Consider the following 57,671-nt stretch of genomic DNA (forward strand, 5'->3'; position numbering starts at 1 on the left):
TCGGTCCCGCTGGGTCTGCTCTGCGCCGTCGTCGGTACCTACGCGTCCAAGGAACGCGACTTCGAGAAGTTCGCGATGCTCCAGGTCCGCGCCCTCACCGGCGCGGGCGCGGAAACGGCGGCCAAGCACTAAGACCCGCACCGGTGTGTGCCCGGCGCCGGTGGTCTCCGTCCGGCCACCGCCCATGGGCCGCACCACGACCGGGCCCGCCCTCCCTGCCGCTGGGGAAGGCGGGCCCGGCCCGTGTCCGCCGTCGGGAAGAGAGCGGCACGGTGCCCGGAAGACCGTTTCCGGTCCGAACCGAAAGGTGATTCACGCGTGATCAGCGACACACGCAGCTGGGATAGTGTCGTTTCGTGTCGAATCGGTGGCTGTCGTGGATCCTCCCCACCCGGCGCCCGGGCTCTTCCGACCAGCGGGCGAGCGCCGAGTTGATGCGCCAGGTGCACGCGCTCGGGCTCGACCTCCGTGACGGTCTGCACGGTCGAGGTGTACGGACCGCGGCCAAACGCCTGCGCCGGATGCTCGGTGTGGACGGGATCGTGCTCGCCGACCTCGACGGTTACGTTGCTTCCTACGGGCGCAAACTCGGCACCGAGGAGATCGGGACCGTGCTCTCCCAGGTCTTCGAGTACGGCTCCTGCTCCCGCACCCGGCTCCAGGACGGCGCCGAGGCCTACGCCTGCCCCCTGACCGTGGACGACGAACTGTCCGGCGCGCTGATCGCCATCGGCGACCCCGCCGAGGCCGACGTGGAGGCCGCGGCGTCACTGGTCTCGGACTGCCTCGACCACGCCACCCTGCGCCGGGCGCGCGCCCGGATCGCCTCCGCCGATCTGCGGACCCTGCGCGCGCAGATCTCCCCCCACTTCGTGCACAACGCGCTCGCGGTCATCTCCGCGATGGTGCGTACCGACCCCGACCGGGCACGGCACCTGCTGTCGGACTTCGCCGACTACCTGCGTTACGGGTTCTCCGAGAAGGGCGACTACGCCACGGTCGCCGACGAACTGGAGGCCGTGCAGACCTACCTGGAGCTGCAGCGCGCCCGTTTCCACGACCGCCTCGACATCACCGTGCAGATGGCCCCGGAGGTGCTGCCGGTCGCGGTCCCGTTCCTGGTCGTGCAGCCCTTGGTGGAGAACGCGGTCCGGCACGGGCTCGAACGCAAGGAGGGGCGGGGCCACATCGGGGTCTCCGGGTACGGCGAGGGCCCCCTGTGCGTCATCGAGGTCGAGGACGACGGGATCGGTATGCACCCCGACCTGGCGCGGTCGCTACTGGCCGGGACCGGTCCCGAGGCCCGGGGCGTGGGGCTCGCCAACGTGGACCAGCGTCTCCGTGCCGTGTACGGGCCCGAGTACGGTCTGGTGATCGAGACGGGCCTCGGTGAGGGCACCAAGGTGACCGTACGGATTCCCAGATTCATGAGGGGGGTGGTGGCCCAGTGAGCGGTGAGCTCCGAGTACTGGTCGTGGAGGACGAGTCGTCGACCCGCGAGGAGATGGCGGCGCTGCTGTCGGACATGCCCGAGGTCGCCGAGGTGCACTCGGCCGGCAACGGGGCCGAGGCGGTGCGGCTGCTCGGCACGACCACCATCGATGCGGCCTTCCTCGACATCCTCATGCCCGGGCTGGACGGCATGGACGTGGCCCGGGTGCTGAGTGTGCTGTCGGAGCCGCCCTCGATCGTGTTCGTGACCGCCTCCGAGGCACACGCGGTGGAGGCCTTCGGGATCGGTGCCGTCGACTACCTGCTCAAGCCCATACGGCCCGAACGCCTGGCGGACTCGGTGGGGCGCATCGCGCAGCTGCGGCGCCCGGAGAACGGCGGCTCACCGGCCGAGGACCTGCACGTGGTGCAGATCGACACCGGGCGGCGCACCGTGTTCGTCAAACGCGACGAGGTGCAGTTCGTGGAGGCCCAGGGCGACTACGTGCGTCTGCACACCGCCGCGGGCGGACACCTGATCCGGCTGCCGCTGTCCTATCTGGAGGAGGTGTGGGCCTCGGCCGGTTTCGTGCGTGCGCACCGTGGTTTCCTCGTCGCCATCCCCTGGGTGCGGGACCTGCGCGTGACCTCATCGTCCGGGCTGGTCGCGGGCACCCCGGCCGGTGACGTCCCGGTGAGCCGCCGCCACGGCCGCCATCTGCGCCAACAACTCCTCGAGGCGGCCAAACGCGACCAGCTGGGGCGTGCGGCCCGGCCCAGGGACGGAGAGCACGATCCGCAGCAGGCCTCATGAGCCCGCGCCGCGAGAAACTCACCAGTCCCCAGACCCGGGTCGCCCTGGCGCGCGGCAACCGGCCGGCCCAGCACCTGTTGCCGATCCCCGGCCCCGTCGACACCGAGGCGGCACGGCGCCTGTTCCGAGCGCAGCGCCGACGGGCGGTGCGCACGATCGTGCTGCTGTTGCTGCTGCTGTTCGGGGTGAGTGGTGCCTTCGTCGCCTTCCCGCAGCTGGGTGACGTGCGGGTGGCGCAGGTCCCGCTGTCGTGGCTGCTGCTGACTGCTGCGCTCTACCCGCTGCTGTTCGGGCTCGCGCTCTGGCACATGCGCTCGTCCGAACGGGTGGAGGACCGTGCCGATCAGGGCCGGGGCACCGGCCCCGCGAAGGCGCGTACCGGGACGTCCGGGGGCCCGGCCCCGGATCAGGGCGTGGGGCCATGACCTCGGTCGTGGCCATCGGGCTGCTCCTGGTCATCAGCCTCGTCATCGGGATCTACGGTGTGCGCGCGGCGCGTTCCGCCTCGGACTTCCTGGTGGCCTCCCGCCGGGTCTCCCCCAACTGGAACGCCCTGGCCATCGCGGGTGAGTACCTGTCTGCCGCATCGGTGCTGGGGCTGGCCGGGCTGCTGCTCAAGAACGGCCTGGGCACCATCTGGTACGCGGTCGGGTTCACCGCTGGGTACGTGGCCGTCGTCGCGCTCGTGGCCGGTCCGATGCGGCGTTCGGGCGCCTACACCGTCCCGGACTTCGCCGAGTACCGGCTGGGCGCACCCCGCCTGCGCAAGCTGTGCGGCTGTGTGGTGCTGCTGATCATGCTGCTGTACCTGGTGCCCCAGTTCAAGGGTGCCGGTGTGGTGCTGAGCCTGGTCAGCGGGACCCCGTACTGGGTGGGTGTGGTGCTGGCCGGGCTCGTGGTCAGCGGATCCATCGCGGCCGGCGGGATGCGTTCGGCCACCTACGTTCAGGCCTTCCACTACGTGGTGAAGCTGGTGTTCCTGGCGGTACCGGCGATCTACCTCGTCGCACACGCGGGCGCCGACACCCGGGCCGAGGTCCTGCACCCGGAATGGGGCACACACTTCCCGGACACGATCCCGGTGGAGTTCGCCGTCGACACCCGCTTCGCCCTGGAGGAACCCGTCACGGTCACGGACCCCGCCGGGGAGGAGATCGTCCTGCGCGAGGGTTCGCACTCCGTTACCGAGGGCACCGAGTACGTGTTCCCCGAGGGAGCGCCCGTGCCCCGACCCGAGGCACTGCCCGAACTGGGCGGGGAGCGGTGGAGCACCCCCCTGCTGAACCAGGGCGGGTACCCGTTGTTCGAGACGTGGTCCACACTGCTGGCCCTGACACTCGGGTGTATGGGGCTGCCGCACGTCATCATGCGGTTCCACACCAGCCCGACGGCGCGGGTGGCACGCCGGGTCGCGGTGGGGGTGATCGCGCTCCTGGGCATGTTCTACCTGTTCCCGACCGTCTACGGGCTGCTCGGCCGGGTACTGACGCCCCAACTGGTGCTGCTGCAGGGCACCGACACCGTCGCGGTGGTACTGCCCGACCACGCGGTGTCGGGGTCGGTCGGGACCTTCCTGACTGCGCTGGTGGCGGCCGGTGCCTTCGGTGCGTTCCTGTCGACCTCGTCGGGGCTGCTGCTGGCCCTGGCCGGAGGGCTCTCGCACGACCTGTTCCAGAGCAATGTGCCCCGGCTGCGCCTGGGTGTTGCGGTGGGAGCGTGTGTGGCGGTGCTGCTCGCGTTGCCCGCGCAGATGACCGACATCAACGTGCTCGTGGTGTGGGCCTTCACCGTGGCGGCCTCGACGTTCTGCCCGCTTCTGGTGCTCGGTATCTGGTGGCGGCGTCTGACCCTGCCCGGGGCGGCCACCGGTCTGATCGTGGGTGCCGTGACCGCGACCGGCGCCGTCGGTTGGTCGGTGCTGCTACCTACTCCCGGTGGATGGGTCGACGTGCTGCTCGCCCAGCCGGCGGCGTGGACGGTCCCACTGGCGTTCACGACGATGATGGCCATCTCCCGGTTCACCCGGCCGCCCGAGTGGGCCGAGCACGCCGTGCTGCGTCTGCATTCGCCGTGAGCCGGCCCCGGTTCAGTCGTAGACGTCCGAACGGTGCCCCACGTGGACGGCCCAGATGATCATCCGCCCCTGTTCCACCGTGTAGATCACCCGGTAGGCGAGTACACGCAAACGTCGCACCTCGGGGTTGCCCACCAGAGCCGTGGTACCGAACGCCCAGGGATCGTTCTCCAACTCGGGCAGCTTCCGGAACACCTTCACGGCCACGTTCCGGGGAAGTTTGCGGATCTCGGCCCTGGCTTCAGGACGGAAAACGGTGTCGTATCTCATCCGTCCTCCGTCAGGACCTCGGCCATGACGTCCTCCATCGGGACGCCGGGCGCCTTGCTCGACATCCGCTCCTCGACCAGAGCGAGGATTTCCTGTTCTTCGAGGCGCTTGCAATGGCGGAGCATCTCGATCGGCACGACCGCCGCGACCTCTTTACCCCTCCGGGTGATGACGGTGGGCTCGTCCTCTCTGTCCGCACGATCCACCACATCGGCGAGGTGGTCCCTGACCTGGCGAATGGACTCCGACTGCATGTCACTCATGTACTGATGGGCACACGGCACCGGACGAACACACTTCCGATGTCGGGTAGCGGGCCGGGACGCCCGCTGGCCTGCGGGGAATGGCACTGCGGGGAAGAGGTGTGGTCCGACCGGTCCTCCATCGGTACGCCTCCCTCATCAGCGAGGCCCTCCGGACTGCCCTACCTTACCGGCCACGGCGGTGCGTTCGCCATGTTCAGGAGGCAAGCACCACGCCCGACGCCCGAAGGGCCGCGGAAGAACCGCCCCGGCCCGAAGCCCTGCGCGCGATCGCCCGGGCCGAGCCCTCCTCCGGCACCATCGTGGGGTGGGCGCAACTGGCCGACGTCCTGGTCGCCGAGGCTTCGGAGTCCTCTCTGCATCCCTCAGAGCGTTGGCAACGCTCCCCGGAGGCTCCCGGGGCGGACGCCTCACTGCAGCCCCGCGCTGCGCGGCGCCCTGACCTCCGATGATCCCCGTACCGTGCGAACGTTGGACGGTGTCCTCTCGGAGCTGACCGAGGAGCACTACGCCCACCGGTTCCGCCACGACGACAGACCACTGAGCGAGGCTGAAGGGGCGTTCCTGTTGTGCGGGTTCCTGGTCGCGCTCGCGCAACACCAGCGCGGGAACTCAGGAGGAGGCGCTGCGATGGTTCGAACGCAACCGCGCCGCCTGCGGGCCACCGGGCCTGTTCACGGAGGAGTACGACGTCGAGCAGTGCCGACAGCGCGGCAATCTCCCCCAGGCGTGCGTGCATGCCCTGCTGCTGGAGTGTGCCGTGCGGTTGGCCGCGCGGCCGGAAGGGGACTGAGGCGTACTCGGGGAGAACCCGTGTCTTCCCGGTGACCGGTCGGGGCTCGGTGGGGCCGGCCACCGTAGTGGCGCCCGCCTCATCCACCGGTCCTGGTCGGCCAGGGGCTGGTCGATCAGCGCGGTCACCGCACGTGGCCGGGCTGTTGTTGGAGCAGACGTACCCGTTCATCGCCCGGGAATCGGTCAGATCCATCAACGGGTCCACCGAGACGAACCGGCCCAGGTCCGCGTCGTAAGCACGCTCGCCCAACTGGGTCAAACCGGTGGTCTCATCGACAGTGCCGTCCACGAACCCGCGTTCACCCGGCCACACACCCTCGGTGCCCCGGTCCTGGCCGAACACCGTCATCCACCGCTGATCCACCTCACCACCGTGGGCATCCACCGCGATCTGCCCGGTGTTGTGCTGGTCGGAAAAGGTCCAGGAGAGAGAACCGTCGTTCTCACGCACCGCCACCGCTTGCCCTGCGTAATTAAACTAACCAAACTAAGAATACAAAAGGAAAATAGCCCAAAAAGAATATGTCAAAATAAAAAACGAAGCATAGAATATAGGGCCGATCATCCTAAACTTCCTTCTATTTTTTGCACCCTCAAGAAAAGCCCTTGCGCACTCAAAAGACTCGATAAAAGCGATTGACATAAAGGGAATCATGACAAAGAAAATAGAGAATTCCACTAGTACATCACTGTCATAAATATAAAAAACATCCACTAGCAAAATATGAGAAATTAGCAAAGTTAAACTAATGGCGACACCATAGGAGGCTGAAAAAACCCCATCAGCCTGGCAAACCATGCGCGCCTCCTCATGGCTGATACCGCCTTCCCTCCCCGCCAATCTAACACCTTCAATGTATGAAAAGAAGTCGCGCATTGAAGGAAAAAACAAAACGAGCAGCGCAGGAATGACTCTTTTCACTCCGATCCACTGACGCAAGGGCACGCCAGGGTTATTTTCTCTACTCATCACTTTCCAGAAAATTGAAACGCTTCTGTTTCATTATAAACTACGCCACCGATACTGATATTGGTGCCCACATGACCCAAAGCCGATGAAGCGCTGCTTGCTGAAGTAGCGATCGCAGCCTCCTCTTCAGCCAAACGGGACTCGGCTCTTCGGTGCTCTCTCTTCCGGTTCCGGATAACCCCATTATTGGTAGTGATATGCGACCACCATCGTCCTTGCGCCTGGGACCCTCGAATAACAGAAGCGAAACGCACACCTACACCTCCGAGGAGGGGTACTCCTGCAAGCAGGCCCCACGCAGCCGATCCAGTATTCCCCTGGCTCGCGTGCCAAAAACCGCTTCCCACAGAAAGGCCGGCCCCGATTGCTCCAGCCGCCCCGCACACAGGACAAGCGAACATACCAGCAATCCCAAGAGCAAGTCCCGCATCACCAATGACATTCCCCCAGTTCCATCCGCCATCGGTTGTGTAGCGTTCCTTGACCCAATTTCCAGCACTTTCCCAGAAAGAAGGATCTGTTGCTTCCTGGTGTGTAGATTCATTGAGGGCACTCTCCTGCGGAGAAAACGCGTGGGAGGCATAACTCCGAGCGGGAGAACTATTCTGCGTGTCAATCTATGAATTGTACGCTCGGAGTGGGAGGTGCGAAACCCCGGGTCAGACAGGGCGAGGACAGACGCTCTTAGCCCGGCATGGTGGCATATCTCGGATCCAATTACAGGAAATCCTGGCCGGATCCCAAATGTGTTCGATTTGCTATAAAAACAAGACTTCTAAACATTTCACAGAAGGAAAAGTGAGCCACATCTTATATGGGGGAAGCAACCATTCCAAGGACCCCCAAAGGATATAAATTACCTTCGCCGCTACCCCCTCAGGGGAAGAACATTGGCCATGCAGAAACAAGGAAAATACCTTACAAGCTTAGCAAGAAAATAACTAAAAACGATGTAAGACAAAGAAGAAAAAGGAAGAATGCATTTAAATGCACTTCTGATGCAACCTCAGTGCTTTTATCTACCGATTTTCCCTTTTCGCCTGCGGCAGCACGACTAATTGCTCGTGCGCATTTTTTATTAGTTGGGCAGCCAGCAAGGGCGCCCAGGAGAGAACCGCCAAAGTTAAAACACCAATATTTCCTGCCATCCCCAAGGATGATATCTAGACCACCACCCATGAAACCCGGCGTATTTCACCAGCAGGAATAATATGCCTCGTGAATACATTATTAACTACGATACTTTCGTTTTTAATCTTTATGTACGTAAAAAATGTCGCCTTCAGTATAAACCAACATACAATTATCACCGCGCTCTTGCCCTCCTTGCCCACAACCAAGTCCCCCTCCCAATGTCCGGGGACCCGGCGGCCCTCGGCCTGTTCGGGGCGCTCGCGGATGGAGCGCATGCCCACGATCCGCCCGCCGGACAGGCCGTTCTTGCGGCGGGGGCGGCGGGCGCCGCGTTTGGAGGGCAGCATCACCCCGAGCCGGGCCAGCTCGCCCTTGGGCAGGGCGTAGATCCAGGTGTAGAGCGCTTCGTGGCTGATGCGTTCACCGCCGGCGGGGATCGAGCCTTCCATGGGCTCCACACTCTCCTCGCGGGCCTCGAGCTTCAACCGGCCCGCGATCCGGCGGGGCGTGCGGCCCCGGCCCAAATCGTGCAGGACCCGTGGGCGCAGGAGGGGATCGGTCTCCATGCGGCGTTGTTGGGGACGCTTGCGGCGTGTGCGGGCGCGTGTGTGGGCTGTGGTGGCCCGGTAGCCGCGCTTGAAGGTATTACGGCGTAGTTCGCGGCTGATCACCGAGGGATCCCGACCGGTCAGACGGGCGATGGCGCGCACACCCTCTCCGCGTGTATGGGCGAGCGCGATCTCCTCGTGTTCAGCCAGAGTGAGCATCCGTCGTTCTTCCATGAGCAACCCCTGTGACCTGCGGTGTTACTACGAAGCTATGACACCACCATCACTCATCCGAGAGACCTGAACAGTCACGGATCTGTTTCTTCGCGTTCACCCATATACTCGTTCTTGAGCATAACCTGTATGAATCAACCACAGCACCACAGCCAAAGCCAGCACAAAAATAGGCAGCTTGAATTTGCCATATAAGTCCCAAAAATATTTCCCTTTATACTTTTTAAGTATGCCGAGTTTTATATAAGCTACAGTCATATCCACTAGGGCGGCGATGGACTGGAGAAATTTTGCCAACACACCAAAGGTCATTAGCAAGATTAGAACCAAGGAGAGCCATGGTGCGAGCTCTCGAAAAATACCTGCCAGCAGAAGAAAAAAGTGCAGCCACAAGAACCAGCTACTGAAGGATGCTGCAAGCCTGAGGACAGTTAACATAACCTCGTCATCTGAGGACGCACCCCCCGAGGCAAAGCGGTTCTCCATGAGGATTCGTGAATGAAAAACCTTCGTCACTCTTTTGAATACTATTCCGTTTATATAGTCCGGGTACTTCAATATACCCACATCGGAGAATTTAAGCTCTTCGGTGCTCTCATTTTTCAATAGGTAAACCTTTTTCGTGTCTTATGGAAATAAGTTTTCAGGCGCGCGTTTACAGGATGAATTCCCTCAAAAACCATGCCAGCTACTATTGTTGCTTCCTGGGTCCGCATATGCGACAGCAGCTGAACGAGCATTGAACGCGTAACCTGATATCGATCCAACATGAGATCCCATGGAGGAAGCCATAGCGCTGTCCCTCCTGTTCTTCGCAGAACTTTGCTGCCTTGCCCTACGGTTCTGAGTACCTGCACCAGGCACCCCCTTCGGGTTTTTGGCGACCCTTGCCTGGTGAACCAGTTCAGAAATACTCCTGCCTCCTCGGCCCACCAGTTTCCCTAACCCTCCCGGGACAATTGCCCCGGCAATATCCCAGGCCCCAGCCGAAGCATTTCCCGACCCCATTTTCATCACACCACGACCGATACTGTAGATTCCTACGCCCACGGCACACGCCGTGCAGGTCAACCCCAAAACTAGCGCTGCGTCATCCCCAATATTCCCCCAGTTCCATCCGTCATCGGTTGTGTAGCGTTCCTTGACCCAATTTCCAGCACTTTCCCAGAAAGAAGGATCTGTTGCTTCCTGGTGTGTAGATTCATTGAGGGCACTCTCCTGCGAAGAGACCGTGTGGGAGGTATAACTCCGCGTGGGAGAGCTGCTCGGCGTGTCAATCGATGCGTTGAACGCCCGCTGCACGTTCGGGGTGGGAGGCGCAAAACCCCGGGCAGGGTGAGGCGAAGGCAGACTCCCGTAATTCGGCATGGGAGCATACCCCCGGGCCGGATGGGGCGAGGGCAGACTCCCATAGTCCGGCATGGGGGCATACCCCCGAGCCGGATGCCAGGACAACCCGGTGGGGTCACCGAACGTGGCCGGGCTGTTGTTCGAATAGGCATAGCCGTTCATCGTCTGCGCATCCGCCAGATCCATCAACGGATCCACCGAGACGAACCGGCCCAGGTCCGCGTCGTAAGCACGCTCGCCCAACTGGGTCAAACCGGTGGACTCATCGACAGTGCCGTCCACGAACCCGCGCTCACCCGGCCACACACCCTCGGTGCCCCGGTCCTGGCCGAACACCGTCATCCACCGCTGAGCCACCTCACCACCGTGGGCATCCACCGCGATCTGCCCGGTGTTGTGCTGGTCGGAAAAGGACCAGGAGAGAGAACCGTCGTTCTCACGCACCGCTACCGTCTCGTCCGCGTGCCCGAAGTAACGGGTCGCCTCCTCGGTGTCCTCTGCCGAATCCCAGGTGACTTCCATCCCCGGCAGGTAGAGCGTGGTGGCCCCGTCGGCCCGGCGCAGCAGCCGCTCACCCTCGGCGTCGTAGACGTACTCGGTCGACTCCGACCCTTCCGTGACCCGAACCAGCTTGCCCTCGGGCCCCCATTCCAGTACCTGATCACGGTCCCCACCGGTGCGCGAGACCATGTTTCCGGCCGCGTCGTAGTCATAGGAGTGCGTGGACTCTCCGGCTACACCGTCCTCGGAGACCTCGGAGACCGCGTGGGCCGGCCCCTCTCCCTCCTCAGGCGAGGAGTAGGACCGTGTGATGTCACCGGAGGGCCCGTGCTGGACCTCCTCGACCCGGTTGCCGGCCTCGTCGTAGGTGAACGAGTGCCAGTACGGCGACGCGCCACCCAGCTCCTGGGCATCAGGCTCGGCCGCGCAGGCCTCCTCACCGGTGGCATCAGGGGTCCACACCTGGTCCAAGCGGCGCAGGTGGTCGTAATCGAAGCACTGGACGTCGTCGGCCCGTTCCTCAGCGGTGGGCTCGTCGTTGATCCGCAGGAGGTTGCCGCGGTCGTCATAGTCGTAGTGCTGAGTGGACAACGACCCGTCCCCCACTTCGTGGACGACACTGGCCATGTCCAGCCGGTTGGTCTTCTCGTCGAAGTCGAAGGTCTGCCACGTGTCGGAGGCCCCCAGCACGCCCCGGGAGAACTCGCGCTGGACCAGGTTGCCGATCTTGGAGTAGGACGCATCGGTGATGATGCGCTCGTTGCCCGCCAGCTCCGTCAGGTTGCCCAGGTCGTCGTAGCTGTTCACCACGATCTCGGTGGGCAGTGCCCCCGCCCCGGGCATCCTCGTGGAGCGCACGCTCCCGTCCGGGTTGAAGCTCGTACGGAACAGGTAGGAACCCGCCAGTTCCCCCTCGGAGTCCGGGATGTGGAACGCACGGTTGACCGGGCGCGACAGGTCGTCGTAGGTGAGGACCTCCGTGGTGTACTCCGCACCGTCCTCGTACCGGGTGGAGGAGGTCATCTCGCCCACGGCGACGGTGTCGTACTCCCACGAGGCACGCAGGTCGCCATCGGCGCCGCCCTGACGCAGCTCGGTCCTCCTGCCCAGTTCGTCGTAGACCGTGTACAAGGACTCGCCGCGGGCGTCGGTCACCTGGACCGGACGGTCCAGGGCATCGTAGACCGTGGTCGTGGTCCCGGTGTCGGGATCCTCCTCCGCGATCTTTCGACCCAGCAGGTCGTAGGTGTAGGACCAGGTGTTGCCGCCGGGGTCGGTGACCGTCTCCATCTCGTCGCGGGGCGTGTAGGTGTAGTGCGTGGAGTCGTACTCGCCCTCGGGTTCCTCACCGTGGTGCGTGCGCTTTTCGACGGTGTTTCCGCGTACGTCGATGATGGTGGTGGTGCCGGTACCGCCCTCGGGCTCGGTCACCAGGGTCCGGTCACCGTGGTGCTCGGTGCTGGTACGCCACTGCTCCACACCACGGGACATGGCGATCTCGTCCGTGGCGCGGTCGGCGCCGTCATGGACGGTACGGGTCCATCGGGGGACCTCGTCGTGGTTGTCGACCACGAACAACTGCCCGTCCGGGTCCTCCTCGTTGAAGTAGGGCTCGCGTTCGATGACGGTGTTGCCACGGGTGTCGTAGAAGACGTCGGTCAGTACCCGGCCGCCGCCCGGGGCGGGCTCCTGGGTCTGGCGTTCGCGCAGGAAACCGTCCAGGAGCTGGTAGCTCGTGGTGTAGTCGCCCGAGGCGTTGAGGGTGTGGGTGGTGACGGTCGTGGGCTCGTCCTTGCTGAAGTCGTACTCGAACCGCATCGAGGGAGAGGCGCCCCGGTCCCGGTTGCGGTCGGCCAGCCACACCTCGGTCGACCGGCCCAGGGGGTCGTAGGCCAGTTCCGTCCGGTTACCGTCGGCGTCGACCTCGGCGACCGGCTGGGACCGGGCGTCGAACTCCTCGATGGTGGTGTGGCCCAAGGGGTTGGTGGTTTCGACCTTCACGTCGTGTCCGCCGGGGTGCGCGGCTGTGTGCTCGGTGGTGGTCGTGTTTCCCTCGGCGTCGGTGACGGAGACGGCACGGCCGTAGTCGTCGAACTCCGATTCGGTCACCGTCCGGTACACGGGATCGTCCCCGTCGAAGTCCACGGCCCGCTGGGTCCGGGTGGGCCGCCCGTGGGTGGGCTCGTCACCGAAGTCCCCTCCGTCGTAGAGGGTGCGCTCATCACTGATGAGGTCGTCGGGGTAGGAGGGCTCGTCCCCACAGGGCGAGGCCAGCTCCCGGGTCCGGGAGACCCGGTCCAGCAGGTGGTCGTCGGTGTTGCGTGCGTAGGTGGTCAGCGTGCACCGGTCATCGCCCTCCACGTCCACGTCACCGTGGTCGTGCACTGACTCGATCATCCCGTAGTCGTCGAAGGAGTTGACGGTCCGGCTCTGGCGGAACCCGCCGTCTTCGAGTGCGGTGTAGGTGTCGGTCTCTTCCGTCCCGGTCATGTGGGCGGCCAGGTCCCAGTCATGGGAGGTCTGGGCCGTCTCGTCCTTCCACGGTGTGGTGATGGTCTTGGAGACCACGTCCCCGTCCACACCGTCACGGACGATCACCTCGCGGGGCTGTCCGTTGAAGACCTCCTCGTCGTCCACACTGGCGCCCTCCGAGTCGGTGACCTGCACCGACCGGGTCCCACCATCGGGCAGACGGTCGCCGTCCATCCCCTGGTAGAACAGGTGCTCGGTCTCGGTCCGGACCTCGTCCTCGTGCCCGGTACGCACGATCACCCGGTCGAAGCCCCGCCACTGCGACCAGGTCAACCGGTCCTCGTCGGTGAACCCGTCCTCGTCCATGTACCGCCACGCAGGATCGCCCACGTAGTCGTAGCTGGTGACCTGGTCGGGCTGGCCGCCCACCAGGTCGACCTCGACCAGCTCGCTGACGGGATACTTGGCGAACCAGTCGGTGATCTCCTCCGCCCCCGGGTTGTGGGTGCGAACCACCGGATAACAGAGCTGGGTGTTCTCGTGCGCCTCCGGCAGGTCACCGGCCTCGCAGTCGGGTTCTTCGTAGTTGACGTCGACCTGGCCGCCGGACTCGGTGTAGACGGCGGTGACACGCCACTTGTTCATCGGCGCCAGGCCGTCGGTGGTGGAGTCGACACGGTTGGGCATCGGCGTGCCGCCGAAGGTGATCGCCGGTTTGGTCTCGGTGTCACCCCCGGTGTGACCGGTGTGGGTGATCGATTCCAGCCACAGGGCCGGGTCGGTTCCGTCCCCGGGTTCGGGGAAGGCGTGTTCCAGCTCCCAGGAGTCCACGGTGGTGTACTCCTCACCGTCGTGGACCCGAGTGGTGACCTCCGTCAGCCGTTCGGTGGTCCAGAACGTCGGCGAGTGCTGTCCGGCACAGTCGTCCTCACAGGCCTGGTCCAACGGGGTGTCGGGCCAGTGTTCGGCGTTGCCTTCGTCCCGGTCGTCCTCGCTGCAGTCGAAGTCGTCGTCGGCCAGGCAGCGTTCGGTGACGGTGTAGTCCACGCGGGCCGGGGCGGTGGCGTGGGGATCGTCCTCGCGCAGCCCGTACTCGGTCCGGCTCAAGTGGCCGCCCCGGTCGTAGGCGACCGGGTCGGAGTCGAAGTTGAGTCCGTAGTGGTTGGTCTCGGCCTCGTAGTAGTGGGCCAGGGCGTTGCCCTGCGCGTCGATCGCGTAGTCCAGGTTCCAGCGCCAAGCCTGGTCGCACCAGGCCTCGTCCAGGTCGGGGTCGTGGCAGGGGTCGCCCTCGTCGTCGCCGAAGACCGGCACGGTCCAGGCCGAGTCGGTCTCGGTGTCCTCGGAGGTGTGGCCGGGCAGTTGGTTGAGGCCGAAGTAGTACTGGGTGCCGTCGGTGGTGGTGACCTTCCAGTGCTCACCGTCGTCGTCGCCGTTGGTGGCCCCGGTCAGGCGTTCGACCTCGGCCCCGTCGTCGTTCTCGGGGGTCCACTCACCGTCGTCGTGGACCAGCTCGGTGGAACGCCCGCCCAGGTTGAGTACGGCGTTCTGGTGCGACCAGCACTGGTCCGGGATCTCGGTGTCCTCGTCCTGGCACGTGGCGTAGCGGCGTTCGATGTAGCCGGGGTGGTGGTCGAAGCCCTCACCGATCCAGGAGGTCTGGTTGTTGGTTGAGGAGGTGCGCCCGTCCACCGACTGGGAGGAGTAGGACAGGTTGATCTCCGGCTGCAGGCCGCCGGCCACGTTCGGCGTCGCCATTGGGTAGGACCAGGAGAAGTCTCCCGTCTGCGGGCCCACGTTCCATTCCGAGGAGGGGCTCAGCGAGGTCGCGGTGTAGTCGCCGTTGTCCTCCTCGCCGTCGCTGTCGGCGGCCGCGGCCAGCAGCGTCCCGTCGCTGGTGGCCGGGGCCACCGCGGTCAAGGCCTGGGCGTCGGTGTCGTTGCCGGAGTCCAACTCGAGGGTGGTCAAGCACCCCTCGCTGTGGCCGTCCCCGCAGTCGGCCAGGGCGATCAGGGACAGACGGGAACCGTAGTCGGCGCCGTAGGCGGTGGCGAAGCCGGAGTAATCCACCTCGACCCGTACCGGGCCGGCCGTATCGACACCGTCGGTGCGCCTCAGACGCAGTACCAGGCCGGACAAGCCCAGCTCAGTGCTCTCGGCACGGTCGAGCACCTCCAGTTCGGCGGTACCGACCGGCTTTTCCTGGCTGGGTTCGTCCCGTTCGGCCGGGGTCTCTTCCTCCCTCTCTTCGGCCTCGTCCTCGGGGCCGGCTTCTTCGTCCCCTCCATCGGTACGGCCCTCAGAAGCGTCCCCGTCGCCGTCCTCTTCCGTGCGCTCGGTCTCCTCCTCGGGAATCTGCTCCTCGTCCCCGCTGCTGCCTTCTCCCGTTTCGCTGCCCTCGGAGTCCTCGGGTTCGGGTGTCCCGGGTTCCCGGGGCGAGCGACGCTCGTCCGCGGCCTCTTCCGGGAGGTTCTCCTCAGGGGCCGGTAGCGGGGACTCCCACCCCTCGAACTCGTCGCCCTCGACAGCCCCGATGCGCACCGGCGACTCCGTCACGGGGGCGCTGAGGGTACGCGGCTCCGCTGCTTCCAGATCGAAGGAGTGCGTTTGCTGTTCCGGCCATTCGGGCGGGTCGAGGGAGGTGACCGAAGCGTCGGCCACCGTGGTGTCGGCCTCGATCGCCTCCTGGGCGGCCGACCGACCGTCGACGGACTCGGTCTCGGCCACGTCCGGGCGGGTGTTGTAGGCGAGCGCGGAGGCAGGCACGGTCGAGACCAGCCCTCCCGCCATGAGCAATGCCAGGAAGGAGACCACGGGCTTCGTACCGCGGCTGTTCCGGGTGTTCTGGGGGATGTCAGACACAGGTGAACCTCCTGCTCGGCGGGGTACGGCCCTGCCGGGCAGACCATGTGGGGGATACGGGGGATTCTGGGGGAAAGGAAAACCTCAGGGCAGGGGAAGGCTCCCCTCGTACACTCGGGCGATATCGGCCTCGGTGAGGACCCCTTGATACAGGTGTACGTCGCTGACGTCGCCGGCCCAGGAGTCGGCGAATGCCTCCTCGAAACGGGAACCGCCGATCACGGTCGAACCGTCAGCGTTCCAGGCCTCGGGCACCTGCGCACTGCCGTGTTCTGCCCCGTCCACGAAAAGCCGCACCCGGCCCTGTGAATGGTCATAGGTCGCCGCCAGGTGGGTCCAACGGCCGAACTCGGGGGCATGGTCCGAAAGCGCACGGTGCCACCCCGGAGCACCCGTCTCGTCCTCGGGCGGGAGCTTCATCACCCAGTTGTCCCAGTCGTAGGAATACTGGTAACTGAGGTAGAAGGCGCTGTGGTCGTTCCCGTTCTGTGCCACCGCCGTGGCGTTGTGTCCGACCTCGTCCAGACGCACCCACGCGGCCACACTGTAACTGCGGTCGGTGCGCACCACGGGCTGCCCGGTGGTGAGGTGCTCCTCCTCTGCCGCATCCAACCGCACGCCGGGCGCCAGGGTGACGTCGTTGACGGCCTGGCCCCACGCACCTTCGGGATCGGCGTGCAACGTGGCGTCCAGGCCGTGGTCGGAGGAGTCGGCGGCCACCGTTCCCTCGGTCTCGTCCAGTCTCCAGCGGCCCTCCAGAGCCGCCGGACGGTTCGCAAGCTCCCAGACCTGCGAACGCGCGCCGTCCTCCTCGTGCAGGACCTCATCGGTGACCACCCGGTCCCAGACCCGCACGTCGTCGATGGCGCCGGGCCAGGTGCCGATGTGCTCGCCGTGGTACCTGGCACCGCTGATGACGAAGTCGCCCTCGGCGTTCCACGGGCTCTTCTGGACCGCGCTGTCCTGCTCGACACCGTCCACGTACAGGGTCAGCTCCCCGGTCTCGGGATCGTGTGTGCCCAAGAGGTGGGTCCACACCCCCGGTTCGGCCACCGCGGTGGACAGGGCACGGTGGTCGACCTGTGTGTCATCGGTGTCCTCGGGCGCCTGTTTGAACACCCACCGACCCTCGTCGACGTGCTGATAACCCAGGTAGAAGCCGCTGTTACGGTCGCCGTCCTGGGCCACCGCGGCCAGGTTCTCGGTCGCACCTTCTTTCAACTTCACCCAGGCCGACACCGAGAGCGCTCCACCGGTATCGACCACGGGCCCGTCAGTGCGCAGATGGCCATCCTGCTCAGGACGCACCGCAGTACCCTCCAGACGGTACGAATCTCCGGTGTGCTCGCCCACACGGCCCCGGGTCCATTCGATGTCCCCGTCCGCCTCGGCGACACGCTCGGGGTCCATGGAGTCCACAGCGGTACTGCCCTCGCCTTCGTCCAGACCGAAGTGCGCGACCGGGTCGCTGGGCGGTGCGGCCGTGAACAGGTACACCAGCTCGCATTCGGAGGAGTTTCCGTAGGCGTCCACACTGCGCGCGTGGATCAGGTTGGAGCCGTCCCGGGACGGGGTGATCGGTACAGCCGCCTCGGCGCCGGGTTCGTCCAATTCGACCTCGGTGGAGCAGGAGGCATCGTTGAGGCTGTAGTGGTAAGCGGTGGCGTCCTCGAAACCGTTGTTGGCGAAGGTGAACTCGCCCGTGCGCCCCACCGAACCATGGGCCTGGTCACCCTCGGGATAGTCCGTGGAAGTGACGCCGGGGCCGGTGTCGGGTTTGGTGGTGTCGATCTCGACGTAGCACCAGTCCGACCACGGGCCCCAGTCCGATTGGTCGTGGCCGCGGGCCCGGTAGGCCAGAAGTTCGTTCTCCGGCAGGTCGGTGGCGGTCACCGAACGCTCGCTGCCCTCGGGCCAGGTGTCCACGGTCGTATGGGCCGAGTCCGCAGAACCCAGGGTCTCGTCCGCACCGTCGATCTTCCACTCGAACCGGCCGGCGACCTGCTGACCCACCCAGTAGGAATCCCGGTCGCGGATCTGCGCCGACAGGGTCAGGGCGGTGTCGTTGACCAACCGCGGGTCCCCGGAGTCGGTGGAACACACCCCGCCCAGGGAGTCGAAGACCGTGTCGGTGTCCACGTCGTGGGGCGGGTGGTTGTAGTCCACCACCAGCACCGGCGGGGTGTCGCTGGTGTCGATGCGCCGCCAAGCGGTGGTGCCCGACTCGTCCCTCTCCTTCAGGCGGAGGTTGATGTGGGAGGCATCGTTGTCCAGTCCCCACTGGTAGGCGTCGGTGGCGTCGAACTCCACACCGCTGCTGGAAGGGCATTGCGCCCACCCACCGGTGACGTTCTGGGTGTCCTGGTGTTCACGGACCGTGGGTTGGTTGTTCCACGTGGTGCTGCCGTCGAAGGCGTCGGTCCGGTGCAGCTGGATGTGGGAGTCGCTGTTGCAGTCGTAGGCCCACTCCACTTCGGTGCGCAGCGTGGCCGACTCGATGATGGTGTTCGGGTGCTCGGTGCGGCCCATGACGGTGAACTGGAACAAGGCCCGACGGGTATACACCCGGTCCCACTCCACTCGTCCCACGCCGACCGACTCGACCGAAGGGTTGTAGTAGGCCTGGTTCGCAAACGCGCGGTCGACGTAGGCCCAGTTGGGGCGGCTCGCGCTGACCGAGGGGTCGATGTGGACCGGGAACTCGGTTGCCTCGTCGAAGAGCATGTCCCGGTCCGGCACCAGACTGATGGTGTCGACCTCCAGCTCGGTCTCCACCAGCTCTGTGCGCGCGCCGGTGGTCGGAGCCCGCAGAGGGTCCTCGCCCCGGGCCTGGTCCTGTCCGGTCGAGTCCCACATCGCCGGGGCCTGGATCGAGAAGACACTCTGCTCGCCCTCGTCGCCGAGCGCCTCCAGATTGCCGTGCTCGTCCATGTTCACACTCACCCCGTGGGCAGCCAGCCCCAGTTCGAGTTCGGCCAGCTCCGGTTGTTCGGCGGCCTGCCGGGTGTGTACGACCAGGACCTGGGTGAAGCCCTCGGCGCCGGCGGTCAGGACCAGGTCCACGTCCGGCAGCACGTCGGGATAGGTCGCCTGGTCCCCGTCCAGCTCGGGTTCGGGCAGGTCGGCGATCCATTCCAGCTCCACGCTGTTGGTTCCCACCCCGATACTCGCCATGGCCGCGTCGCCTCCGCCGGAGAAGGCGATGTCCATGCCGGCGGCCCGTGGACGAACGGTTCCGTCCTCGGCGGGGACGAGGGTGGTATCGATGTCCGACCACCCCTCGTCGGAGCGCACCCGTACCGGCTGGGCGTGGGTCTGCATGGTCAGGGTGCCGTCGGGGTTGGCGAAGTGCCGGGTCTTCTCGTCGGTGAGCCCGGAGATCTCGACCGGCTCGCCGGTCTGCTCCGCGAGGGCGCGGGCCTCACTCTCGCCGATCTCTCCGTCGGGGGGACCGGTCGGAGGGTCTTCGTCCTCGTCGGCCGCGACGGGCGGGGCGAACAGCAGGGACAGGGTCAGCGCAGCAGCGGTCGGGACCGCCGTCGCACGGGTCAGGGAACGACGCATGGGGGATGCCTGTTCGGTTGTACGTCGGCCCCGCACCGGTTGGACACGGGGTACCGGAACTGTCGGGCCATCCAACGTGATGCCGAAATGCTCCGCAACCGGCCGGAGAGCACCCCAGAAGCCGACATCCCCACCAAACAGGGCATGCGCCAGATAAACATCAGGGGCCACATCCGGCCACTTCCATCCCGCAGGTGCATGCCCCTCCCGGGCGCCCGCTCCCGCCCCTGCGGCCCGGATGCGGTCCGCAGCGGGTGGAGGAACCGGGGCAGGGGACGGGCGCGGCGGGGCCGGCCACCGTGGTGGGGGCCCGCCGCGCCCGTCAGTCCTGTTCGGCCAGGAGCTCGTCGATCAGCGCGCTCACCTGGTCGGTCTGGACGAGGAAACCGTCGTGGCCGTGCGGTGACACGATGACCCGTGCCCGCCCGGGAACGGGCAGATGAGCGGCGATCTCCTCCTGCTGCGCCAACGGGTAGAGATGGTCGCTGCTCACCCCCGCGACCATGGTCCGTTCGGGCAGCCGTTTCAGGGCTTCGGCCGTACCGCCCCGGCCCCGCCCCACGTCGTGGTCGTTCATCGCCTCGGTCAGCAGGACGTAGCTGGCCGGGTCGAAGCGGCGGGAGAGCTTGCGCGCGTGGTGGTCGAGGTAGGACTCCACCGCGTACCGGCCGCCGGACCTGGGGTCCTCACCCTCCTGGGGGAGGCGGCCGAAGCGTTCGTCGAACTCGTCGGCGCCCCGGTAGGTGATGTGCGCGATCCGGCGTGCCACACCCAGCCCGGCGTCCGGGGAACGGCCGGTGTCGTGGTAGTCGCCGCCGCACCAGTCCGGGTCGTTGCGGATGGCGTGCAACTGGGGCGAGGCCCAGGCGATCTGCCAGGCGGACGTGGCCGTCGGACAGGCCAGGGCCATGAGCCGGCGGACACGCTCGGGGAAGGTCGCCGCCCACTCCAGGGCACGCATGCCGCCCATGGAACCACCGATCACCGCCGCCCAGGAACCGATCCCCAGGGCGTCGGCCAGCGCCTCCTCGGCATGCACCGTGTCACGGATGGTGATGCGCGGGAACCGGCTCCCCCAGGCCTTTCCGTCCTGAGCGGGGCTGGAGGGTCCTGTGGTCCCCTGGCAACCGCCCAGCACGTTGGGCGCCACCACGAAGTACTTGTCGGTGTCCAGGGCCAGCCCCGGGCCGACCAGCCCCTCCCACCAGCCGGGGCTGGGGTGTCCGGGCCCCTCCGGGCCGGTGACGTGGGAGTCGCCGGTGAGGGCGTGCAGCACGAGAATCCCGTTGGTGCCGTGCGCGTCGGGCTCGCCCCAGGTCTGGTAGGCGATCCGCACATCGGGCAGGACCTCGCCCGACTCCAGTTCCAGGGGCGTGTCCAGTTCGAGCAGGCGCCGCTCGCCCACGGGGTCGCCGTCCCGCCACCCACCGGTGGCGGGACGGCTGGGAGTCTCGCTCACTGGTGCGCCTTCGCAGCCTGGAAGCCCAGCTCCAGGTCGGCCTTGAGGTCGTCCAGGTTCTCCAACCCGACGGCCAGCCGGACCAGGCCCGGGGTCACACCGGCTGCTGCCAGTTCCTCGGGGGCCATCTGGCTGTGCGTGGTGCTGGCCGGGTGGACGATGAGGCTGCGCACGTCACCGATGTTGACCAGCTGGCTGAACAGGTCGGTTCCGTCCACGAAGGCCCGTCCGGCCTCGGTCCCGCCGCGCAGGTCGAAGGAGACGACGGCACCCGCGCCCTTCGGCAGGTAGGTGCGTGCCTGCTCGTTGAAGGGGCTGGACTCCAGGCCCGCGTAGTAGACCTTCTCGACCTCGTCCCGCGACTCCAGCCACTCGGCGAGCGCCTGGGTGTTGGTGACGTGGCGCTCCATCCGCAGGGACAGTGTCTCGATGCCCTGGAGGATGAGGAAGCTGTTGAACGGGGCGATGGCCGCGCCGGTGTCGCGCAGCAGCTGCACACGGAGCTTCGTGGCGTAGGCGCCCGGGCCCAGGGCCTCCCAGTACTTGAGGCCGTTGTAGCTGGGGTCCGGCTCGACGAGGCCGGGGAAACGCTCACCGTGGGCGCCGAAGTCGAAGGTGCCCCCGTCCACGACCACACCGGCGACGGTGGTGCCGTGGCCGCCCAGGTACTTGGTCGCCGAGTGCACGACGATGTCGGCGCCGTGCTCGATGGGCCGCAGCAGGTAGGGGGTGGGCACGGTGTTGTCGACGATGAGCGGTACACCCTCGGCGTGCGCGGTGTCGGCGATGGCACGCACGTCCAGGACGTTGCCGCCGGGGTTGGCCAGCGATTCGGCGAAGTACATCTTCGTCTCGGGGCGGGTGGCCGAACGCCAGGACTCGGGGTCGGCCTGGTCCTCGACGAAGCTCACCTCGATACCGAGTTTGGGCAGCGTGTAGCGGAACAGGTTGTAGGTACCGCCGTAGAGGAGGGGGCTGGCGACCACGTGGTCGCCCGCACCTGCGAGGTTGAGGACGGCGGCGGTGGTGGAGGCCGAACCGGAGGCGAAGGCCACCGCTGCTACACCGCCCTCCAGGGCGGCCACACGCTGCTCCAGGACGTCCTGGGTGGGGTTCATGATCCGCGTGTAGATGTTGCCCGGTTCGGAGAGGTTGAACAGGTCGGCGCCGTGCTGGGTGTCACGGAAGACGTAGGAGGTCGTCTGGTAGATGGGGGTGGCACGGGCGTTGGTGGCCGGGTCCGGCTGTGCCCCCGCGTGGATCTGCCGGGTCTCGAAGGACCAGTGCTGCTCGGGTGTGGAGTCGGCGGTCATGACTCAACCTCTGTCTGGGTTTCAGATCGGAAAAACAGGGATTTGGACGGGCGGGCCCTGCCGCCCGGCGATGCATCAGGACCCGCAGAACACGACGGCCGCACGAGGGTGGTCCACGGGAGGCCGTCGGTAGAGCGCGATCATGGGCCGAGATTAACACCCTGTATCAACACGTGACCAGCGCTTCTCACATGTTGGGCATTCCGGGCGCGTCCGGGACCTGCACCGCACCTCCGTTCCCACCGGGCGAACCAACAGAAGAAGGGGCACGGACACCGGTGTGTCCGCGCCCCTCCATGGCCGGCCCGTCGCGCGGAAAAAGGGGCGGGCCCGCCTGTGTCCTACTGCCCGAGACGGTTCAGCAGGGCGTGGTACTCGTCCCAGAGCTCGTTCGGGAGCTGGTCGCCGAAGGTCTTGAAGAACTCGGGGACCAGGGCGGCCTCCTGCTTCCAGACCTCGGGGTCCACGTCGAGGACGAACTCCATGTCCTCCTGGGAGAGGTCCAGGCCCTCGGTGTCGATGCCGTCGGCGACCGGGACACGGCCGATCGGGGTGTCGACGGCCTCCGCACGGCCCTCGAGGCGCTCGACGATCCACTTGATGACACGGCTGTTCTCACCGAAGCCGGGCCAGACGATGCGGCCGTCGTCGTCCTTCTTGAACCAGTTGACGTAGAAGATCGTCGGCAACTTCGCGGCGTCGGCCTTGCGCCCGATCCTGAGCCAGTGGGCGAAGTAGTCGCCCATGTTGTAGCCGCAGAAGGGCAGCATCGCGAAGGGGTCGCGGCGCAGCTCGCCGACGGAACCCTCCTGCGCAGCGGTCTTCTCCGAGGAGACGTTGGCGCCCAGGTAGACACCCTGCTGCCAGCTGAAGGACTCGGTCACCAGCGGCACGGCCGTGGCGCGGCGGCCGCCGAAGAGGATCGCCGAGATCGGCACGCCCGCGGGGTCCTCCCACTCGGGTGCGATCGTCGGCGCCTGCCCGGCCGGGGTGGTGAAACGGGAGTTGGGATGGGCGGCGGGCTCGCCGGAACCCGGTGCCCAGGGGCGGCCCTTCCAGTCGGTGAGTCCGGCCGGCGGCTCCTCGGTCAGGCCCTCCCACCACACGTCCCCGTCGTCGGTGAGGGCGACGTTGGTGAAGATGCTGTTGCCCCAGAGGGTCTCGACCGCGTTGGCGTTGGTCTTGGCCCCGGTGCCGGGCGCGACACCGAAGAAACCGGCCTCGGGGTTGATGGCGCGGAGCTGCCCTTGCTCGTCGAAACGCATCCAGGCGATGTCGTCACCGACGGTCTCGACCTTCCAACCCGGGATGGTGGGCTGGAGCATGGCGAGGTTGGTCTTGCCGCAGGCGCTCGGGAACGCGGCCGCGACGTAGTGCGACCGGCCCTCGGGCGAGGTGACCTTGAGGATCAGCATGTGCTCGGCGAGCCAGCCCTCGTCCCGGGCCATCACCGAGGCGATACGCAGCGCGTAGCACTTCTTGCCGAGCAGGGCGTTGCCGCCGTAGCCGGATCCGTAGGACCAGATCTCGCGGGTCTCGGGGAAGTGCGAGATGTACTTCGTGGGGTTGCAGGGCCACGGCACGTCCTGCTGACCGGGCTCGAGCGGGGCGCCCACGGAGTGCACGGCCTTGACGAAGTCGCCGCGCTCCTCGATCAGGCGCAGGGCCTCCGAGCCCATGCGGGCCATGACGCGCATCGAGACCACGACGTAGGGGGAGTCGGTGATCTCCACACCGAGCTGGGAGATGGCGCCGCCCAGGGGGCCCATGCAGAACGGGACGACGTACATCGTGCGTCCTCGCATGGCGCCCTTGAAGACCTCGCCGAAGGTGGCGCGCATCTCGTCCGGAGCGACCCAGTTGTTCGTGGGGCCGGCGTCCTCCTTGCGCTCGGAGCAGATGAAGGTGCGGTCCTCCACGCGGGCGACGTCGCTCGGGTCGGAGGTGGCGTAGAAGCTGTTGGGTCGTTTCTCCGGATTCAGGCGTTTGAAGGTGCCCTGCTCGACCAGCAGGTCGGTGAGCCGGGTCCACTCCTCCTCGGAACCGTCACACCACACGACCTCGTCGGGCTGGGTGAGTTCGGCGATCTCCCGAACCCACGTAACGAGTTCCTCGTGTTCGGTCGGGACGGCCCCTACATCGGTCCCCACGTCAGCAGTCACAGCGGCTCCTCTTTGAATGACGAGATCCCTCGCATGATGAACGACGATCCAGCGCAGTGACCAATTGGTATAGGCCAATGGTCTACAGCAGTCCGGGTGGCGCTCCGGAACCCGCAGCACAGCAGGGGGTTCGAGGGTTCATGTGGGAACCGGGAACACATCTTCACAGGCACCACCGCGGAGCTGCTCGGAACATCTTTCCCCTGCACTGCGGGGGATCGCCCCATCAGCACCGATAGACCGTGCTGTTGGTCACACAACGATCACGGTCGGCCGTGCGTGCGGACTAGACCTCTGCCCGTCATCAGGCTGAACTTCCTGGAACGACGAGCACGAGGCCCTTCCGGTCAGCGCAGGATCGCCACCGGGCCGCGTGCCCCGTGCAGGACCGAGTGGCTCACCGAGCCCAGCAGGAGGCCCCGGAAGCCCCCGCGTCCACGGGAGCCCACCACCACGAGATCGGCCGGTGTGGCCTCCTCCAGCAGCGCCACGACCGGATGCGAACGCACCACACGCCGCGAGACCACCACCCCCGGATGGGCCCGTGACGGTTCGTGGAGCTCCTCCTCCAGGGCCTGGCGGGCCGCCTCGGCGGCCGTGGCGTCGTCGAAGAGTTCCGGGGGGATCGGACCCGTGGCCGCGGCGAAGGCCACCAACGGCTGCCAGGCGCTCACCGCGACCAGTTCCGCGCCGGCGAACCCGGCCTGCCGGAAGGCGAAGGAGAGCGCACGACGGCTGGGTTCGGAGCCGTCCACCCCCACGATCACGCGGCTGCGGACCCCGTGCGCGGCGGCGTGTTCGTGCGGCAGGACCACCACCGGGATGGGCGAGCGCGCTGCGAGCTCGATACCCACCGACCTCACGAGCGCCGCCATGACGGCGCTCAGTCCGCGCGAACCGATGACGACCACGGCCGCGCCCTCGACCTCCGTCTCGGCGAGCAGGGCGTCGACCGGGCGTTCGTGCGACAGGGTCGTACGGATCTCCAGTTCGGGGAAGAGGCGGCCCACCCAGTCGGCCGCGTAGTCCAGGAGCTTGTCGGCGCCGCCCGTCTCCTTCTCGTTCTCGTCCCAGGGTTCGGCCCGGGTGTTGCGGCCGAAGGCCCCGACCGACGCCAAGGGGCCGGCCCCCGCAACGATGCGGACCCCCAGTCCCCGCAACGAGGCCTGGTGTGCCGACCACTCCAGGGCATGGCGACTGGAGTCGCTGCCGTCCACCCCCACGACCACCCAGCGCGTCGGGGTTGCGCCGTCCATCGTGTGCGCCTTTCTGGTTCGTCCTCACGTACCCCGGAGTACACCGGTCCTCCCACGATCATCCCGCGTGGACACACACCCGTGGATAACAGTGCCGACGCGAGTCGGGGTACACGGGTTCCGGCATCACCGGTCCGGCTCCGCCCCGCGTGCATCCGATCGGTGCCCGCTGCGCTGGTGTAGGACGGACGGGAGGTCCCTCGGGGCCGTTCAGGACAGATCGGGACGGGAACCGGACGGCCGCCGTCGCCGTCTCAATTCCTGTGAGGGAACCGTGGACACGGGGAGCGCGAATGCCGAACACGGGACAGTTGCACTGGGACCACCGGGACGGGCGGGTCGCCGCGGTGGCCGCGGCCATCGCCTACAGCTTCTGGGTCCTGGAGATCGTCCTCCCGGGCGCGGCCGGCGAACAGGGTGCTCTGGCGACCGCCGGCTCCACTCTCCAGGTCGTCCTGGAGAACGCGCACCGCACCGCCGCGATCCTGGTGCTGGTCGCCGCGGGGCTGGGAATGGCTCTTGGGGTGCGCAGGCACGGGCGGGCCCTGACCGTGTCCTGGGTGTCGACGGCCGTCTTCGGGGCGGCCTCCCTGGCCGCGAGCCTGTTCTCCGGGCCGTGTGTGGTCTCCACGGACGTGTCCTGCGCGAGCGAGTCCCTGGCGGAGGGTGTGGCGGGTGCGAGCGTGGCGCAGGCGCTGACGGCGGTGCTCGCCGTGCTCGCGGCACTGGCCGCGGTGGTCGCCCTGGCGGTGGACCGGTGGTCGGCCGCCGACCGGGCCCGGCTCCTCGTGGTGACCGTCGCGGTCCTGCAGGTGGTCGCCGCGACGCTGGTGCTGGTCACCGCGGTCGTGGTGTACGCCTCCTCCGGCGACGGTGCGTCCGGTGTGGCCCTGGGCCTGCTGGAGCGTTTCCACCTGGTCACGCTCGCCCTGTGGCTGGTGGTTGCGGGGGTGCTCCCCGGCCCGTGGAAGAAGACCCCGGTACGCGCCCCGGCCGCCGTCCGCTGACGCCGGGGCGCCCTCCGCCGGTGCCGTCGCCTCCGACCGTGCGCCCGGGTGTACCGGTGTACGGGCCGCGCGAACCGTCCCGGATACGCGCGGCGCGTTCGGATCAGGCGAGTTCTTCGGGCAGTGCGCGGGCGTGCACCACGTGCAGGGTGCTGACGGCACGGGTCAGCACCACGTACAGGCGGTTGCGTCCGCGGGCCTCGGCGTCGACGATCGCCGCGGGTTCGGCGACCACGACCGCGTCGAACTCCAGGCCCTTGGCCAGGCTCGCGGGCACACCCACCAGGCGTGCGGAGTCGGGTTCCGTCCCGTCGTCACCGAGCACCGGGACCCCGAGGCCGCGTTCGGCAAGAGCCGCGCACATGCCCGGCAGGTCCGCGTCGGCGGCGATGAGACCGACCGAGCCCTGGCCCGTCAGGGCGGTACGGCACGCGTCGGCGACGGCGTCGGGAAGACCGTCGCCCGCCGCTGTGATCCGCAGTGCGCCGGGGGCACGGCGTACCGCCACCGGGGCACCCAGCCCCGGTGCGATCGAGGGGAGCAGTCGGGCCGCGAAGTCGATGATCTGCGCGGGCACGCGGTAGCCCCGGTCGAGCACGCTCAGGTGTCCGGTGGGCCTGCCCATGTGTTCCAGGAGTGTGGACCAGTTCCTCGTGGCCCCGGGCGAGGTCCCCTGGGCGACGTCGCCCAGGACGGTGAAGGACCCGCCGGCGCCCCGGCGTCCCACGGCTCGGCACTGCATGGGGCTCAGGTCCTGTGCCTCGTCCACGACGATGTGCCCGAGCCCTTCGCGGCGCTCGATGAGCGCGGCGGCCTCGTCGACGAGTACCAGGTCCTCGCGGGACCACCGCGCCGACTTGGGTCCGCGCGGCCGTCCGGGCAGGGGCAGCAACGCCTGTTCCCCGGGGGTGAGGATCCCGTCGGCGGCCCGGGCCAGCCGCTCGCGGTCGGTGAGCAGCTTCAGGACGAGCTCGAGCGGGCCGGTCCTGGGCCACATCGCGGTGACGGCCCGGCGCACGGCCGGGTCGCGGCGCACCCGCTCGTGGGTGCGGTCGTCGCAGGTGTGGCCGGCCCCCTCCATCAGGGTCAGGATCGTGTGTGCGATGCGGTGGGAGAGCAGCTCGCGCCCGGAGCCGTAGGTGACACCGCGCCCGGCGAGCTCGTCCGCCAACGGACGCAGGTCTTCGGGGTACAGGCGCCACCGCCGCGCCCCCTCGCGCACCATGACGGTCTCCTCGGGGGCGCGCAGGCGCGACCACAGGTCCCGGCGCAGTACCTCGGCCATGCGTGCTTCCCCCTTGATCCGTGCGGCCTCGGGGGTCTCCACACGGCGTACCCACCCGGTGTTCGGGCGGGAGCGTTCGGGCAGTCCGGCCTCGAGCATCTCCTCGACGGTGGTCTGGCCGACGTCGACCTCGCCGAGCGCCGGAAGCACGTTGCGGATGTAGGACAGGAACGACCGGTTGGGGCCCACGATCGACACACCGGTGCGGGACAGGCGCGCGCGTTCGGTGTACAGCAGGTAGGCCACGCGGTGCAGCCCCACGGCGGTCTTGCCGGTGCCGGGGGCGCCCTGCACGCACAGGGTCGTGGCCAGTGGCGCTCGCACGAGGTCGTCCTGCTCGGGCTGGATGGTGGCGACGATGTCGCGCATGGGTCCGGAGCGGGGCCGTTCGATCTCGGCGGCGAGCAGGCCGTCGGTGCGCTCCCGCGCTTCGGCCCCGCCTGCGGCCAGGGGTTCGTCCTCGTAGGCGGTGAGCACGGCCTCGGAGGTCTCCGGCCCGGTGGGAACGGTCGTGAAGCCGTACCTGCGCCGGGAGAGCACCCGCATCCGGTCGCTCGCGGTGGCCCGGTAGTAGGCGATGCTGATGGGGGCGCGCCAGTCCAGGACCATGGGGCGCCCGTCGGGGTCGTGGACGTGGCGGCGTCCGATGTGCACCCGGTCGGATCCCTCGGAGCGCTCCCGGGGGTCCTCGTCCCCGAGGAAGACGGTGCCGGGGTCGAAGTCCAGGCGCCCGAAGAACAGGGGCGCGTCGGGGATGTCGGAGAGGTCGGCCAGGCGGCGCAGCCGGTTCCGGAAGACCGCCTCGTCGTTGAACTCGTCCTTGGCGTGGCCGCTCATCATCAGCGTCGTGGCGGCGACGTCGTCGCGCATCGTACGGAGGGCGCGGCGGGCGGCGGCCAGGTGGGCGCGCTCGGCGAGGACCTCGGGGTCGGCGGGCGGCCCCTCCTCGGACGCGGCGGCGTGTGCGGGATCGGTGGTACTCATGGGCGGCCTCGGAGGGTCGGCGGGACGGTGGACGCGCCGGCTCGCGCGCGGGTCCCGCCCCGGTCGCCGCAGGGGCCCGGTTCGTTCCGATCGTCAGAGCGCACAGCACCCGGTAGGGGTGGCCGGAGAGGAGCCGCCCACTCTACCCGGCCGCAGGCCGCAGGAGGGCTTGTTCGTGGAAGGTGGTCCTGTCCTAGGTCTTCCGCAGCCGCACCCTGCGCACCCTGTGGTCGCCGCCCTTGTAGAGCACGAGGGTGGCCCTGCCGCGGGTGGGTTGGATGTTCTCGACCAGGTTGACCTCGTTGATGGTGCGCCAGGTTTTCGAGGCGAACTCCAACGCCTCGTCCTCGGGGGTGGTCGTGGCCATGTGGTGGAAGTAGGACCGCGGGTCGGAGAAAGCGGTGCGGCGTAGTTCCAGGAACCGGTCGAGGTACCAGTTGCGGATGTTGCCGACCTTGGCGTCGACGTAGATGGAGAAGTCGAAGAAGTCGGCCACGGCCAGGCGCCCGGCGGTGGCGGGCTGGAGCACGTTGATGCCCTCGACGATGAGTATGTCGGGCCGGTGGACCGTCTGGCGTTCCTCCGGGATGACGTCGTAGTGCAGGTGGGAGTAGACGGGGATGTCGAGTCGCTCGGCGCCGGCCTTCATCTCCGAGACGAAACGGACGAGGGAACGCCGGTCGTAGCTCTCCGGAAACCCCTTGCGGCGCATGAGACCGCGTGCCTGCAGTACGGAGTTGGGGTGCAGGAAGTTGTCGGTACTGACGAGTTCGACGTGGGGATGGTTGGGCCACTGCGCGAGCAGTGAACGCAACAGTCGGGCCGTGGTGGACTTGCCGACGGCGACGCTGCCGGCCACGCCGATGACGAACGGCGCCGGGCGGTCGGTCTCCCCCAGGAAGTCACGCACGGCGGCGTGTCGTTGCTGGGTGGCGCCGACGTAGAGGTTGAGCAGGCGCGACAGCGGCAGGTAGATGTCGCGCACGTCCTCCAGTGACGTGGGGTCGGTCGTCCCGCGCAGTTCGGCGAGATCGGCCTCGGTCAGGGACAGCGGCGTGGAGGCACGGAGGGCCGCCCAGGCGTCCCGGTCCAGTTCCACGTACGGCGAGGAGAAGCCGTTCTTCGTCGCGTGAGACACGGTTGCCAACCTTAGGGTCTGTTCGACGGGGCCCCGGCGCCCGACCCCCGGGAAAGACCGCAACGACAGATCAACGTGTCCGAAACCACACGCCCACCGGGGGTCGGGAAAGTTTTTTCGGGGGCGGTGGGGAGGCCAGGAGCGCACGCACTCGGTCGTCCCGCACCTGCCCCACCTGCGTGGCATACCTTCCATACACCAAATGGTCTATACCGCTACCTGCCAAAACACCGACTGGTATGGACGACTGGTTGGTCGATCCGACGCTCTCGCTCACTTACGCTGACCCCCATGTGTGGAATTGTTGGCTACGTCGGGCCGCAACCGGCGCTCGAGGTCGTTGTGGACGGCCTCGCAAGGTTGGAGTACCGCGGATACGACTCCGCGGGTGTGGCTGTGCTGGACAACGGCACGCTGCGCACCGAGAAGCGGGCCGGAAAGCTCGCCAATCTGCGCCAGGCCCTGGAGGACGACCCCATCGGGGGCGAGGGCGCCGGTATCGGTCACACGCGTTGGGCCACACACGGCGCCCCCAACGACGTCAACGCCCACCCACACGTCGATGACGACCGCCGCGTCGCGGTGGTCCACAACGGCATCATCGAGAACTTCTCCGTCCTCCGACAGGAGCTGGAGGACCAGGGCTGCAAGTTCCTCTCCGAGACCGACACCGAGGTCACCGCACACCTGCTGAACAAGGTGCTCGAGGAGCGGGGCGACGGCGACCTCTCCGGGGCCGTGCGCCAGGCCTGCAAGCGCTTGGAGGGCGCCTTCACCCTGGTCGCGGTCTCCGTCGACGACCCGGGGCTCGTCGTGGCCGCGCGCCGCAACTCCCCGCTGGTCGTGGGCCGCGGCCAGGGAGAGAACTTCCTCGCCAGCGACGTCGCCGCATTCATCGCCCACACCCGTGACGCCGTCGAGTTGGGCCAGGACCAGGTCGTGGAGCTGCGCTCCGACTCGGTCACGGTCACCGACTACGACGGCAACCCGGCCGAGGTCAACGAGTACCACGTCGACTGGGACGCCTCGGCCGCCGAGAAGGGCGGCTACGACTACTTCATGCTCAAGGAGATCGTCGAGCAGCCCCGCGCGGTCGCAGACACCCTCCTGGGCCGGGTGACCACCGACGGAGCACTGCACCTCGACGAGATGCGGTTGACCCCCGAGCAGCTGCGCACCGTCGAGAAGATCGTCATCATCGCGTGCGGGACCTCCTACCACGCGGGCCTCATCGCCAAGTACGCGATCGAGCACTGGTGCCGTGTGCCCTGCGAGGTCGAGGTCGCCAGCGAGTTCCGGTACCGGGACCCGATCCTGGACCAGCAGACCCTGGTCATCGCCATCTCCCAGTCCGGCGAGAGCATGGACACCCTCATGGCGGTGCGTTACGCCCGTGAGCAGCGCGCCCAGGTCCTGGCGATCTGCAACGTCAACGGGTCCACGATCCCGCGGGAGGCCGACGGTGTGCTTTACACGCACGCGGGCCCCGAGGTCGGTGTGGCCGCGACGAAGACCTTCCTGACGCAGCTGGCCGCCTGTTACCTCATCGGCCTGTACCTGGCGCAGGTGCGCGGTCTGAAGTACGGGGACGAGATCAACACGCTCATCGGGCAGCTCGCGACCATGCCCGAGCAGGTCGAGCAGGTCCTGGACACCGTCGACCCGGTCCGGAAACTGGCGCACTCGCTGGCCGACCAGAGCACAGTGCTGTTCCTGGGCCGCCACGTGGGTTACCCGGTGGCGCTGGAGGGCGCGCTCAAGCTCAAGGAGCTGGCGTACATGCACGCCGAGGCCTTCGCGGCCGGCGAGCTCAAGCACGGCCCGATCGCGCTGATCGAGGAGGGGCTGCCCGTCGTCGTGGTGGTCCCCTCCCCCGAGGGCCGGAGCGTGCTGCACGACAAGATCGTCTCCAACATCCAGGAGGTGCGCGCCCGCGGCGCCCGCACCATCGTGATCGCGGAGAAGGGTGACGAGGCGGTGCGCCCGTACTCGGACGTCCTCATCGAGATCCCCGCGGTGCCCACGCTGCTGCAGCCGATCGTCTCGACGATCCCGATGCAGGTGTTCGCGTGCGAGCTGGCCCTGGCCAAGGGCAACGACGTCGATCAGCCCCGCAACCTCGCCAAGAGCGTGACCGTGGAGTAGACCGTCGATGCCGGTGGGGAGCGGGGTGTGCCTGCGGGTGCGCCCCGCTCCTGCGTGTTCGGGCGCCCGCCGGTGTTCCGGGCGGGGTCAGACCTTCTGCCGGGGCACGCGTGCACGGATGCCCGCGCGGTCGGTGTGTGCTGCCAGTGCGGCGTCGGTGTCGCGGTGGGTGGGCATCACGGAGTGCAGGGAGAGCACGTCGAGGATGCGGGAGAGCTGTCGGGGCGGGGAGGACAGGCACAGGTGCCGGCTCACACGTGCGGCCTCACGCATCGCTCCGACGAGTGCGTTGACCCCGGAGGCGTCGATGAAGCCCACGTCACCGAGGTCGGCGACCACACAGCCGTGGGCGGCCTTCTCGGTCAAGCGCGTGTGCACTTCACGCGCGGTCGCGATGTCGATCTCACCTTCGAGTTCCACGACGGATATGCCGTCGCAGACGAACTGCTCATGTTCCGTGTCCAGCACGGCCGCGCCTCACTCCCGGGTCGAGCACAGGATCCCGCCGTCGGGACCCGCTCGGTCAAATGCCGACAAGACTCGACAGCCTACTCGGCCCGGGCGACACAACACGGACGAGCGGGCCCGGCTGTGGAGAGCGCCCCTGCTTCGCGAGGGGCCATGAGGCCGGGGTGGGAGGTCAGACCGGGTCCGGCCCTCCGCAGAGTACCCAGACGACCTTGCCGCCGCCGCGGACCGGGCTCCAGCCCCATTCCGTTCCGAACGCCGCGATGAGGCCGAGACCGCGGCCGCACTCTGCGAACTGATGGGCGTCCACGGGTACGGGAGCGGAGCCGGAGCTGTCGGCGACCATGCACACCACGGCGGCCCGGTCACGGAGCAGGCGCATCTGCAGGACGACGGGGGAACGCGCTGGGTCCGCGTCGTCGGGTACGGCATGGCGGCAGGCGTTGCCGACGAGCTCGGAGACGATGAGGCGCAGGTCCTCCTCGAGAGCGGCCAGTCCCCATCCGCGTGCGGCGTCGGCCGCGAACTCGCGGGCGTGGCCCACCGAACGAGCCGTGGAGTCGAAGGAGCGCGCCGCCAGATCCTGTGTGCGCGACCTGCCGCCGATGTCGAGTCGGCCGGAGGGCGGATCCCACCAGCCGGAGAGGCGGCGGTCGGGGACCCTCACAGCGGAGGGTCGGCTCGGGGATGCCTCGGGAGGGGCCGAAGGCATCAGCTCTGCGTTCATCACGTTCCTCACGATGTGATGTCGGGTCGCTCGGCCTGTCCTGACGGGGGAGCGTGGCTTACATCTGTAAGACACGTCTGCACGTGCAGCATGATGTCCGGGTAAGACTATAGGACGAACTGACCGTATTGGTAGGCCTGGGAGCGAGAATTCGCGCATCAGCCCCAGCATTGACATCAACATCAAGACAGGACAGACAGCGCGAAAGCCCTATGCAGCACGCTCTGTCCACAATGGAAACTCGTCGTTATACTGGGCAGCTGCTTGCCCAGAAGCCGCCACAGGGAGGGCCCCTTGACCACCGACCAGGCCCAGGATTTGCAGGTCAACGAGGATTTCCTGGCCAATTCCAGCGGCGGCCCGACCGTGCTGCGCATTCTTCTCGGCACCCAACTGCGCCGCTTGCGCAAGAACAAGGAGATTTCCCGCCACGACGCCGGGTACGCCATCCGCGCCTCCCACGCCAAGATCAGCAGGATGGAGCTCGGCCAGGTGAGCTTCAAACGGCGCGACGTCGATGACCTGCTGAAGCTCTACGGCGTCGACGACCCCGAACAGCGTGAGGCGCTCCTGGGGCTGATCTCCAGCGCCAACGCACAGGGGTGGTGGCACAAGTACGGCGACGTGCTCCCCCAGTGGTTCGGTGTGTACGTGGGCCTGGAGGAGGCCGCGTCGATGATCCGCACCTTCGAGGTGCAGTTCGTACCGGGTCTGTTGCAGACCGAGGAGTACGCACGCGCGGTCATCAACCTGTCGAGCACCACCCGCTCGAAGGACGACGTCACCGATCGGGTGGACATGCGGATGCACAGGCAAACGCGCTTGCACGATCCGGACGCACCCCACCTGTGGGCCGTTGTCGACGAAGGTGTCCTGCACCGCCCCTACGGCGACAACGCGACGATGCGCGGGCAGATCGAGCACCTCATCGAGATGAACCGCCGTCCCAACATCACGGTGCAGATCGCCACGTTCGACATCGGTGGGCACCCGGCTGCCGGCGGCCCCTTCAGCATCCTGCGCTTCCCCACGCCGCAGCTGCCGGACGTGGTCTATCTGGAGCAGTTGAGCAGTGCGTTGTACTTCGACAAGTACGACGACACCCACCGGTACGCGCAGACGATGGACCACCTGGCCACACAGGCGCCGACGCCGGACCGTACCGAGGAGATCCTCCGACCGTTCCTGAAGCGCTACGGCACCTGACCCCCGCCCCCCGCACGCCCCCCGCACGCCCGAACCGCTCTGTCCCGCCCCGGCAGGTCGGCACCCCCACCGGTCCGCCGCCCAGCGGTTCCGTGCACCCTCTTCGACTACCCCCGGTTCCCGGAGTGTTACCGAGAGCGGAGAAGAGGTCTCCGAAGCATCCGCCTCCGGCCACGGGTGAGAAACAATTCTGGAACCCGGCACCGACCACGCTGCGCGTGCGTCGGCTCTGACATGGGGATCCGCCACCGCATGACCCGAGGGTCCACGTGTATGTGCTTACAGAAGTAATCACGAATGCACGTGCATCGACTACGCTGTGCCGAACGCCGTGGTCGATGAAGCCCCGACCGGACGTGCTCCGTGTGCCCCCCGGGGCCGCCCCGGACGATCTCGGTGACCGAACTACGGGCGCGGCGGGCTCCTGCCGCGTGTGGACACCCCGCTCACCAGTCCACAGATGTTCCAGGAGGTTGAGATGCAGGTCTACAACGGCGTTCCGGCAGACAGTCTGCCGATGGTCGACTGGACCAAGAGCAGTTGGAGCAACCCCGACGGGAACTGCGTCGAGGTCGCGACCCTGCCCGGCGGTGACATCGCTGTCCGCAACTCCCGTGATCCGGAGGGACCTGCGCTGGTCTACACCCCCGACGAGATCAGAGCCTTCGTGCGCGGCGCCAAGACCGGCGACTTCGACGCACTGTTGACCTGACACCCGGCCGCACCGCGGCCTTCCGAGACCATCCCGGGAAACCGTGTCCGCCGATGGCCCCTGCGACCCGCCCACGGTCGCGGAGCAGGCCAGTTCCGTCCTCGGCCGGGCACACGACGGAGCCCGGCACCTGTGCAGGTGCCGGGCTCCGCTGTCTCGTCGGCACCGTACCGACGGTCGCCGCCCCGGGCCCCGGACTCTCGCCCGGGGCCCTTGCCCGTTACAGGCGGGGCAGGTCGACCAACCCGTTGGAACCTCCCTCGGGGACCGTCTCCCACGGGAAGTGGGTGGCGCCCAGAGCGGGTTTGAGGTCGAACAGCCAAGCGGCGTTCTCGTCGTACTCGGCGAAGAAGGGCCGGCCGACCAGTTCGGGGTCACGGGCCTGGATGAAGTGCAGGACGAACACCTTCTCCCCCGCGACCTCGGTGACCCCGTCGATGCACACCTTGCCGGGTGTGGCCGACATCGAGGGCCCGCGCACGGTCCGGGCCAGGCCCGAGACACGTTGGTAAGCGTTGCGGAAGATGTCGTAGGCCTCGGCGAGCGGCACCGCGAAGTAGTCCTGCGGGCCGGTGTCGCGCTCGACGAACATGTAGTACGGCACCATGCCGTGGCGCACGTGGGTACGCCACATGGTCTCCCAGGTACCCGGGTCGTCGTTGATCGTGCGGATCAGCGGCGCCTGGGTACGGATGACCGCACCGGTGTTGCGGACACGGCGGACCGCTTCCTGGACCAGGTCCGGCGCCATCTCGTTCGGGTGCGAGAAGTGGGCCATGAACGCGAGGTTCTTGCCCGACTCCACGACCTTCTCGAACAGGCGCAGGGTGTCGTCGGCGTCCGGGTCGGTCACGAAACGCTGCGGCCAGTAGCCCAGCGCCTTGGTCCCGATCCGGATGGCCTCCAGGTGCTCGATCTCCAGCAGCGGCTCGATGTACCTGGAGATCACGCCCTCGCCCATGATCATGGGGTCGCCACCGGTGAAGAGCACACTGGTGATCTCGGGGTGCGAACGCACGTACTCGACCATCTGGTCGATCTCGCTGGAGGCGAACTTCAGGTCGGCGTCGCCCACGAACTGTGCCCAGCGGAAGCAGTAGGTGCAGTACGCGTGGCACGTCTGCCCCTGTTTCGGGAAGAAGAGCACCGTCTCGTTGTACTTGTGCTGGATCCCCGGGATCGGTTCTTCGTTCCCCATGGTCGGCACGTTGAGGTCCATCTGGCCCGCCGGGTGCGGGTTCAGCTGGGCACGGACCTCGTTGGCGGCCTCGTTGAGCTCTTTGCGCTTGGCCCCGGCGCTCAGCAGGTCGGCGATCCGGGACACGTCCTCCTTCGGCAACATGTCGGCCTGCGGGAAGACGAGACGGTAGATCGGATCGTCGGGCGCGGCATCCCAGTCGATCAGCTCGTCGACGACGTAGCTGTTGACCCGGAACGGCAGCACAGTGGCCACCGCCTGCACCGCGAGCCGCTCGTCTGCTGCGAGACCGGCTCGCGCCGTGAGCTCGTCAAGGTGTTTCGTCGTGTAGGCACGAAACCGACGTCCGGCGGACGGGGACTGTGCCGCGTCTGGCGTAACGCTCACGCCTCTCCTCTCCTGGCGAATAGGGCAGGGCTCCCGAATCGGGTTGATTCAGGCAGCCCAGACCCGGTGGTCGCGTCACGGTACGGGCCGCGCGAACCACCGGGTGCGGTTCATTCGGTTGTCATGTGGCCCCGGAGACCATCGCGCTCCCCGACACCAACGCGCGGGCATACCCCGGATAGAGCCCTTGTACCCACTTACGCGAAAAAACTGATCCTAACGGGACATACCGGAAGCATCCTCGCAGAAGCCCCTGAGCGCAGGGCACACCGGACCCCAGAGCCCACAAACGCACCACCTCCCACGCCGGATACCGTGGCTGCGCAACACCGGAGGCGAGCCCGAACCCTGGAGGACACACCCCCTTGAGCGGCACACCCGAACTCGAGTTGGCAGGCCCCGGCAGCGCCCTGCCGGTCGTCGCCGTCGACGCCATGGGTGGGGACCACGGGCCGGAGGAGGCCGTCCGGGGCGCCGTCACCGCGGTACGCGAATTCGGCCTGCGGGCCCTGCTGGTGGGACGGCGCACCGAGGTCGCCTCCCTGCTGTCCGAGCACGACGCCCTGCGGGAAGTACCCGTCGTGCACGCCGAGGACGCGCTGGAGATGCACGAGGGCGCCCTGGCCAGCTGGCGCCGCCCGCGCTCCAGCGTCGCCGTCGCCTGCCACCTGATCAGGCGCGGCCTCGCCCACGCCCTGGTCTCGGCCGGCACCACCGGCGGGATCGTGGCCACCTCGACGGTACGGCTGCGTACCCAGAGCGGGGTCGTACGTCCGGCACTGGCGGTCCCGCTGCCGACCGGCGAGAAACCCACGGTCCTGTTGGACGCCGGCGCCACCGCCGATGCCAAACCCGAGATGCTGGTGCAGTTCGCACACCTGGGCAGCGCCTACGCCCGGACCGCGTTCGGCATGCACCGGCCCACCGTCGGCCTGTTGACCATCGGTTCGGAGCCGGGCAAGGGCAACAAGCTGACCCGCAAGGCCGGAGAGCTGCTCACCGCGGCCGGGGAGTCCGGAGCCCTCGACTTCCACGGCAACATCGAAGGGCACGACCTGCTGACCCGCGCGGTCGACGTCGTGGTCGCCGACGGCCACTCCGGCAACATTGCCCTGAAGACGGTCGAGGGCACCGCGTCGTTCGCGATGTCGGCGGTGCGCGAGGCCCTGACCGCCACCCCGCTGGCCAAGGCGGGGACCTTCTTCCAACGGCGTTCCCTGCGCGAGCTGCGCGACCGCTTCGACAGCGAGACCTACGGCGGCGCGGCCCTGCTCGGCCTCCACGGGACCGTCGTCATCGCACACGGGTCCAGCCGCGCCCCCGGGATCGCCCACGCCTGCCACCTGGCCCACGATCTGGCCGCCGGGCGTATGGACGAGCAGGTCCGCCGACGCGTGCAGCACCGCCAGAGCAGCTGGTTCAACCGTTTCGCCCAGCACGAGGAGCGCTGAGTACGGGGGTCGCCGCCTCCGCGGGACCGGCCCCTCGCACCGGGCTGTGGAGCACCCCACATACGTCGGGAAGGCCCCGTCCGGTCGGTACTCTGGAAGGCATGGCCGACCCGCAGGAAGTACTCTCGCGACGGGTCCAGTCCGCGCTCGGCGCCGCCTTCGGCCCCGAGTTCGCCGACACCGACCCCGTCATCCGTCCGTCCCAGTTCGCCGACTACCAGGCGAACGCCGCTCTCGCGCTCGCCAAGCGCCTGGGCCGAAAGCCGCGTGAGGTGTCCGCGGCGATCATGGAGCACCTGGACGTCTCCGACATGTGCCGAGAGGTCGAGGTCAGCGGGCCGGGCTTCATCAACCTGACCCTGCGCGAGGACTGGATCGCAACGCAGGTGCAGTCCCTGCTCGACGACCCGCGCCTGGGCGTGCCCGAGCAGTCCCCCGACAACATCCCGCTCGACTACTCCGCGCCCAACGTCGCCAAGGAGATGCACGTCGGGCACCTGCGCACGACCGTCGTCGGCGACGCCCTGGCCCGCACCCTGGAGTTCCTGGGTCACAACGTCGTGCGCCAGAACCACATCGGCGACTGGGGCACGCCCTTCGGCATGCTCATCGAGCACCTGCTCGAGGTGGGCGAGGACTCCGACGAGGCCCAGCTGCTGACCACCGACCCCAACGCCTTCTACCAGGCGGCCCGCACGAAGTTCGACGAGTCGGAGAACGGATCCGACGCTTTCGCCTCCCGTGCCCGCGGGCGTGTGGTGCAGCTGCAGAGCGGCGACGAGGAGACCCTGCGCCTGTGGCGCAAGCTCGTCGGCTTCTCCCGAACCTACTTCAACAAGGTCTACGGCAAGCTCGGCGTCACCCTCACCGATGAGCACCTGGCCGGTGAGAGCACCTACAACGACATGCTCGACGCGGTCTGCGAGGACCTCGAGGGCAAGGGCATCGCCACCATGAGCGACGGTGCCCTGTGCGTGTTCCTCGAGGGCTACACCGGACGCGAGGACAAGCCGGTGCCGCTGATCGTGCGCAAGAGCGACGGCGGCTACGGGTACGCCACCACCGACCTGGCGACCGTCCGGTACCGGGTGGACACCCTCAAGGCCGACCGCATCCTCTACGTGGTGGGTGCCCCGCAGGCCATGCACTTCAAGATGGTCTGGGCCACCGCCCGCAAGGCCGGGTGGCTGCCGGAGGACGTCGAGACCACTCACGTGCAGATCGGCAACGTGCTCGGCAGCGACGGCAAGATCCTGCGTACCCGCAGCGGCGAGCCGGTGCGGCTGGTGCAGCTCCTGGACGAGGCGGTGGAACGCGCGGCCGAGGTGGTCGCCCAGAACCGCCCCGACCTGGGCGAGGAGGACCGCGCGGAGATCGCCCGCAAGGTGGGCATCGGTGCGGTCAAGTACGCCGACCTGTCGGTGGCGCACGACACCGAGTACACCTTCGACTTCGACCGGATGCTGGCGCTGACCGGCAACACCGGCCCCTATCTGCAGTACGCGCAGGCCAGGATCCGCTCCATCTTCCGCAAGGGCGGGGTGGAGCCGGAGCAGGCCCGCGGTGAGATCTCGGTGGCCGAGGGGGCCGAGCGCGCCCTGGCCCTGAAGCTGCTCGGGTTCGGCCCGGTGGTGGCCCAGGTGGGCGATCTGCTGCAGCCGCACCGGCTCTCGACCTACCTGTTCGAGCTGGCGCAGTCGCTGACGACCTTCTACGAGTACTGCCCGGTGCTGACCGCCGGTTCCGACGCCGAGCGCGAGTCGCGCCTGGCGTTGGTCTCGGTGGCGCTGCGGGTGCTGGTCCAGGGCTTGGACCTGCTCGGAGTGGAGTCGCCCGAGTACATGTGAGTGCGCGCTCCCGTGGGCCCCCGGACCGGTCCGGGGGCCTTCCGTGTGCCCGGAACCGGGTCCCGGACACGTTCGTGTCCTGCTGGAGCGAGTCGAATGTCTCGCTCCGGTCACAGCATTACGTGGCTGCGGGTCCTGGGGAGCGAACTATCGTATGGACAAACCCCGCAATCCAGACATACGGGAGCATTGTCCATGTCGCCCATGCCCGAACGTGTCGGTCCCGAACCGGGGACCTGGTATCTTGATCCGCTGCACTCCAGCCTGATCTTCGTGGCCCGCTACCTCAGCTTCGGCCGTGTGCAGGGCACCTTCGGCCAGGCCCGCGGACTCGTCCAGGTCACCGAGGACCCCACGCAGTCCACCGTGGCCATGACAGTGGAGAGCAACAGCGTCAACACCGGTGTGGCCGCACGCGACGCCCACCTGCGCTCCTCGGACTTCCTGGACAGCGAGACCTACCCGGAACTGTACTTCCGCTCCGTCTCGCTGGTGCCCCACCGCCGCAAGCAGAACGCCTTCACCCTGCACGGAGAACTGACCGTGCACGGCACGACCAACCCGGTGTCCATGCCGGCGCAGTGGGTGGGTGAGGCCCCCGACCTGTCCGACCCCGAGGGCATCTACGGCCACTTCTTCTCCGCCAACACCCAGATCTCACTGTCGGACTTCGGTGTCGGCGACGGCGGACCGCTGCCCTGGGGTGGACGACTGGTCGGCGACACCATCGACCTGGTCATCGAGGTGCGCCTGCAGGACGCCGACCCGACCCCCTTCCAGCGCCAGATCGGCCACATCGACTGAAGGGCCGACCACAACGGCCGACCCTTGATCGAGCGCCCCGTCAGCCCAGGAGGAAGGCCTCGACCTCGTCCCGACCGGCCATCGACGAGCTCGCACCGTGGCGCTGCACCGACAGCGCGGAAGCGGCGGCCGCGAACCGCATCGCCTCCTCGGGCGTACGTCCCTCGGCCCGGGCGACCGCGAAGGAACCGCAGCACGTGTCGCCGGCGGCAGTGGTGTCCACCGCCTCGACCGGCCGGGCCGGCACCCGCACCGGATCGCCCCCGCGCGCACCGTACAGCGAGCCCTCCGAGCCCAGGGTGATGAGTACCTCCGGAACCTGTTCCAGCAGTGCCGCCAGTGCCTTGTCGGGGTCCACCTCCCCCGTGAGGGCCGCGGCCTCGTGCTCGTTGGGGATCAGCACGTCCACGTTCTCCAAGAGCTCCCGGGGGAGCTCGCGCGCGGGTGCGGGTGTGAGATGGACCGGTACGCCCAGTGCCCGGCCGGTACGCGCAGCGGACACGACCGCCGACATCGGCAGCTCCAACTGCAGCATGAGCGCGTCGGCCCCTTCGATCAGCTCGGCGTCGGCCTCACTCGCGCTCTCCACCGTGCCGTTGGCGCCCGGCACGACGATGATGGAGTTGGCGCCCCTGCCGTCGACGACGATGTGCGCGATCCCCGAGACACCGGGCACCGTGCGCAGTCCCCGTACGTCGACCCCGGCCCCGGACAGGCTCTGCCGCAGTTGTTCGCCGAAGGGGTCGTCGCCGACCGCCCCGAGGAAGGTCGTGCGCGCACCCGCACGTGCGGCCGCCACCGCCTGGTTGGCACCCTTACCGCCGGGTACCTGGCGGAAATCGGTTCCGGTGACGGTCTCACCGGAACCGGGCACCTGGCCCACGTAGGCGACCAGGTCCATGTTGACGCTGCCCAGGACAGCGATGCGCGGGCTGCTCACTTGCCGGACTCCTTCGGTTTTGCGACGGGCTCGCCGGAAGCGCCGTCCAACCCCACGATGACGGGGGCGTGGTCGGAAGCGCCCTTGCCCTTGCGCTCCTCACGGTCGATGCCGGCGCCGCTGACGCGAGCGCCCAGTGCCGGGGAGGCCAGGACGAAGTCGATACGCATACCCCTGCGTTTGGGGAAGGCCAGGCCCTTGTAGTCCCAGTAGGTGTAGACGCCGGGCCCAGGGGTGTACGGGCGCACGGCGTCGGTGAAGCCGGCCTCGACCAGTTCGGTGAAGACCGCGCGCTCGGGCGGCGTCACGTGGGTGAGGCCGTCGAAGGCGTCCATGTCCCACACGTCCTCGTCCTCGGGAGCGATGTTGAAATCGCCGACGTAGGCGATGCGGGCATCGGGGTCCTCGGCCAGGCGTGCGGCACCGGCCTCGCGCAGGGCCTGCAGCCAACGGAGTTTGTAGAAGTAGTGGGGGTGGTCGATCTCCCGGCCGTTGGGCACGTACAGGCTCCACACCTGGACCCCCCCGCAGGTGGCTGCTATGGCTCGGGCCTCGGCTTCCTCGGGTTCACCGAAGCCGGGCTGGCCGGGGAAACCGATCCGGACGTCCTCGAGCCCGACTCGGGAGGCGATCGCGACCCCGTTCCACTGGGAGAGGCCGTGGTGGGCCACCTCGTACCCGCGGTCGGTGAAGACCGACTCGGGGAACTGGTGGTCCCGGGCCTTGGTCTCCTGCATGGCGAGGACGTCGACGTCGCTCCGGTCGAGCCAGGCGCCGATGCGTTCTGCCCGGGCCCTGGCACTGTTCACATTCCATGTCGCGATACGCACAGCAAAAGGCTAGAGCACACGATCGACGAGGTGGTCCGGACCCCGGGGGCAGGCCGACAGGTGTACGCCCCGGTGCGGCCGTCCTCCGCACCGGGGCGTCGCGACTCCCAGCATGCGCTCGGTGGTGTGTGTCGCACGGGGTGGGACGGCTGACCCCCCGTCGGGGTTCGCATCGGGTCAAAGGTTTTTTCCGGAGAACCCGTGGGATCGATCACCGAACGTGAGGGCCGCGGGGAGCAGGACAGGCCGGACACCCTCCGCAGGGGCGTGCACGGTGAGCGTCAACGGACACGCCACAGGGTAGGGAGTGTGAGGCAGGACACACCCCTTCCCGCGACGAGGTGAGTGTCATGGCCGAACCACGGTCCGCCGACCACGGGGCCCAGGTCGACGAGAAGCAGGCCCGGTCCGTCGCCGAACAGGCCCGCGAGAGCGGTTGGGAGCTCCCGGGTTTCGCCAAGGAGCTGTATCTGGGCCGGCTACGCCTGGACCTGGTCCACCCCTTCCCCGAACCCGGCGAGGAGGCCCGGCGGGACGGTGAGGCCTTCCTCGGGGAACTGCGCGCGTTCTGCGCCGAGATCGATCCCGCCCGCATCGAGCGTGAGGAGTGCATCCCCGACGAGGTCATCGACGGCCTGCGCCGGATCGGGGCCTTCGGTATGAAGATCCCGGCCGAGTACGGCGGGCTCGGACTCAGCCAGGTCTACTACAACCGGGCACTCACCCTCGTTGGGTCGGTGTGTCCGGCCCTCGGCGCGATGTTGTCGGCGCACCAGTCCATCGGTGTGCCCCAGCCCGTGCGGATGTTCGGCGACCAGGACCAGAAGACGAGTTTCCTGCCCCGGTGTGCCCGTGGCGACATCAGTGCGTTCCTGCTCACCGAGCCCGACGTCGGCAGCGACCCGGCCCGCCTGCACGCGACCGCCGTGCCCACCGAGGACGGATCGGCCTACCTGCTGGACGGCGTGAAGCTGTGGACGACCAACGGTGTGGTCGCCGACCTCCTCGTGGTCATGGCGCGGGTGCCCGAGGGTCCGGGCCACCGCGGCGGGGTCAGCGCCTTCGTCGTGGAGGGCGACAGTCCCGGCATCACCGTGGAGCGCCGCAACCGGTTCATGGGTCTGCGCGGGATCGAGAACGGCCTCACCCGCCTGCACCGGGTCCGGGTCCCGGCGGAGAACCGGCTCGGCAAGGAGGGGCACGGTCTGCGCATCGCCCTGTCCACGCTCAACACCGGCCGCCTGTCCCTTCCCGCCCTGTGCGTGGGTGCCGGGAAGTGGTCGACCAGGATCGCCCGCGAATGGGCTCGCGAGCGGGTGCAGTGGGGGCGCCCCATCGGCGAGCACGAGGAGGTCGCCGGGAAGATCTCCTACATCACCGCCACCACCTACGCGATGGACGCGATGCTGGAGTTGACCGGGCAAATGGCCGACGAGGGCCGCAACGACATCAGGATCGAGGCGGCCATCGCCAAACTGTGGGCCTCCGAGCACGCGTGGACCATCGCCGACGAACTCGTGCAGATCCGGGGCGGGCGCGGGTACGAGACTGCCGAGTCCCTGGCCGCACGGGGTGAGCGGGGCGTTCCGGCCGAGCAACTGTTGAGGGATCTTCGCATCAACCGCATCTTCGAGGGCGCCACAGAGATCATGCACCTGCTCATCGCCCGTGAGGCGGTGGACGCGCACCTGTCGGTGGCCGGCGACCTCGTCGACCCCGACACCGGCACCTCCGACAAGGCCCGCGCGGCGGCCCGCGCGGGCGGGTTCTACGCCAAGTGGTTGCCCACACTGGCCGTCGGGCAGGGGCAGACGCCCTCGGCCTTCGGGGAGTTCGGTCCGCTCGCCCCGCACCTGCGGTACGTGGAGCGCACCAGCCGCAAGCTCGCCCGGTCCACGTTCTACGGCATGTCGCTCTGGCAGGGGAAGATGGAGGTCAAGCAGGCCTTCCTCGCCAGGCTCGTGGACATCGGCGCCGAACTCTTCGCGATGAGCGCGGTGGTGGTGCGTGCCCGCCACGACGCCGATCACCACCCGGAACGCGGGTCGGGGCCCTTCGAACTCGCCGACGTGTTCTGCCGACAGGCCCGACGGCGGATCGCACCGCTGTTCGAGGCGCTGTGGTCCAACACCGACGACGTGGACGGCAAGCTCTCCCGTCGGGTCCTCGGCGACTCCTACACCTGGTTGGAGGAGGGCGTGATCGATCCTTCCCTGCCGGGCCCGCTCATCGGCGGATCCGAACCGGGGCCCTCGTTGGAGGAGGACCAGCACCGCCGGATGGGCGGCACCTGATCCTGCCCTCCCCGGTCCGCGGACCGCGGGGGATGTCGGTACCCGGCGTTACGGTGACGGCATGGCCGACCGACACCCCCGCAGCGACTCCGTGCTCTCCCTCCCGCAGGCCCGCCGAATCGCGATCGCCGCACAGGGACTCACCGATCCGCGCCCTTCGGGCACACCCACCCTCACCCATCTGGGACGGGTCGTGGGCCGGACCGGGCTGTTCCAGATCGACAGCGTGAACGTCCTCTCACGCAGCCAGTACCTGCCCGTCTTCGCGCGCATGGGCGACTACGATCCGGCGCTGCTGGACCGGGCCGCCACCACCGCCGCAGAGTCGAGCCGGGCCCGTCTCGTGGAGGCCTGGGCGCACGAGGCGAGCCTGGTCCCGCCCGCCACCAGGCAGTTGCTGCGTTACCGCATGGACGCCAACCGTCAGAAGCGCGGCACGTGGGTCTCCCGTGTCCTCGACGAGCGCCCGGGACTGGTCGGAGCCGTGACGGACGAGGTCGCACGCCTCGGCCCGTCCACCGCACGGGAGGTGGAGAGGGCGCTCGCGCAGGAGGCACCCCGCACCAAGGAGCACTGGGGCTGGAACTGGTCCGGCGTCAAGCGGGCCCTGGAATACGGGTTCTGGGTCGGAGACCTGTCCTCGAACGGTCGCAACACCCAGTTCGAGCGCCGCTACGACCTCACCGAGCGGGTTCTGCCCGCCGAGCACCTGAACACACCGCAGCTGGGGCCCGAGGACGCCGCGCGCGAACTCGTCGCGATCGCAGCACGGTCCCACGGGGTGGCGACCGAGCCGTGCCTGCGCGACTATTTCCGGCTGCCCGTGCGCCTGTCCCGGCCTGCCGTGGCCGACCTCGTCGACTCCGGTGAGCTCGTGCCGGTCACGGTACAGGGTTGGGAACGCCCTGCCTACCTGCACCGGGACGCCCGGGTTCCGCGCACGGTCGACGCACGGGCGCTGCTGAGCCCGTTCGACTCGCTGGTGTGGACCCGTGGACGGGCCGAGGAGCTCTTCGGGTTCCGGTTCCGGCTGGAGATCTACGTGCCCGCACCCAAGCGTGTGCACGGGTACTACGTGTTGCCGTTCCTGCTCGGCGAGGGCCTCGTGGCCCGGGTCGACCTCAAGGCCGACCGCAGCGCGGGTCTCCTGTTGGCCCGACGTGTCACGCTCGAACCCGGAGCACCCGACGAGACGCTGCCCCGGCTGCGGGAACAACTCGAGGCGATGGCCGCCTGGCTGGGCCTGGAACACGGGATCTCCGGCCCGGGCCTGCACTTCCCCGTCACCGGTCCGTGAGCCCCCTGCTCATGCGCCACACGTGAAGTCCATGACCTCGCGCATCAGCTCTTCGCCTGCTCTCCACCCGGGGAGTGTTCTTCAGAAGGCTTTCGGATCAGCGAGCGGCCGTCGTCCCTACTGTGCCTTGCCCCGCAAACTCGGCAGGATCCCACAGCCGGGCCCGCCTGGTTGTGCTTCACGAGCACAGAGACACAGCGAGAAGCAGCCTGGTGGTTCCGCGGAAACACTGCCCGCCCGGCGGCGCACCCGTCGAGGGTGGTGGCGGGCGACGGTGCGGGACCGGAATGATGCAAAACACGACCCGGTCCGACTCAGAACGGCATCCGAGATGCAGGCATGCAGGGATGCATACGGACGAGAACGTTCCCGGCCCGGGACGCAGAGAGGTCCGTGCCTCTGAGCGGAGGCACGGACCTGGAGCGCGACCGGGTCAGACGCGCTCGACGATGGTGACATTGGCCTGGCCACCGCCCTCGCACATGGTCTGCAGGCCGTAACGGCCGCCGGAGCGCTGCAGCTCGCCGACCAGCTTGGTCATCAGCACCGCGCCGGTGGCACCCAGGGGGTGGCCCAGCGCGATGGCTCCACCGTTGGGGTTGACCTTGGCCGGGTCGGCGCCCAGCTCCTCGATCCAGGACATCGGCACGGGCGCGAAGGCCTCGTTGATCTCGGTGACGTCGATGTCGTCGATGCTCAGGCCGGCCTTCTCCAGCGCGACACGGGTCGCGGGGATCGGCGCGGTGAGCATGTAGACCGGGTCGTCGCCCACGAGGGAGAGCTGGACGACACGGGCCACCGGCGTGAGGCCGTACTTCTTGACCGCGGCCTCGGAGGCGATGAGCACCGCGCCGGCACCGACGGAGATCTGGCTGGCCACGGCCGGGGTGAGGTCCCAGCCCTCACGCAGCGGCTTGAGTCCGGCCATCTTCTCCATGGTCGTGTCGGCACGCACGCCTTCGTCCTGGCTCACACCGGCGATCGGGGCGATCTGGGCGTCGAAGTGGCCGCCCTCGAGTGCCTTGCCGGCGCGCTGGTGGCTCTCCAGGGCGAACTCCTCGAGCTGCTCGCGCTTGTAGCCCCACTTCTCGCACATGAGCTGTGCACCGCGGAACTGGGAGATCTCCTGCATGCCGTAGCGCTCGACCCAGCCGTCGCCGTACAGGCCGAGGTCGTTGTCGAGGGCGAACTGGACGTTGGCTCCCATGGGAACCATGCCCATGTTCTCGACGCCGGAGGCGACGACGAGGTCCTGGGTGCCGGACATGACGCCCTGAGCAGCGAAGTGCAGGGCCTGCTGGGAGGACCCGCACTGGCGGTCGATGGTGACGCCGGGGACGTTCTCGGGCAGGCCGGCCGACAGCCAGGCCGTGCGGGCCAGGTCCAGGGCCTGCGGGCCGACCTGGCTCACGCAACCCATGATGACGTCCTCGACGGCTTCGGCGTCGACATCGGTGCGCTCGACGAGCTCCTTGAGCACGTGCGCCCCCAGGTCCGCCGGGTGCACGCCGGCGAGGGCGCCCTTCTTCGTGCCGACGGGGGTGCGTACGGCGTCGACGATGTAGGCCTCGGCCACGGGGTCCTCCAAGGGGCGCGGAATGACGGTTCTGAACCGAACTGTATTCGGTTCTGCTGCCGTGGCAAGTCCCCGCCCCCGCCAATGCGACCCGCCCGGCCCCCGCCCGCTCCGACCCGGCCCGGCCCTTCTGTACCGAATCAGATTCGGTTAACGTGTTGCCACACCACCGTGATCCCCGACACCCGGAGCAGCTCATGAAGCGGGACCTGTTCGACTCCGACCACGACCTCTTCCGCGAGTCGGTCGTGGAGTTCCTCGAACGCGAGGTCGTCCCCTTCCACGCCGATTGGGAGAAGGAGGGGATCGTCCCCCGCGAGGTGTGGACCAAGGCCGGCCAGGTGGGGCTGATCGGTCACGGCGTACCCGAGGAGTACGGCGGGACCGGCCTCGACGACTACCGGTACAACACGATCGTCAACGAGGAGGTCTGCAAGGCCCACGCCAGCGGGTTCGGCGTCACACTCCAGAACGACGTCATGGCCCCGTACCTGGTCGGTCTCACCAACGACGAGCAGAAGCAACGGTGGCTCCCCGGGTTCGCGAGCGGTGAGCTGATCGCCGCGATCGCGATGACCGAGCCCGGCACCGGCAGTGACCTGCAAGGCATCAAGACCAGCGCGGTCCGGGACGGCGACGACTTCATCGTCAACGGGCAGAAGACCTTCATCACCAACGGCATCAACGCCGACCTCGTCGTGGTGGTCTGCCAGACCGACCCGGACGCCGGCTCCCAGGGGTTCTCCCTCCTCGTCGTCGAGCGCGGCATGCCCGGGTTCGAGCGCGGCCGCAACCTCGACAAGATCGGGATGAAGGCCCAGGACACCGCCGAGCTGTTCTTCGACGACGTCCGTGTACCGGCCGAGAACATGATCGGCACGGAGGGCCTCGGTTTCATCCACCTGATGGAGAACCTGCCCCAGGAGCGGCTGTCCATCGCCACCTGCGCGGTGGCCTCGGCCGACTTCATGCTCCAGCACACCATCGAGTACTGCCGCGAGCGCACAGCTTTCGGCCGACCTATCGGTCGGTTCCAGAACACCCGTTTCACCCTGGCCGAGTTGGCGACCGAGGTGGATCTGGCGCGAACCTACGTGGACCGGGCCGTCGAGCTCCTGAACAGGGGCGAGCTCACCGTCGAGGACGCGGCGAAGGCCAAGTGGTGGACCACCGAGATGTGCAACCGGGTCATGGACCGTTGCCTCCAACTTCACGGCGGGTACGGCTACATGATGGAATACCCCGTGGCTCGGGCCTGGCAGGACTCGCGTATCCAGACGATCTTCGGCGGCACGACCGAGATCATGAAGGAGATCGTCGGACGCGGACTGGGCCTGTAGCGCCAAACCCCCGGGAGAAGGGTCGGAGCGTTCATGACCGGTGCGTGGGACGGCCTCATCGTGATGGGCCTGCTGGTGGTCCTGCTCGTGATCGGTGTGCGTTGGCTCCGGCCCAAGGTCCACGTCCCCTGGAGCACCAAGGCGATCGTGGTCTTCTTCGTCTTCCTGTGCCTGTTGCTGTGGGCGTGGTCCTGGCGTTGAAGGCCCGGTACCGGGCCGAGGGCCGAGTACTGAGGGCCCTCGCGCGAGGCCGCGGGCCGGCACGGCCGACGGAGGGCCGTCTCCTCAGCCCTCCTCGGAGCTGTCCTCACTGAACAGCGGCATCTCGAACCACACGGCCTTGCCGTCCGGGGTGGGGCGCGACCCCCAACGGGTCGCCAGCTGCTCCACCAGGTACAGTCCCCGGCCGCCCTCGTCGTCCGCGGCGGCGCTGCGGATCCGCGGCAGACGCAGATCGTTGTCGAAGACCTCCACCCACATGGTCTCGGCACCACGGCGCAACCGCAGCAGGAACTCCTTGTCGGCGGGGTCCTCCGCCGTCTCTTCCTCCTCGGCCGCCTCCAGGAGGTCGGTCCAGTCCTCGTCGAACTCGTCCTCGCCGGATTCGTCCACCGGACTCTCGGAATCGAAGACCCCACTGCCGTTGAACGCACGGTGCACCGGGCGCGGTGTGGCATGGATGACGACGTTGGTGACGATCTCCGACACCAGCAGACAGGCCAGCTCCGCCTGGTCCCGGTCCATCCCCCATTCATTGAAGGTCTGGGCGGCCAAGTGGCGGGACTCCCCCACGGTGGAGGCATCGGAACGGAACCAGCCCTCGCTCACCGCGAGCTGGTCGGAGTTGGTGCGCACCACCAACAGCGCGGCGTCGTCGTCGAGCTCGCCCGGAACGCTGTTGACCGCGGCCTCGGCGATCTGCTCGACGTCCTTGTCCGCGACCTCGGCGATCCGGTCGGTGATCCGCGTCAGCGCCCTCTCGGGGTCGGGCCGACCACCGGCGGGGTGGCGGTCCACGAGCCCGTCGGTGTACATGGCCAGGGTCGCGCCGGTGGGCAGACGCAGGTTCGCCTGGTGGTAGACGATGTCCTCACCGGAGCCGCTCCTGGCGCGCACGCCGAGCATGCGGTCGGGCAGCGCCAGTTCCAGGGGTTGGACGGAGTCGGAGGTGACCAGCAACGGCGGCGAGTGTCCCGCGTTGGCGTAGGACAGCTCCCTGGACCAGGCGTCGTAGACCATGTACAGGCAGCTGACGCTCGGGATCCAGGTGCCGCCGTTGCCGTCGGGCTGACCGAGCTGGCGCACCCACTCGTCGAGCTCGCGGAGGATGTCGGCGGGTTCGCGGTCGGCCTGCGCGAAGGCACGCAGAGCGGCGCGCAGCTGTCCCATGACGGCGGCGGCATACGGGCTACGGCCCTCGACGTCGCCGATGACCAGACCCACACGTCCGGCCGACAGCGGGATCGCGTCGTAGAAGTCTCCGCCGACCTGGGTCCGGATCCCGCCCCCGTGCGTCTGCAGGGGCGCGGCAGGCAGGTACCGGTGGGCCACGGTCAGACCGTCGAGCTGCGGGAAGCTCCGCGGCAGGAGGCTGCGCTGGAACGCGAGCGCGGTGGTGCGCTCCTCCTCGTAGAGCCGCGCGTTGTCGATGGCCAGGGCCACCCGGGAGGCGATCGCGCCGACCAGATCGCGGTCGAACCCGCCGTAGGTGTTCTTCTGGCGCAGGGAGAGCCTCGACAGGGCCAGGGTGAGCACGCCCAGCACCTCACCGCGTGCCCGCAGCGGGGCGGCGATCACGGAGCTGATGCCGACCTGGCGGGAGACCCGGTCGGAACGGTCGTTCGGCGAGTTCGCGAAGAGGTGGTCGCTGCTGACCACGGCCTCCAGGCGGCGCAGCGCCCGGGTCACGAAGTGGCGTTCTGGGTAACGGACCTCCTCGCCGAGTCCGACCCAGGTGTTCGGCGGAGGGGACCACCCCTCGGAGTGCACCGACACCTGTCTGATGAGGCGGTCGTTCTCGTAGAGGTCGATGAAGCAGTGGTCGGCGAACTGCGGGACGAGGATCCCGGCCACACCCTTGACCGTGGAATCGAACTCCAGGGATCCGGCGAGGCGGCTGCCGATACGCTCCAGCAGGCCGTACTGCTCCTCCACCCGGCCGCTGCGCAGCGCCTCGCGGGCGATGAGGGTGATGCCGTCGATCTCACCGGTCTCGTCGTCGCGCACGGGCACGGCCTGGGCACGGACGTGTATCCAGGTGGAGTCGCCGCGCAGGACCGCGAACGTGCCCTCCCAGGGCTCGCCGCGCAGCACACGGCGGGCGAGCTGGCTGGCGTGCTCGCGGTCGGAGTCGTGGATACCGATGTCGAGCAGGGACAGACCGGCGTGGTCGCGTCCGTCGACGAAGCCGAAGAGCTCGCGGGCGAAAGGGTTCCAGTACCGAAGATAGCTGTGCCGGTCGATGACGACGATGGCGATCTGCGCCTGTTCGACCACGGCGGCCGTGGTGAGAGCGTCGCTCTCCCGGGAGGGCTCACCCCACCGTGTCATCTAGCCGCCACCTCGCCGTCATGAGCTGCACACATGCCCGCTCCGGGTACCCCGAACGACCGCACCTACGGCTGAGCGTAGCAACACCGTCAACGCTTGCGCAGGCATTGTCACAATCCTGATGAGCAGTCACCGTTCCTGGCGGGATCTCAAGGTTTGGCGACGAAGATGTGCCCGGCCACGTCGCCGGGCAGCACCGAGTCACCGTCCTCGCCGGTGATCCGGACTCCGCCGTCGGACGCACACATCACGACGTCCTGTCCCGGTCGTACCCCGGCCAGCCGCAGTGTGCGCATGATGTCGGCGTCCGATTGGATCTGTTCGCTGATCCGCCGCACCGTGACCGTGGCCTCCTTGCCAACGGCCGCGTCGACCATGGGGACGATGGAGTCGTCGGTGAAGGGTTCCGGAGAGTAGTCGGCCAGGCCCAGTTCGTCCAGCCCGGGGATGGGGTTTCCGTGCGGGCACACCGAGGGCGCGTTCATCAGGGAGACGAGGCGCTCCTCGACCGCTTCGGAGATCACGTGCTCCCAGCGGCATGCCTCGATGTGCACGTCCTCCCAGGGCAGACCGATGACGTCGACGAGCAGGCGCTCGGCGAGACGGTGTTTGCGCATGACGTGCGTGGCCAGCCGGCGGCCCTCGCTCGTCATCACCAGATGACGGTCGTTCTCGACCCGTAGCAGGCCGTCGCGCTCCATCCGGGCCACTGTCTGGCTCACCGTCGGCCCGCTCTGGTGCAGGCGCTCGGCGATGCGCGCACGGAGCGGGACGATCCCCTCTTCCTCAAGCTCGAAGACCGTGCGGAGATACATCTCCGTCGTGTCGATCAGCCCGTGTGCGGTCACGTCTCCCCTCCCAAGGCTCAGTGCCCGGCGCGCGTTGACGGCGGACACGGCAGATCTCTCACAACACAGGCCGGGACGGCGTGATTCCCAGTGGCTGGCGGGGAACGGGGCGTCCACAGGGCCGCGGGAGCGACCACCGTTCGATCCAGCATATCGCGGCGCGACTGTTGTGCATCTCGGACGGACTCACGATGTGGACACGGTCAGGCCCGTAAACACCACGGTACAAGGGTTCCGGGTTCAGTGCCGACCGACCCCCGGGACCGGAGGAGGAGGTGGCCGGAGCTGCCCGCCCCACACCGTGGAGGCCCCTCCCCCGCCTCGAACACATGCACGAAAGGACGAAGATCACTCCCGGGTCAGGGGGCCAGGCGCTCGATGGCCCACGGTTCGTCGCCGTCGGGGTCCCACAGGTACTGGAACCGGTCGTGCATCCGGTCGGAGCCTCCCTGCCAGAACTCGACCTCCTCGGGAACGAGCCGGAAACCGCCCCAGTAATCCGGCCGGGGGATCTCGCGGCCCGGCTCCCACACGCCGTCGAACCCCTCGTAGAGCTCTTCGAGCTCGGCACGGCCGGTGACCGGGGAGGACTGCCGCTCACTGGCCCAGGCACCGATGCGCGAGCCCCGCGGACGGGAAGCGAAGTAGCGGTCGTTCTCCTCGTCGTCGAGGCGTTCCACCCGCCCTGCCATGAGGACCTGGCGGCGTATCGGGTGCCAGGGGAAGACGACACAGGCGCGCGGGTCGGTCTCCAGGGCGCGGCCCTTACGCGAGGTGTAGTTGGTGAAGAAACGGACACCGGCACCGTCGTAGCCCTTCATGAGCACGGTGCGCCCGCGCGGAAGGCCGGACGGCTCGACCGAGGCCAGCACCATGGCATTGGGTTCGGGCAGGCCGAGGTCGTAGGCCTCCTCGAACCAGAGATGGAACTGGGACATGGGGTGAGCGGCCAGCGTGGACCTCCGCAGGGGACGGCCGCGGTAGGCCCTTCGCAGGTCGGCTGGGTTCGGGTGCTCCACGCGGTCATCCTCTCGCGCGGAGCACCTGCTGCGTCAACGGGACCCACTGGTCGAGTGCGCGTGCCCGGTGGGCCGGTGGCAGGTGGGTGGCCCAATGGACTGGTGGCAGGTGGGTGGTGTTCGTCGGAGCGTCGAGCGTAGCCCGGCCGGGGCTCCTCGCAACCCGCTTCGGCGCCACCCCCTACATGTCCGGCTTCCGCTGAAAGTGCGGTTCGCGGATGGTTGGTGCGGGGCGCCTCGGGGTGTGCGGTCCACCCCTTCCCCGGGCCGGCCCGCTCTCGCCGCCGAACACCCAACGGCCGCAGACCAACCATCCGCCCGAAGAAATGGGGGACCCAACCGCCAGCCCCCAGGGGCGGGTCATTGCGGTCACCCCAGGGGGAGGAAAGCGCCCACCACCCCCGGCACCACAAGAAACCCCAGAGACCAGCCCCAACCCACCACAACGCCGCACCCTCCAGCAGACCCCAGACCCCAGACCCCAGGCGCCCGGCACCCGGCACCCGGCACCCGGCACCCGGCACCCGGCACCACAAGAAACCCCCGTCACCGAACCCAAGAACGAGCTCACCCAACAACCACTCCCCCATTCCAAGAATCCCCCATCCCCGCCCCAGCACCACAGAATCGCCCGATTCCTGCGCCCGTTCCCGAATACCGGGCCGGCCCGTCCACTCTCCGGCGCTGCACTACGCGGCGCGGGAGGAGCGAACCCCCGAACGGGCTGTGCACCGCAGCGGCGCACGAGCATGCAGACCCCTCGGGCCGGGGGATCGACCCGAGCGGGCTGACCTGCCCCGATCATGGACAGGAGAAGGCGCGGGAAACAGAACTCGCCATGCGCACTTCACATTTTCTCACCCCGAATCCACAAAGTTTCACATTCTTGGTTGCCACCCCCTGCCTCCCGGCGAACAGCGCCGCCACTACGCTGGTGGACGTGACAGACGAGATCGAGATCCCCGCGAACCTGTTGCCCGCCGACGGCCGATTCGGAAGCGGCCCGTCCAAAGTCCGCACCGCACAGCTCGACACGCTGGCCTCCTCCGGTCCGACCTACATGGGCACCTCTCACCGCAAGAAGCCGGTGAAGTCCCTCGTGGGCCGCGTGCGCGAGGGCGTGCGCGACCTCTTCTCACTGCCCGACGGCTACGAGGTCGTGCTCGGCAACGGCGGCACGACCGCGTTCTGGGACATCGCCGCGCACGGTCTGGTGCGCCAGAAGTCCCAGCACCTGTCCTTCGGCGAGTTCTCCAGCAAGTTCGCCAAGGTCGTCCAGGGCGCACCGTGGCTGTCCGAGCCGAACGTCATCACCACCGACCCCGGCACCCACGGCGAGCTCTTCGCCGAGGCCGGTGTGGACGCCTACGCGCTCACGCACAACGAGACCTCCACCGGTGTGGCCGCGCCCATCGCCCGTGTGACGGGTGCCGACGAGGACTCGCTCGTGCTCGTGGACGCCACCAGCGGTGCCGGCGGCCTGCCGGTCGACATCGCCGAGACCGACGTCTACTACTTCGCTCCGCAGAAGAGCTTCGCCTCCGACGGCGGCCTGTGGATCGCAGTCATGTCGCCCCGAGCGATCGCACGCGCCGAGGAGATCGCCGCCTCCGGCCGCTACATCCCGGAGTTCTTCTCCCTGGACACCGCGATCACGAACTCCCGCAAGGACCAGACCTACAACACCCCGGCCGTGGCCACGCTCCTGCTCCTGGCCGAGCAGCTCGAGTGGATGAACGGCAACGGCGGTCTGAAGTGGGCCGTGGACCGTACCCACGAGTCCTCGTCGCTCCTCTACAACTGGGCCGACCGCACCGAGTTCACGTCGCCGTTCGTCGCCGACCCGGCGAAGCGTTCCCAGGTCGTGGGCACGATCGACTTCGACGACTCCGTCGACGCCGCCGCCGTGGCCCAGGTGCTGCGCTCCAACGGCGTGGTGGACACCGAGCCCTACCGCAAGCTCGGCCGCAACCAGCTCCGTATCGCGACCTTCCCGGCCGTGGAGCCCAGTGACGTGGACGCCCTCACCAAGTGCATCGACTTCGTAGCGGGCAAACTGTCCTAGTTCCCGCCGTCCCGGGCGAGCGGTCCAGTCTCCGCTCAGGGCGTTGCACAATGGTGGCCGGTCCCCGAACGGGGCCGGCCACTCCCCTTTCCCAGGCTCGTTTTTCGCAGGCCCTCTTCTCGCAGGCTCTGCCCGACCCAGGACGGTCCGACTGTGCGCAGGAACAAGAAGGAACCCCCGATCAAGATCATCTCCCACCGGGGCGCCTCGGGGCACCGGCCCGAGCACACCCTCGCCTCCTACGAGTTGGGGGCACGCCACGGGGGCGACTTCATCGAGATGGACCTGGTCTCGACCAGCGACGGCGCACTGGTCTGCCGGCACGAACAGGAGATCGGCGGGACCACGGACGTGGCCGACCGTCCCGAGTTCGCCGACCGCCGCACCACCCGCACCGTCGACGGGCGCGAGACGGAGGGGTTCTTCGCCCAGGACTTCACTCTGGCCGAGATCAAGACCCTGCGCGCGGCCGAGCGCATGCCGAAGGTGCGCCCCGACAACGCGGTCATGGACGGCATCTACGAGATCCCCACCCTGGGCGAGGTCATCGGGCTCGCGAAGTCGCTGACCGCGGAGCTGGGCCGTCCGATCGGCATCTACCCCGAGACCAAACACCCCGCCCACCACGTCGCGCAGGGCCTGGAGCTGGAGCCGACACTCATCGCCGAGCTGCGGGCGGCGGGTCTGCACGGGGAGGAGCCCGCGGTTCCGGTGTTCCTGCAGTCCTTCGAGCCCGAGAGCCTGCGCAAGCTCGCCGAGACCGGCCTGCCACTGGTATTGCTCATGGGCACCGAGGAGCACTGGCTGCACTACACGACACCGGACGGCCTGGCCGAGGTCGCCTCGTTCGCGCACGCGATCGGCCCGCACAAGAGTCTGATCGTCCCGACCGACGACGAGGGCAACCCGGGCGCGCCCACCGAGCTGGTCGAGCACGCGCACGAGGCCGGACTGCTGGTGCACCCGTTCACGTTCCGCAGCGAGAACCACTTCCTGCCCGCGAACCTGCGCTCGGAAGGTGCCTCCACCGAGTACGGGGGGTTCGCGGCCGAGTACGAGGCCTTCTTCGAGATCGGAGTGGACGGGATCTTCAGCGACTTCTCCCGCCACGCGTTCCTGGCCCGGGAGTTCTTCCTCGACCCGCAGTGACCACCCAGGGCGCCGTCCCGAAGGGGGCGGCGCCCGGGAGATGGCCCTGGGCTCCGTCCCTGCGCCAGGTGTGCGGACGGAAGAACATCAGATCGACGTCGCACGAGGGAACGGGTGTTTCATCCCAAGTGGCCAGGGTGCCCCCTTGATCGATGACCAGTACCGAGGCGTCATCGGTTCGCATCCTCCAAGGAGCCCGTGACATTGCCACCCGGCGCGTGCGCAACACAATAAAGCGATCGGTCACCCTGTTCCTCCCACAGCGTGGCACTGGGGATGCTCACCGAGGCGTACAGCTCGGAACGGTGATACTCGGTTCCCACGAAATCCTCGAAGGTCCCGCCTTCGCAGGTCTGCGCAGCCGTGTTCATGAGTTCTCTCATCCCGGGGTACTCGCCGCTCGGAAGCGTTTCAACGTGGAAGACCTCGGTCCCGTGCTCCTGCGAGCAATCGACTGCCTCCGAGGCCAGCGCCTCACGTTCTGCCATCATCGCGAACGCAGTGCCGTCATACGGCAGGCAGTCGCCCACGGACAGCTCGCCTTCCCCGAACACAGCGGACAAGCCCCAAACGCATCCAGCAAGGGCGGCCACACCCCCAGAGGCCAGGACCAGCCGCCTCCCGAACCTCTTACTCACATCATATCGAGATTTCATCCGTCTCCTGCTCGAGATCCATCCCCACGAAAAAATCCTCCATGTAAGGTATCCTGACCTCCCCGCTATCCATCTTCACCAAGAGCTCACAGATACCTCCCTCGAACTGCCACCACTCGCCCCCGATGTCATGAACAATAGTCCACCCTCCGATCACTTCATCAAAGAAAAGCAACAAGTCCCGACCATCGACCTCACCAATAGCGAAAACATTATAAGGATTTCGACTCAGAATAACCGAGGCATCCACCCACCTCCCAAAATCCTCTCCAATATATA

At 68.0% G+C, this 57,671-nt stretch carries 43 protein-coding genes and 1 pseudogene (2 of these 44 cut by a window edge); 18 read left to right on the top strand and 26 right to left on the bottom strand.

Features of this window, described 5'->3' with window-relative positions; translation table 11 throughout:
- The 5 genes from D456_RS0101715 to D456_RS0101735 form a co-directional block, all read left to right on the top strand.
- A protein-coding gene (locus tag D456_RS0101715; protein ID WP_017574417.1) for a solute symporter family protein crosses the window boundary here: on the top strand, positions 1–132 show its end. The gene continues 1,548 nt to the left of window position 1, outside the view; 132 of the gene's 1,680 nt are visible here — the last part of the coding sequence; its start codon lies beyond the left edge, outside the window; the stop codon is at positions 130–132.
- Between the two features lie 302 nt (positions 133–434).
- On the top strand, positions 435–1,451 hold the full coding sequence (locus D456_RS0101720) for a sensor histidine kinase (RefSeq protein WP_017574418.1): 1,017 nt from the start codon (positions 435–437) through the stop codon (positions 1,449–1,451).
- Entirely contained in the window at positions 1,448–2,245 is a 798-nt protein-coding gene (locus D456_RS0101725) for a LytR/AlgR family response regulator transcription factor (protein ID WP_017574419.1), read from the top strand. Before D456_RS0101720 ends, D456_RS0101725 begins: the two co-directional genes overlap by 4 nt.
- Entirely contained in the window at positions 2,242–2,670 is a 429-nt protein-coding gene (locus tag D456_RS0101730) for a hypothetical protein (RefSeq protein WP_017574420.1), read from the top strand. The genes D456_RS0101725 and D456_RS0101730 overlap by 4 nt, the downstream gene beginning before the upstream one ends.
- Positions 2,667–4,319: a sodium/solute symporter gene (locus D456_RS0101735; protein WP_017574421.1), complete on the top strand. Its 1,653-nt coding sequence runs from the start codon at positions 2,667–2,669 to the stop codon at positions 4,317–4,319. Before D456_RS0101730 ends, D456_RS0101735 begins: the two co-directional genes overlap by 4 nt.
- 12 nt (positions 4,320–4,331) lie before the next feature.
- Here D456_RS0101735 and D456_RS0101740 read toward each other — a convergent pair whose 3' ends face one another.
- The 13 genes and pseudogenes from D456_RS0101740 to D456_RS0101785 all read right to left on the bottom strand — a co-directional run bounded on the left by D456_RS0101740 (position 4,332) and on the right by D456_RS0101785 (position 25,469).
- Positions 4,332–4,589, bottom strand: a complete 258-nt coding sequence (locus tag D456_RS0101740) for a type II toxin-antitoxin system RelE family toxin (RefSeq protein WP_017574422.1) — start codon at positions 4,587–4,589, stop codon at positions 4,332–4,334.
- The gene (locus D456_RS0101745; RefSeq protein ID WP_017574423.1) at positions 4,586–4,852 is read right to left on the bottom strand and encodes a type II toxin-antitoxin system Phd/YefM family antitoxin; all 267 of its coding nucleotides are present in this window, start codon (positions 4,850–4,852) and stop codon (positions 4,586–4,588) included. The genes D456_RS0101740 and D456_RS0101745 overlap by 4 nt, the downstream gene beginning before the upstream one ends.
- Before the next feature lie 196 nt (positions 4,853–5,048).
- Positions 5,049–5,996 carry an RHS repeat-associated core domain-containing protein gene (locus tag D456_RS27975; protein WP_394297259.1) on the bottom strand — a complete coding sequence of 316 codons (948 nt, stop codon included), beginning with the start codon at positions 5,994–5,996 and terminating at the stop codon, positions 5,049–5,051.
- A gap of 138 nt (positions 5,997–6,134) precedes the next feature.
- Positions 6,135–6,617, bottom strand: coding sequence for a hypothetical protein (locus D456_RS26400; protein ID WP_152442447.1), 483 nt, complete (start codon positions 6,615–6,617; stop codon positions 6,135–6,137).
- Positions 6,617–6,751: a hypothetical protein gene (locus D456_RS27725; RefSeq protein ID WP_275040448.1), complete on the bottom strand. Its 135-nt coding sequence runs from the start codon at positions 6,749–6,751 to the stop codon at positions 6,617–6,619. The genes D456_RS26400 and D456_RS27725 overlap by 1 nt, the downstream gene beginning before the upstream one ends.
- Before the next feature lie 1,170 nt (positions 6,752–7,921).
- A pseudogene (locus D456_RS23480) lies at positions 7,922–8,533 on the bottom strand (IS30 family transposase); the annotation flags it as partial.
- Between the two features lie 96 nt (positions 8,534–8,629).
- Complete coding sequence (locus D456_RS26405; RefSeq protein WP_160166710.1) at positions 8,630–9,139, bottom strand: hypothetical protein; 510 nt, start codon at positions 9,137–9,139, stop codon at positions 8,630–8,632.
- A gap of 66 nt (positions 9,140–9,205) precedes the next feature.
- Positions 9,206–15,715 carry an RHS repeat domain-containing protein gene (locus D456_RS23485; protein ID WP_051049382.1) on the bottom strand — a complete coding sequence of 2,170 codons (6,510 nt, stop codon included), beginning with the start codon at positions 15,713–15,715 and terminating at the stop codon, positions 9,206–9,208.
- 84 nt (positions 15,716–15,799) lie between these two features.
- On the bottom strand, positions 15,800–19,279 hold the full coding sequence (locus tag D456_RS0101765) for a LamG-like jellyroll fold domain-containing protein (protein ID WP_017574426.1): 3,480 nt from the start codon (positions 19,277–19,279) through the stop codon (positions 15,800–15,802).
- A 322-nt stretch (positions 19,280–19,601) separates the two neighbouring features.
- The gene (metX, locus tag D456_RS0101770; protein ID WP_017574427.1) at positions 19,602–20,738 is read right to left on the bottom strand and encodes a homoserine O-acetyltransferase MetX; all 1,137 of its coding nucleotides are present in this window, start codon (positions 20,736–20,738) and stop codon (positions 19,602–19,604) included.
- A complete protein-coding gene (locus D456_RS0101775; RefSeq protein ID WP_017574428.1) occupies positions 20,735–22,051 on the bottom strand; it encodes a bifunctional o-acetylhomoserine/o-acetylserine sulfhydrylase in 1,317 nt (438 codons plus the stop codon). The genes metX and D456_RS0101775 overlap by 4 nt, the downstream gene beginning before the upstream one ends.
- 341 nt (positions 22,052–22,392) lie before the next feature.
- Entirely contained in the window at positions 22,393–24,201 is a 1,809-nt protein-coding gene (locus D456_RS0101780) for a phosphoenolpyruvate carboxykinase (GTP) (protein WP_017574429.1), read from the bottom strand.
- 359 nt (positions 24,202–24,560) lie between these two features.
- On the bottom strand, positions 24,561–25,469 hold the full coding sequence (locus tag D456_RS0101785; RefSeq protein WP_017574430.1) for a universal stress protein: 909 nt from the start codon (positions 25,467–25,469) through the stop codon (positions 24,561–24,563).
- A 293-nt stretch (positions 25,470–25,762) separates the two neighbouring features.
- On the opposite strand from D456_RS0101785, the gene D456_RS0101790 reads away from it, so the two are divergent.
- Positions 25,763–26,476, top strand: a complete 714-nt coding sequence (locus D456_RS0101790; RefSeq protein ID WP_017574431.1) for a hypothetical protein — start codon at positions 25,763–25,765, stop codon at positions 26,474–26,476.
- Positions 26,477–26,579: 103 nt separating this feature from the next.
- Here D456_RS0101790 and D456_RS0101795 read toward each other — a convergent pair whose 3' ends face one another.
- Together D456_RS0101795 and coaA are read right to left on the bottom strand one after the other, a co-directional pair.
- Positions 26,580–28,745 carry a HelD family protein gene (locus tag D456_RS0101795; RefSeq protein WP_017574432.1) on the bottom strand — a complete coding sequence of 722 codons (2,166 nt, stop codon included), beginning with the start codon at positions 28,743–28,745 and terminating at the stop codon, positions 26,580–26,582.
- Between the two features lie 193 nt (positions 28,746–28,938).
- The gene (coaA, locus tag D456_RS0101800) at positions 28,939–29,844 is read right to left on the bottom strand and encodes a type I pantothenate kinase (RefSeq protein ID WP_017574433.1); all 906 of its coding nucleotides are present in this window, start codon (positions 29,842–29,844) and stop codon (positions 28,939–28,941) included.
- 330 nt (positions 29,845–30,174) lie between these two features.
- Here coaA and glmS point away from each other — a divergent pair, with 330 nt between their 5' ends.
- Positions 30,175–32,028, top strand: coding sequence for a glutamine--fructose-6-phosphate transaminase (isomerizing) (glmS, locus tag D456_RS0101805; RefSeq protein WP_083904484.1), 1,854 nt, complete (start codon positions 30,175–30,177; stop codon positions 32,026–32,028).
- Between the two features lie 87 nt (positions 32,029–32,115).
- On the opposite strand, the gene D456_RS0101810 is transcribed toward glmS, so the two are convergent.
- Positions 32,116–32,496, bottom strand: coding sequence for an STAS domain-containing protein (locus tag D456_RS0101810; RefSeq protein WP_017574435.1), 381 nt, complete (start codon positions 32,494–32,496; stop codon positions 32,116–32,118).
- Between the two features lie 172 nt (positions 32,497–32,668).
- Positions 32,669–33,223 (bottom strand): ATP-binding protein, encoded by a 555-nt coding sequence (locus tag D456_RS0101815; RefSeq protein WP_017574436.1) that lies wholly within the window; start codon positions 33,221–33,223, stop codon positions 32,669–32,671.
- A gap of 318 nt (positions 33,224–33,541) precedes the next feature.
- Here D456_RS0101815 and D456_RS0101820 point away from each other — a divergent pair, with 318 nt between their 5' ends.
- Together D456_RS0101820 and D456_RS0101825 are read left to right on the top strand one after the other, a co-directional pair.
- Entirely contained in the window at positions 33,542–34,429 is an 888-nt protein-coding gene (locus D456_RS0101820) for a helix-turn-helix domain-containing protein (RefSeq protein WP_040698533.1), read from the top strand.
- A 460-nt stretch (positions 34,430–34,889) separates the two neighbouring features.
- Positions 34,890–35,141: a DUF397 domain-containing protein gene (locus D456_RS0101825; protein ID WP_026115484.1), complete on the top strand. Its 252-nt coding sequence runs from the start codon at positions 34,890–34,892 to the stop codon at positions 35,139–35,141.
- A 220-nt stretch (positions 35,142–35,361) separates the two neighbouring features.
- On the opposite strand, the gene D456_RS0101830 is transcribed toward D456_RS0101825, so the two are convergent.
- Positions 35,362–36,603, bottom strand: coding sequence for a KamA family radical SAM protein (locus tag D456_RS0101830; protein WP_017574439.1), 1,242 nt, complete (start codon positions 36,601–36,603; stop codon positions 35,362–35,364).
- A gap of 488 nt (positions 36,604–37,091) precedes the next feature.
- Between D456_RS0101830 and plsX the strand changes: the two genes are divergently transcribed.
- From plsX to D456_RS0101845, 3 genes are all read left to right on the top strand, one after another.
- On the top strand, positions 37,092–38,177 hold the full coding sequence (plsX, locus tag D456_RS0101835) for a phosphate acyltransferase PlsX (RefSeq protein WP_017574440.1): 1,086 nt from the start codon (positions 37,092–37,094) through the stop codon (positions 38,175–38,177).
- Positions 38,178–38,278: 101 nt separating this feature from the next.
- Positions 38,279–40,024: an arginine--tRNA ligase gene (gene argS / locus D456_RS0101840; RefSeq protein ID WP_017574441.1), complete on the top strand. Its 1,746-nt coding sequence runs from the start codon at positions 38,279–38,281 to the stop codon at positions 40,022–40,024.
- A 195-nt stretch (positions 40,025–40,219) separates the two neighbouring features.
- On the top strand, positions 40,220–40,828 hold the full coding sequence (locus tag D456_RS0101845; RefSeq protein ID WP_026115485.1) for a YceI family protein: 609 nt from the start codon (positions 40,220–40,222) through the stop codon (positions 40,826–40,828).
- A 40-nt stretch (positions 40,829–40,868) separates the two neighbouring features.
- Here D456_RS0101845 and D456_RS0101850 read toward each other — a convergent pair whose 3' ends face one another.
- Both D456_RS0101850 and D456_RS0101855 read right to left on the bottom strand, forming a co-directional pair.
- Positions 40,869–41,768 carry a ribokinase gene (locus tag D456_RS0101850; protein WP_017574443.1) on the bottom strand — a complete coding sequence of 300 codons (900 nt, stop codon included), beginning with the start codon at positions 41,766–41,768 and terminating at the stop codon, positions 40,869–40,871.
- A complete protein-coding gene (locus D456_RS0101855) occupies positions 41,765–42,598 on the bottom strand; it encodes an exodeoxyribonuclease III (protein WP_193373799.1) in 834 nt (277 codons plus the stop codon). The genes D456_RS0101850 and D456_RS0101855 overlap by 4 nt, the downstream gene beginning before the upstream one ends.
- A gap of 350 nt (positions 42,599–42,948) precedes the next feature.
- Here D456_RS0101855 and D456_RS0101860 point away from each other — a divergent pair, with 350 nt between their 5' ends.
- Both D456_RS0101860 and D456_RS0101865 read left to right on the top strand, forming a co-directional pair.
- A complete protein-coding gene (locus D456_RS0101860) occupies positions 42,949–44,892 on the top strand; it encodes an acyl-CoA dehydrogenase family protein (protein ID WP_017574445.1) in 1,944 nt (647 codons plus the stop codon).
- Between the two features lie 61 nt (positions 44,893–44,953).
- Positions 44,954–46,189: a winged helix-turn-helix domain-containing protein gene (locus tag D456_RS0101865; RefSeq protein ID WP_017574446.1), complete on the top strand. Its 1,236-nt coding sequence runs from the start codon at positions 44,954–44,956 to the stop codon at positions 46,187–46,189.
- Positions 46,190–46,622: 433 nt separating this feature from the next.
- Here D456_RS0101865 and D456_RS0101870 read toward each other — a convergent pair whose 3' ends face one another.
- A complete protein-coding gene (locus tag D456_RS0101870; protein WP_026115486.1) occupies positions 46,623–47,765 on the bottom strand; it encodes an acetyl-CoA C-acetyltransferase in 1,143 nt (380 codons plus the stop codon).
- A 197-nt stretch (positions 47,766–47,962) separates the two neighbouring features.
- On the opposite strand from D456_RS0101870, the gene D456_RS0101875 reads away from it, so the two are divergent.
- Both D456_RS0101875 and D456_RS27010 read left to right on the top strand, forming a co-directional pair.
- Positions 47,963–49,105, top strand: a complete 1,143-nt coding sequence (locus D456_RS0101875) for an acyl-CoA dehydrogenase family protein (RefSeq protein ID WP_017574448.1) — start codon at positions 47,963–47,965, stop codon at positions 49,103–49,105.
- 33 nt (positions 49,106–49,138) lie between these two features.
- The gene (locus D456_RS27010; RefSeq protein ID WP_017574449.1) at positions 49,139–49,306 is read left to right on the top strand and encodes a hypothetical protein; all 168 of its coding nucleotides are present in this window, start codon (positions 49,139–49,141) and stop codon (positions 49,304–49,306) included.
- Positions 49,307–49,390: 84 nt separating this feature from the next.
- On the opposite strand, the gene D456_RS0101885 is transcribed toward D456_RS27010, so the two are convergent.
- The 3 genes from D456_RS0101885 to pdxH form a co-directional block, all read right to left on the bottom strand.
- Positions 49,391–51,655 (bottom strand): ATP-binding SpoIIE family protein phosphatase, encoded by a 2,265-nt coding sequence (locus D456_RS0101885; RefSeq protein WP_017574450.1) that lies wholly within the window; start codon positions 51,653–51,655, stop codon positions 49,391–49,393.
- A 149-nt stretch (positions 51,656–51,804) separates the two neighbouring features.
- Positions 51,805–52,503: a metal-dependent transcriptional regulator gene (locus D456_RS0101890; protein WP_017574451.1), complete on the bottom strand. Its 699-nt coding sequence runs from the start codon at positions 52,501–52,503 to the stop codon at positions 51,805–51,807.
- Between the two features lie 359 nt (positions 52,504–52,862).
- On the bottom strand, positions 52,863–53,522 hold the full coding sequence (pdxH, locus tag D456_RS0101895) for a pyridoxamine 5'-phosphate oxidase (RefSeq protein WP_026115487.1): 660 nt from the start codon (positions 53,520–53,522) through the stop codon (positions 52,863–52,865).
- 934 nt (positions 53,523–54,456) lie between these two features.
- Here pdxH and serC point away from each other — a divergent pair.
- Both serC and D456_RS0101905 read left to right on the top strand, forming a co-directional pair.
- Complete coding sequence (serC, locus tag D456_RS0101900; RefSeq protein ID WP_017574453.1) at positions 54,457–55,587, top strand: phosphoserine transaminase; 1,131 nt, start codon at positions 54,457–54,459, stop codon at positions 55,585–55,587.
- Between the two features lie 153 nt (positions 55,588–55,740).
- Positions 55,741–56,736, top strand: coding sequence for a glycerophosphodiester phosphodiesterase family protein (locus tag D456_RS0101905; protein WP_017574454.1), 996 nt, complete (start codon positions 55,741–55,743; stop codon positions 56,734–56,736).
- A gap of 170 nt (positions 56,737–56,906) precedes the next feature.
- Here D456_RS0101905 and D456_RS0101910 read toward each other — a convergent pair whose 3' ends face one another.
- Positions 56,907–57,290, bottom strand: coding sequence for a septum formation family protein (locus D456_RS0101910; RefSeq protein ID WP_239643756.1), 384 nt, complete (start codon positions 57,288–57,290; stop codon positions 56,907–56,909).
- Positions 57,291–57,375: 85 nt separating this feature from the next.
- Positions 57,376–57,671 carry the 3' portion of a hypothetical protein gene (locus D456_RS27365; protein ID WP_239643752.1) on the bottom strand. It continues 274 nt past the right edge of the window, so only the last 296 of its 570 coding nucleotides appear in the window; the start codon falls outside the window, past its right edge; its stop codon occupies positions 57,376–57,378.

Source organism: Nocardiopsis kunsanensis DSM 44524 (assembly GCF_000340965.1).
GTDB classification, from domain to species: Bacteria; Actinomycetota; Actinomycetes; order Streptosporangiales; family Streptosporangiaceae; genus Nocardiopsis; species Nocardiopsis kunsanensis.

Excerpts from the sequence above, each read along its gene's own strand:
- D456_RS0101735 (WP_017574421.1), top strand. The coding sequence starts at position 2,667 with ATGACCTCGGTCGTGGCCATCGGGCTGCTCCTGGTCATCAGCCTCGTC.
- D456_RS0101860 (WP_017574445.1), top strand. The coding sequence starts at position 42,949 with ATGGCCGAACCACGGTCCGCCGACCACGGGGCCCAGGTCGACGAGAAG.
- D456_RS0101845 (WP_026115485.1), top strand. The coding sequence starts at position 40,220 with ATGTCGCCCATGCCCGAACGTGTCGGTCCCGAACCGGGGACCTGGTAT.
- D456_RS0101795 (WP_017574432.1), bottom strand. The coding sequence starts at position 28,745 with ATGAGTACCACCGATCCCGCACACGCCGCCGCGTCCGAGGAGGGGCCG.
- D456_RS0101825 (WP_026115484.1), top strand. The coding sequence starts at position 34,890 with ATGTTCCAGGAGGTTGAGATGCAGGTCTACAACGGCGTTCCGGCAGAC.
- D456_RS0101740 (WP_017574422.1), bottom strand. The coding sequence starts at position 4,589 with ATGAGATACGACACCGTTTTCCGTCCTGAAGCCAGGGCCGAGATCCGC.
- D456_RS26400 (WP_152442447.1), bottom strand. The coding sequence starts at position 6,617 with ATGAGTAGAGAAAATAACCCTGGCGTGCCCTTGCGTCAGTGGATCGGA.
- D456_RS0101815 (WP_017574436.1), bottom strand. The coding sequence starts at position 33,223 with ATGAACGCAGAGCTGATGCCTTCGGCCCCTCCCGAGGCATCCCCGAGC.
- D456_RS0101745 (WP_017574423.1), bottom strand. The coding sequence starts at position 4,852 with ATGAGTGACATGCAGTCGGAGTCCATTCGCCAGGTCAGGGACCACCTC.
- argS (WP_017574441.1), top strand. The coding sequence starts at position 38,279 with ATGGCCGACCCGCAGGAAGTACTCTCGCGACGGGTCCAGTCCGCGCTC.
- D456_RS0101775 (WP_017574428.1), bottom strand. The coding sequence starts at position 22,051 with ATGACCGCCGACTCCACACCCGAGCAGCACTGGTCCTTCGAGACCCGG.
- D456_RS0101865 (WP_017574446.1), top strand. The coding sequence starts at position 44,954 with ATGGCCGACCGACACCCCCGCAGCGACTCCGTGCTCTCCCTCCCGCAG.
- D456_RS0101785 (WP_017574430.1), bottom strand. The coding sequence starts at position 25,469 with ATGGACGGCGCAACCCCGACGCGCTGGGTGGTCGTGGGGGTGGACGGC.
- D456_RS0101885 (WP_017574450.1), bottom strand. The coding sequence starts at position 51,655 with ATGACACGGTGGGGTGAGCCCTCCCGGGAGAGCGACGCTCTCACCACG.
- D456_RS0101790 (WP_017574431.1), top strand. The coding sequence starts at position 25,763 with ATGCCGAACACGGGACAGTTGCACTGGGACCACCGGGACGGGCGGGTC.
- D456_RS27010 (WP_017574449.1), top strand. The coding sequence starts at position 49,139 with ATGACCGGTGCGTGGGACGGCCTCATCGTGATGGGCCTGCTGGTGGTC.
- D456_RS0101765 (WP_017574426.1), bottom strand. The coding sequence starts at position 19,279 with ATGCGTCGTTCCCTGACCCGTGCGACGGCGGTCCCGACCGCTGCTGCG.
- D456_RS27975 (WP_394297259.1), bottom strand. The coding sequence starts at position 5,996 with ATGACGGTGTTCGGCCAGGACCGGGGCACCGAGGGTGTGTGGCCGGGT.
- D456_RS0101730 (WP_017574420.1), top strand. The coding sequence starts at position 2,242 with ATGAGCCCGCGCCGCGAGAAACTCACCAGTCCCCAGACCCGGGTCGCC.
- glmS (WP_083904484.1), top strand. The coding sequence starts at position 30,175 with ATGTGTGGAATTGTTGGCTACGTCGGGCCGCAACCGGCGCTCGAGGTC.
- D456_RS0101720 (WP_017574418.1), top strand. The coding sequence starts at position 435 with ATGCGCCAGGTGCACGCGCTCGGGCTCGACCTCCGTGACGGTCTGCAC.
- D456_RS0101875 (WP_017574448.1), top strand. The coding sequence starts at position 47,963 with ATGAAGCGGGACCTGTTCGACTCCGACCACGACCTCTTCCGCGAGTCG.